The sequence below is a fragment of the Rhodoferax sp. genome (assembly GCF_028715765.1).
In the GTDB taxonomy this organism is placed as follows: domain Bacteria; phylum Pseudomonadota; class Gammaproteobacteria; order Burkholderiales; family Burkholderiaceae_C; genus Rhodoferax.
Window position 1 is genome coordinate 1 of record NZ_JAQURE010000018.1, and the last position, 53,172, is coordinate 53,172.

At 57.6% G+C, this 53,172-nt stretch carries 69 protein-coding genes (1 of these 69 only partly in view); 21 read left to right on the forward strand and 48 right to left on the reverse strand.

The features are described 5' to 3' along the window. The 3 genes from PHT20_RS07995 to PHT20_RS08005 all read left to right on the forward strand — a co-directional run. Positions 1–1,123: patatin-like phospholipase family protein (locus PHT20_RS07995; protein WP_301020082.1), on the forward strand; the 1,123-nt coding region annotated here is incomplete at its 5' end. After that, positions 1,117–1,782, forward strand: coding sequence for a TetR/AcrR family transcriptional regulator (locus PHT20_RS08000; RefSeq protein ID WP_300084619.1), 666 nt, complete (start codon positions 1,117–1,119; stop codon positions 1,780–1,782). The genes PHT20_RS07995 and PHT20_RS08000, both read left to right, overlap by 7 nt. 83 nt (positions 1,783–1,865) lie before the next feature. Beyond that, complete coding sequence (locus PHT20_RS08005; protein ID WP_301020083.1) at positions 1,866–2,639, forward strand: hypothetical protein; 774 nt, start codon at positions 1,866–1,868, stop codon at positions 2,637–2,639. Positions 2,640–2,731: 92 nt separating this feature from the next. Here PHT20_RS08005 and PHT20_RS08010 read toward each other — a convergent pair whose 3' ends face one another. Continuing rightward, positions 2,732–4,219: a wax ester/triacylglycerol synthase family O-acyltransferase gene (locus tag PHT20_RS08010; protein WP_301020084.1), complete on the reverse strand. Its 1,488-nt coding sequence runs from the start codon at positions 4,217–4,219 to the stop codon at positions 2,732–2,734. Between the two features lie 116 nt (positions 4,220–4,335). On the opposite strand from PHT20_RS08010, the gene PHT20_RS08015 reads away from it, so the two are divergent. Beyond that, entirely contained in the window at positions 4,336–4,590 is a 255-nt protein-coding gene (locus PHT20_RS08015; protein ID WP_300084622.1) for an acyl-CoA-binding protein, read from the forward strand. Between the two features lie 2 nt (positions 4,591–4,592). Here the strand turns inward: PHT20_RS08015 and PHT20_RS08020 are convergent, their stop codons facing one another. Beyond that, the gene (locus tag PHT20_RS08020) at positions 4,593–4,922 is read right to left on the reverse strand and encodes a polyhydroxyalkanoic acid system family protein (RefSeq protein ID WP_301020085.1); all 330 of its coding nucleotides are present in this window, start codon (positions 4,920–4,922) and stop codon (positions 4,593–4,595) included. A 6-nt stretch (positions 4,923–4,928) separates the two neighbouring features. Then, entirely contained in the window at positions 4,929–6,023 is a 1,095-nt protein-coding gene (locus PHT20_RS08025) for an aminopeptidase (RefSeq protein ID WP_301020086.1), read from the reverse strand. Between PHT20_RS08025 and PHT20_RS08030 the strand changes: the two genes are divergently transcribed. Further along, a complete protein-coding gene (locus PHT20_RS08030) occupies positions 6,022–6,357 on the forward strand; it encodes a DUF1840 domain-containing protein (protein WP_300084625.1) in 336 nt (111 codons plus the stop codon). The genes PHT20_RS08025 and PHT20_RS08030 overlap by 2 nt on opposite strands. Positions 6,358–6,437: 80 nt before the next feature. Here the strand turns inward: PHT20_RS08030 and PHT20_RS08035 are convergent, their stop codons facing one another. The 7 genes from PHT20_RS08035 to PHT20_RS08065 all read right to left on the reverse strand — a co-directional run bounded on the left by PHT20_RS08035 (position 6,438) and on the right by PHT20_RS08065 (position 15,019). Then, positions 6,438–7,691, reverse strand: coding sequence for an AMP-binding protein (locus tag PHT20_RS08035; protein WP_301020087.1), 1,254 nt, complete (start codon positions 7,689–7,691; stop codon positions 6,438–6,440). A 71-nt stretch (positions 7,692–7,762) separates the two neighbouring features. Further along, positions 7,763–8,575 carry an ABC transporter ATP-binding protein gene (locus PHT20_RS08040; RefSeq protein WP_300084627.1) on the reverse strand — a complete coding sequence of 271 codons (813 nt, stop codon included), beginning with the start codon at positions 8,573–8,575 and terminating at the stop codon, positions 7,763–7,765. Positions 8,576–8,705: 130 nt separating this feature from the next. Beyond that, positions 8,706–10,022 (reverse strand): ABC transporter substrate-binding protein, encoded by a 1,317-nt coding sequence (locus PHT20_RS08045; protein WP_301020088.1) that lies wholly within the window; start codon positions 10,020–10,022, stop codon positions 8,706–8,708. Positions 10,023–10,074: 52 nt separating this feature from the next. Continuing rightward, positions 10,075–11,151 (reverse strand): branched-chain amino acid ABC transporter permease, encoded by a 1,077-nt coding sequence (locus PHT20_RS08050; RefSeq protein ID WP_300084629.1) that lies wholly within the window; start codon positions 11,149–11,151, stop codon positions 10,075–10,077. A gap of 73 nt (positions 11,152–11,224) precedes the next feature. Then, positions 11,225–12,154 carry a branched-chain amino acid ABC transporter permease gene (locus PHT20_RS08055; protein ID WP_300084630.1) on the reverse strand — a complete coding sequence of 310 codons (930 nt, stop codon included), beginning with the start codon at positions 12,152–12,154 and terminating at the stop codon, positions 11,225–11,227. A gap of 67 nt (positions 12,155–12,221) precedes the next feature. Beyond that, positions 12,222–13,007: an ABC transporter ATP-binding protein gene (locus tag PHT20_RS08060; protein ID WP_300084631.1), complete on the reverse strand. Its 786-nt coding sequence runs from the start codon at positions 13,005–13,007 to the stop codon at positions 12,222–12,224. A gap of 65 nt (positions 13,008–13,072) precedes the next feature. Next, the gene (locus PHT20_RS08065; RefSeq protein ID WP_300084632.1) at positions 13,073–15,019 is read right to left on the reverse strand and encodes an AMP-binding protein; all 1,947 of its coding nucleotides are present in this window, start codon (positions 15,017–15,019) and stop codon (positions 13,073–13,075) included. A 180-nt stretch (positions 15,020–15,199) separates the two neighbouring features. On the opposite strand from PHT20_RS08065, the gene PHT20_RS08070 reads away from it, so the two are divergent. Both PHT20_RS08070 and PHT20_RS08075 read left to right on the forward strand, forming a co-directional pair. Beyond that, on the forward strand, positions 15,200–15,907 hold the full coding sequence (locus PHT20_RS08070; RefSeq protein ID WP_301020089.1) for a Crp/Fnr family transcriptional regulator: 708 nt from the start codon (positions 15,200–15,202) through the stop codon (positions 15,905–15,907). A gap of 44 nt (positions 15,908–15,951) precedes the next feature. Further along, positions 15,952–18,006: a nucleoside recognition domain-containing protein gene (locus PHT20_RS08075; RefSeq protein WP_301020090.1), complete on the forward strand. Its 2,055-nt coding sequence runs from the start codon at positions 15,952–15,954 to the stop codon at positions 18,004–18,006. A gap of 24 nt (positions 18,007–18,030) precedes the next feature. On the opposite strand, the gene waaF is transcribed toward PHT20_RS08075, so the two are convergent. From waaF to PHT20_RS08090, 3 genes are all read right to left on the reverse strand, one after another. Then, entirely contained in the window at positions 18,031–19,026 is a 996-nt protein-coding gene (waaF, locus tag PHT20_RS08080) for a lipopolysaccharide heptosyltransferase II (RefSeq protein WP_301020091.1), read from the reverse strand. 59 nt (positions 19,027–19,085) lie between these two features. Next, positions 19,086–19,289, reverse strand: coding sequence for a zinc-finger domain-containing protein (locus tag PHT20_RS08085; protein WP_300084636.1), 204 nt, complete (start codon positions 19,287–19,289; stop codon positions 19,086–19,088). Between the two features lie 62 nt (positions 19,290–19,351). Beyond that, positions 19,352–20,290: a branched-chain amino acid transaminase gene (locus PHT20_RS08090; RefSeq protein WP_301020092.1), complete on the reverse strand. Its 939-nt coding sequence runs from the start codon at positions 20,288–20,290 to the stop codon at positions 19,352–19,354. Between the two features lie 389 nt (positions 20,291–20,679). On the opposite strand from PHT20_RS08090, the gene PHT20_RS08095 reads away from it, so the two are divergent. The 3 genes from PHT20_RS08095 (at position 20,680) to PHT20_RS08105 (ending at position 21,655) form a co-directional block, all read left to right on the forward strand. Beyond that, the gene (locus PHT20_RS08095) at positions 20,680–21,009 is read left to right on the forward strand and encodes a helix-turn-helix domain-containing protein (RefSeq protein ID WP_301020093.1); all 330 of its coding nucleotides are present in this window, start codon (positions 20,680–20,682) and stop codon (positions 21,007–21,009) included. 92 nt (positions 21,010–21,101) lie between these two features. After that, positions 21,102–21,332 (forward strand): addiction module antitoxin, encoded by a 231-nt coding sequence (locus tag PHT20_RS08100; protein ID WP_301020094.1) that lies wholly within the window; start codon positions 21,102–21,104, stop codon positions 21,330–21,332. Next, on the forward strand, positions 21,329–21,655 hold the full coding sequence (locus PHT20_RS08105) for a type II toxin-antitoxin system PemK/MazF family toxin (RefSeq protein WP_301020095.1): 327 nt from the start codon (positions 21,329–21,331) through the stop codon (positions 21,653–21,655). The genes PHT20_RS08100 and PHT20_RS08105 overlap by 4 nt, the downstream gene beginning before the upstream one ends. Positions 21,656–21,695: 40 nt before the next feature. On the opposite strand, the gene PHT20_RS08110 is transcribed toward PHT20_RS08105, so the two are convergent. The 32 genes from PHT20_RS08110 to PHT20_RS08265 all read right to left on the reverse strand — a co-directional run bounded on the left by PHT20_RS08110 (position 21,696) and on the right by PHT20_RS08265 (position 45,416). Further along, on the reverse strand, positions 21,696–22,121 hold the full coding sequence (locus PHT20_RS08110) for a hypothetical protein (RefSeq protein WP_301020096.1): 426 nt from the start codon (positions 22,119–22,121) through the stop codon (positions 21,696–21,698). Further along, positions 22,106–22,309, reverse strand: coding sequence for a hypothetical protein (locus PHT20_RS08115; RefSeq protein ID WP_301020097.1), 204 nt, complete (start codon positions 22,307–22,309; stop codon positions 22,106–22,108). The genes PHT20_RS08110 and PHT20_RS08115 overlap by 16 nt, the downstream gene beginning before the upstream one ends. 328 nt (positions 22,310–22,637) lie before the next feature. After that, positions 22,638–23,063 (reverse strand): hypothetical protein, encoded by a 426-nt coding sequence (locus PHT20_RS08120; protein ID WP_301020098.1) that lies wholly within the window; start codon positions 23,061–23,063, stop codon positions 22,638–22,640. 3 nt (positions 23,064–23,066) lie between these two features. Then, on the reverse strand, positions 23,067–24,170 hold the full coding sequence (locus PHT20_RS08125; RefSeq protein ID WP_301020099.1) for a hypothetical protein: 1,104 nt from the start codon (positions 24,168–24,170) through the stop codon (positions 23,067–23,069). 12 nt (positions 24,171–24,182) lie between these two features. Next, the gene (locus tag PHT20_RS08130) at positions 24,183–25,232 is read right to left on the reverse strand and encodes a hypothetical protein (RefSeq protein ID WP_301020100.1); all 1,050 of its coding nucleotides are present in this window, start codon (positions 25,230–25,232) and stop codon (positions 24,183–24,185) included. Beyond that, positions 25,232–26,140: a hypothetical protein gene (locus tag PHT20_RS08135; RefSeq protein WP_301020101.1), complete on the reverse strand. Its 909-nt coding sequence runs from the start codon at positions 26,138–26,140 to the stop codon at positions 25,232–25,234. The genes PHT20_RS08130 and PHT20_RS08135 overlap by 1 nt, the downstream gene beginning before the upstream one ends. Further along, a complete protein-coding gene (locus PHT20_RS08140; protein ID WP_301020102.1) occupies positions 26,137–30,183 on the reverse strand; it encodes a tape measure protein in 4,047 nt (1,348 codons plus the stop codon). Before PHT20_RS08140 ends, PHT20_RS08135 begins: the two co-directional genes overlap by 4 nt. Continuing rightward, entirely contained in the window at positions 30,180–30,509 is a 330-nt protein-coding gene (locus PHT20_RS08145) for a DUF1799 domain-containing protein (protein WP_301020103.1), read from the reverse strand. Before PHT20_RS08145 ends, PHT20_RS08140 begins: the two co-directional genes overlap by 4 nt. A gap of 68 nt (positions 30,510–30,577) precedes the next feature. Further along, on the reverse strand, positions 30,578–30,907 hold the full coding sequence (locus PHT20_RS08150) for a hypothetical protein (protein ID WP_301020104.1): 330 nt from the start codon (positions 30,905–30,907) through the stop codon (positions 30,578–30,580). 44 nt (positions 30,908–30,951) lie between these two features. Continuing rightward, positions 30,952–31,917 (reverse strand): phage tail tube protein, encoded by a 966-nt coding sequence (locus PHT20_RS08155; protein WP_301020105.1) that lies wholly within the window; start codon positions 31,915–31,917, stop codon positions 30,952–30,954. A 3-nt stretch (positions 31,918–31,920) separates the two neighbouring features. After that, positions 31,921–32,109 carry a hypothetical protein gene (locus tag PHT20_RS08160; protein WP_301020106.1) on the reverse strand — a complete coding sequence of 63 codons (189 nt, stop codon included), beginning with the start codon at positions 32,107–32,109 and terminating at the stop codon, positions 31,921–31,923. Position 32,110: 1 nt separating this feature from the next. Further along, positions 32,111–32,539 carry a hypothetical protein gene (locus PHT20_RS08165; RefSeq protein WP_301020107.1) on the reverse strand — a complete coding sequence of 143 codons (429 nt, stop codon included), beginning with the start codon at positions 32,537–32,539 and terminating at the stop codon, positions 32,111–32,113. Next, on the reverse strand, positions 32,536–32,955 hold the full coding sequence (locus PHT20_RS08170) for a DUF1320 domain-containing protein (protein WP_301020108.1): 420 nt from the start codon (positions 32,953–32,955) through the stop codon (positions 32,536–32,538). Before PHT20_RS08170 ends, PHT20_RS08165 begins: the two co-directional genes overlap by 4 nt. An 18-nt stretch (positions 32,956–32,973) precedes the next feature. Beyond that, positions 32,974–33,354 carry a capsid cement protein gene (locus PHT20_RS08175; protein ID WP_301020109.1) on the reverse strand — a complete coding sequence of 127 codons (381 nt, stop codon included), beginning with the start codon at positions 33,352–33,354 and terminating at the stop codon, positions 32,974–32,976. Positions 33,355–33,399: 45 nt separating this feature from the next. After that, entirely contained in the window at positions 33,400–33,687 is a 288-nt protein-coding gene (locus PHT20_RS08180; RefSeq protein WP_301020110.1) for a hypothetical protein, read from the reverse strand. A gap of 17 nt (positions 33,688–33,704) precedes the next feature. Then, positions 33,705–34,664, reverse strand: coding sequence for a hypothetical protein (locus PHT20_RS08185; RefSeq protein ID WP_301020111.1), 960 nt, complete (start codon positions 34,662–34,664; stop codon positions 33,705–33,707). A gap of 48 nt (positions 34,665–34,712) precedes the next feature. Then, the gene (locus PHT20_RS08190; protein ID WP_301020112.1) at positions 34,713–35,732 is read right to left on the reverse strand and encodes a hypothetical protein; all 1,020 of its coding nucleotides are present in this window, start codon (positions 35,730–35,732) and stop codon (positions 34,713–34,715) included. 64 nt (positions 35,733–35,796) lie between these two features. After that, positions 35,797–36,225, reverse strand: coding sequence for a Mor transcription activator family protein (locus PHT20_RS08195; protein WP_301020113.1), 429 nt, complete (start codon positions 36,223–36,225; stop codon positions 35,797–35,799). After that, positions 36,222–36,680, reverse strand: coding sequence for a regulatory protein GemA (locus tag PHT20_RS08200; RefSeq protein WP_301020114.1), 459 nt, complete (start codon positions 36,678–36,680; stop codon positions 36,222–36,224). Before PHT20_RS08200 ends, PHT20_RS08195 begins: the two co-directional genes overlap by 4 nt. Beyond that, on the reverse strand, positions 36,677–36,910 hold the full coding sequence (locus PHT20_RS08205) for a hypothetical protein (RefSeq protein WP_301020115.1): 234 nt from the start codon (positions 36,908–36,910) through the stop codon (positions 36,677–36,679). The genes PHT20_RS08200 and PHT20_RS08205 overlap by 4 nt, the downstream gene beginning before the upstream one ends. Continuing rightward, positions 36,907–37,806 (reverse strand): recombination-associated protein RdgC, encoded by a 900-nt coding sequence (locus tag PHT20_RS08210; RefSeq protein WP_301020116.1) that lies wholly within the window; start codon positions 37,804–37,806, stop codon positions 36,907–36,909. Before PHT20_RS08210 ends, PHT20_RS08205 begins: the two co-directional genes overlap by 4 nt. Before the next feature lie 2 nt (positions 37,807–37,808). Continuing rightward, positions 37,809–38,462: a DUF3164 family protein gene (locus PHT20_RS08215; RefSeq protein ID WP_301020117.1), complete on the reverse strand. Its 654-nt coding sequence runs from the start codon at positions 38,460–38,462 to the stop codon at positions 37,809–37,811. Between the two features lie 39 nt (positions 38,463–38,501). Then, positions 38,502–38,939: a hypothetical protein gene (locus PHT20_RS08220; RefSeq protein ID WP_301020118.1), complete on the reverse strand. Its 438-nt coding sequence runs from the start codon at positions 38,937–38,939 to the stop codon at positions 38,502–38,504. Next, on the reverse strand, positions 38,936–39,550 hold the full coding sequence (locus PHT20_RS08225) for a hypothetical protein (protein WP_301020119.1): 615 nt from the start codon (positions 39,548–39,550) through the stop codon (positions 38,936–38,938). The genes PHT20_RS08220 and PHT20_RS08225 overlap by 4 nt, the downstream gene beginning before the upstream one ends. After that, a complete protein-coding gene (locus PHT20_RS08230) occupies positions 39,547–39,723 on the reverse strand; it encodes a hypothetical protein (RefSeq protein ID WP_301020120.1) in 177 nt (58 codons plus the stop codon). The genes PHT20_RS08225 and PHT20_RS08230 overlap by 4 nt, the downstream gene beginning before the upstream one ends. Then, complete coding sequence (locus PHT20_RS08235) at positions 39,720–39,866, reverse strand: hypothetical protein (RefSeq protein ID WP_301020121.1); 147 nt, start codon at positions 39,864–39,866, stop codon at positions 39,720–39,722. The genes PHT20_RS08230 and PHT20_RS08235 overlap by 4 nt, the downstream gene beginning before the upstream one ends. A gap of 2 nt (positions 39,867–39,868) precedes the next feature. Beyond that, entirely contained in the window at positions 39,869–40,768 is a 900-nt protein-coding gene (locus PHT20_RS08240; RefSeq protein WP_301020122.1) for an AAA family ATPase, read from the reverse strand. A gap of 332 nt (positions 40,769–41,100) precedes the next feature. After that, on the reverse strand, positions 41,101–42,879 hold the full coding sequence (locus PHT20_RS08245; RefSeq protein ID WP_301020123.1) for an integrase: 1,779 nt from the start codon (positions 42,877–42,879) through the stop codon (positions 41,101–41,103). Positions 42,880–42,889: 10 nt separating this feature from the next. After that, entirely contained in the window at positions 42,890–43,810 is a 921-nt protein-coding gene (locus PHT20_RS08250; protein ID WP_301020124.1) for a hypothetical protein, read from the reverse strand. A 37-nt stretch (positions 43,811–43,847) separates the two neighbouring features. Further along, on the reverse strand, positions 43,848–44,186 hold the full coding sequence (locus PHT20_RS08255; protein WP_301020125.1) for a transcriptional regulator: 339 nt from the start codon (positions 44,184–44,186) through the stop codon (positions 43,848–43,850). Further along, positions 44,183–44,659 (reverse strand): hypothetical protein, encoded by a 477-nt coding sequence (locus PHT20_RS08260; RefSeq protein ID WP_301020126.1) that lies wholly within the window; start codon positions 44,657–44,659, stop codon positions 44,183–44,185. Before PHT20_RS08260 ends, PHT20_RS08255 begins: the two co-directional genes overlap by 4 nt. Positions 44,660–44,825: 166 nt before the next feature. Continuing rightward, entirely contained in the window at positions 44,826–45,416 is a 591-nt protein-coding gene (locus tag PHT20_RS08265; protein WP_301020127.1) for a hypothetical protein, read from the reverse strand. Between PHT20_RS08265 and PHT20_RS08270 the strand changes: the two genes are divergently transcribed. Next, positions 45,415–45,687, forward strand: coding sequence for a hypothetical protein (locus tag PHT20_RS08270; protein ID WP_301020128.1), 273 nt, complete (start codon positions 45,415–45,417; stop codon positions 45,685–45,687). The two genes, PHT20_RS08265 and PHT20_RS08270, sit on opposite strands and share 2 nt — an antisense overlap. A gap of 159 nt (positions 45,688–45,846) precedes the next feature. Here PHT20_RS08270 and PHT20_RS08275 read toward each other — a convergent pair whose 3' ends face one another. Further along, positions 45,847–46,038, reverse strand: coding sequence for a DNA-binding protein (locus PHT20_RS08275; protein WP_301020129.1), 192 nt, complete (start codon positions 46,036–46,038; stop codon positions 45,847–45,849). 48 nt (positions 46,039–46,086) lie between these two features. Between PHT20_RS08275 and PHT20_RS08280 the strand changes: the two genes are divergently transcribed. From PHT20_RS08280 to PHT20_RS08295, 4 genes are all read left to right on the forward strand, one after another. Next, the gene (locus PHT20_RS08280) at positions 46,087–46,593 is read left to right on the forward strand and encodes a helix-turn-helix transcriptional regulator (RefSeq protein ID WP_301020130.1); all 507 of its coding nucleotides are present in this window, start codon (positions 46,087–46,089) and stop codon (positions 46,591–46,593) included. A 34-nt stretch (positions 46,594–46,627) separates the two neighbouring features. Continuing rightward, the gene (locus PHT20_RS08285) at positions 46,628–46,948 is read left to right on the forward strand and encodes a hypothetical protein (protein WP_301020131.1); all 321 of its coding nucleotides are present in this window, start codon (positions 46,628–46,630) and stop codon (positions 46,946–46,948) included. Between the two features lie 68 nt (positions 46,949–47,016). Beyond that, a complete protein-coding gene (locus PHT20_RS08290) occupies positions 47,017–48,048 on the forward strand; it encodes a nucleoid-associated protein (protein WP_301020132.1) in 1,032 nt (343 codons plus the stop codon). Beyond that, a complete protein-coding gene (locus tag PHT20_RS08295) occupies positions 47,999–49,225 on the forward strand; it encodes a hypothetical protein (protein ID WP_301020133.1) in 1,227 nt (408 codons plus the stop codon). Before PHT20_RS08290 ends, PHT20_RS08295 begins: the two co-directional genes overlap by 50 nt. A 20-nt stretch (positions 49,226–49,245) precedes the next feature. Here the strand turns inward: PHT20_RS08295 and PHT20_RS08300 are convergent, their stop codons facing one another. Continuing rightward, positions 49,246–49,416, reverse strand: a complete 171-nt coding sequence (locus PHT20_RS08300; RefSeq protein ID WP_301020134.1) for a hypothetical protein — start codon at positions 49,414–49,416, stop codon at positions 49,246–49,248. Positions 49,417–49,425: 9 nt separating this feature from the next. Further along, the gene (locus PHT20_RS08305; RefSeq protein ID WP_301020135.1) at positions 49,426–49,746 is read right to left on the reverse strand and encodes a Gp49 family protein; all 321 of its coding nucleotides are present in this window, start codon (positions 49,744–49,746) and stop codon (positions 49,426–49,428) included. 119 nt (positions 49,747–49,865) lie between these two features. Here PHT20_RS08305 and PHT20_RS08310 point away from each other — a divergent pair, with 119 nt between their 5' ends. The 6 genes in view from PHT20_RS08310 to PHT20_RS08335 are tightly spaced (at most 9 nt apart) and all read left to right on the forward strand, a layout consistent with a single transcriptional unit that may run on beyond the window. After that, on the forward strand, positions 49,866–50,372 hold the full coding sequence (locus PHT20_RS08310) for a lysozyme (protein WP_301020136.1): 507 nt from the start codon (positions 49,866–49,868) through the stop codon (positions 50,370–50,372). Continuing rightward, positions 50,369–50,854: a hypothetical protein gene (locus PHT20_RS08315; protein ID WP_301020137.1), complete on the forward strand. Its 486-nt coding sequence runs from the start codon at positions 50,369–50,371 to the stop codon at positions 50,852–50,854. Before PHT20_RS08310 ends, PHT20_RS08315 begins: the two co-directional genes overlap by 4 nt. Continuing rightward, positions 50,844–51,236: a hypothetical protein gene (locus PHT20_RS08320; protein ID WP_301020138.1), complete on the forward strand. Its 393-nt coding sequence runs from the start codon at positions 50,844–50,846 to the stop codon at positions 51,234–51,236. Before PHT20_RS08315 ends, PHT20_RS08320 begins: the two co-directional genes overlap by 11 nt. 9 nt (positions 51,237–51,245) lie before the next feature. Beyond that, positions 51,246–51,557: a hypothetical protein gene (locus PHT20_RS08325; RefSeq protein ID WP_301020139.1), complete on the forward strand. Its 312-nt coding sequence runs from the start codon at positions 51,246–51,248 to the stop codon at positions 51,555–51,557. 4 nt (positions 51,558–51,561) lie between these two features. Continuing rightward, positions 51,562–52,134, forward strand: coding sequence for a DUF3486 family protein (locus tag PHT20_RS08330; protein WP_301020140.1), 573 nt, complete (start codon positions 51,562–51,564; stop codon positions 52,132–52,134). Further along, a protein-coding gene (locus tag PHT20_RS08335; protein WP_301020141.1) for a terminase family protein crosses the window boundary here: on the forward strand, positions 52,134–53,172 show its 5' portion. The gene runs 368 nt beyond the window's last position; the window shows 1,039 of its 1,407 coding nt (coding positions 1–1,039); it begins with the start codon at positions 52,134–52,136; the stop codon falls past the right edge of the window. Before PHT20_RS08330 ends, PHT20_RS08335 begins: the two co-directional genes overlap by 1 nt.

Below are 53,172 nucleotides of genomic sequence, written 5' to 3' on the forward strand. Positions count from 1 at the left end.
CGCCCTGCAGCATTACGTGGGGGTGTCAGCTGGCGGCTTTATTGCAGCGGGCTTGGCCAACGGCATCACCCCGCTGCAGCTCTTTCACCTGTTCATTGAAGACCGCAAGCGCCACGCCGAAGCGTTTGACCCGTCGTTGCTGTTGCGCCCAGCGTTTCAAGAATTTTTTTCGCGCGGCATGCAGCTGCCACAGTTGCTGCTGCAGGGCACTTGGCAAAGTTGCTTTGGCAAACGCTCGTGGCTGAGCGCCTTGGAGCGCCTGGGGCCGGGCTTGCCCACCGGGGTTTTCTCCAATGCCCAGATTGACATCGAGCTGGCGCGGCTGTTTTCCAAGCCGGGGCGCAGCAATGATTTCCGCCAGCTTCGCACCCGCCTGACCTTGGTCGCCACCCATCTCGACAGCAGCCAAGCTGTCACATTTGGCCGCCCTGGCTGGGATCACGTGCCCATTTCCAAAGCGGTGCAAGCCAGTGCCGCACTGCCCGGCTTGTTTCCGCCGGTGGACATTGATGGCGAGCAGTTTGTCGATGGTGCCTTGCTCAAAACCATGCACGCCTCGGTGGCGCTGAACGAAGGTGTGGACCTGATGCTGTGCCTGAACCCGCTGGTGCCATTTGATGCCACCGCCCCCTTGCCCACCCCCCAAGCGCACGCCCCGTGGGCAGCCACCACCGCCATTCCACGCATCGTGCAGGGTGGATTGCCCGCGGTGCTGAGTCAAACTTTTCGCTCACTGATTCACTCCCGCATGGTGCTGGGGCTCAAAGCCTATGAGCATGCCTACCCCAACACCGACATCGTGCTGATTGAACCCAACCACCGAGACCCTGAGCTGTACCTGGCCAACACCTTCAGCTACAGCCAGCGCCGCCACTTGGCCGAACACGCCTACCAGCAAACGCGTCAGATGCTGCGCGCCAACCCAACGGGCTTGAGCCACAAGCTGGCCACCCACGGTATCACCCTGAACCAGGCGCGCCTGAGTGACCCGACACGCCACCTGTGCCCACCCCAAGCGCCATCCAACCGCACCAGCCAAACGCTCACACAACTGCACCACATTTTGGACAACCTGCACAATGTGATCCAAGCGGACTCACTGGAAGGTCTTTCTCCATGGTAAAAAAAGCACCCCGGCGCACGGCAGAGCGCATTCTTGAGGTCACCCTGGCCTTGTTCAACCGTTTTGGTGAACCCAACGTTTCCACCACACTGATCTCTGCTGAACTCAACATCAGCCCAGGCAACCTGTACTACCACTACCCGGCCAAAGACGAGCTCATCAACACCCTGTTTGACCGGTTTGAGGTCGCCCTGAACACCCTGCTGGCCGCCAGCGACGACGTGCGTGACGTGGAAGACGCCTGGTTTTTCTTGCACTCGCTGTTTGAGCTGATTTGGCAATACCGGTTTTTATACCGTGACCTGAATGACCTGCTCAGTAAAAACCGGCGGCTGGAAACCCACTTTCAATCCATCCTGAAACATAAAACCCACGCCATCAAAGCGCTGCTGATCGGCATGCGCCGTGGTGGAGCGGTGCAAATTGACTCCCCCGAGCTTGAAACCGCAGCCACCAGCATGGTGGTGCTGTTGACCTATTGGCTCAGTTTTGAATACGTGCAAGACCCACGCCACGCGCTGGAAGACCACCACGCCCAAGCCGCCCTGCTGCGTGGTGCCCAACATGTGCTCAACCTGTTGACCCCCTACCTGGAACCTAGCCAACGCACGCACTTGAGCCACTTGGCCGCTGCCTACAATAAAGACTTTCCTACATAGGGTGTGGCACACCCGCTTGGCAAGCAGGCTTCAGCGTGCAATGCGGCCAACCCATAAAAAACGTCAGTGAGATGGAGACAAACATGTCCAGGTGGAACCCTTTTCCCTTCGTGGGTCAATACGATTTTGATGCCCAGCGTGTCAAAACAGCCTGGCCTCAACTCCACCTCTGCGACCTCGAACCCCTGCCGCAAAGCACACCACTGCTGCAAGCCTGGGCGCTGTTCCACAGTGGTGAATTTCAAAAGGCCTGCCAAGCCGGGCTGAAATTGGGCCTGGCCGGGCTGAATGTGGCCAACAAAGCCACCTGCGTTTATGCCACCTACCTTGAAGACAACGAAGCCACGCGCCAAGCGCTGTTTCTGGAGTCGGCCCAGCGTGCCGAGCACCACATCAGCCAAGAACCCGGCAATTTCAACGCCTACTATCTGCACGCTTACGCCTTGGGGCGCTACAGCCAGAGCATCAGCGTGGCCAAAGCCTTGGCTCAAGGGCTGGGTAACACCATCAAAACCAACTTGGAAACCGTGCTCAAAAAGCAGCCCAAGCATGTAGACGCACACATTGCGCTGGGCTCGTTTCACGCCGAAGTGATTGACAAAGTGGGTTCACTGATCGGTGCCATGGCCTATGGTGCCCACCGCGAAACCGGGCTTGAGCTGCTCGACCAAGCGCTCAAGCTCCACCATGCTGCAACGGCTGGCATGGTGGAATACGCCCGCGCCATGCTCATGCTTGACGGCGAAGCCATGCTGGCGCAAGCCAACCTGCTTTACCAGCAAGCCACCCAAACCACCCCCTTGGATGCCCATGAGCGGCTGGAGCTGGAGCTGGCTCGCACCGAGCTGGCTGACTGATGGACCAGTGCGTTGGCGACGCGGCTTGAAATAAGCATGTTTTAGGTCTCTAGACCTTTATTCATAAGCACAAGCAGCTACATTTAAAATAGCTATTCACCCCATGGCAACATCAGCGTGAGCAAACTCAAACGCTCAAACTCAGGGGCAAACTGGTCAATGATGGCCTGCGGGTTGGGGCACAGCGTGGTGTCGCTGATGATGCCAAACTGCACCCCACCGCCATAACTCAAAATTGACACCCCCAAGCCCACCGTGCCAGACTGCGGCACCCAAAACAGCGTTTGCTCCAACGTCGCGCCGCAAAACTGCAACTTCTCGCGCGGACCGGGCACATTGGTCATCACGGCCGTGGTTTTTTTGGAAAACAGGTTCAACATGGCATCTTGCGCAGGTTTGATCAGCACCCCAGCCACTGCAAGCAATGCAAATGCCAGCAGCGGTTGCATGCTGCCCTTGAGCTCAGACATGCGCTGACGCACCGCATAGACCCGCTCAATGGGGTTATCTAACCCCACGGGGAGCACCACCGGCGCCAAGCCAAACTGGTTACCCAGCTTGTAGGCCTCGCTCATGGGGCGCAAATTCACAGGCACCATGGCGCGAATCTCTTTGCCCAAAATGGCATCGCCCTGAGCCCGCAAATACTGCCCCACCGCACCCGCCACGCACGCCAGCAACACATCGTTGATGGAGCAATGCAGTGCTTTGCTCACAGCGCGCACTTCGTCTAACGGCAGCGGCTGGCACCAGGCCACGCGCTTTTTTTGCCCAGGTTGCCCCTTGAGCCGGGTCGGAGAGTCATCGGCCATCAAGGCCAAAGCCGCGCCATCGCGCAGTACCTGGGCAGCCAAGCGTGCCACATCGGCGGCACCACCGAAGCCTTTGGTGGATGCCACTTCAAGCCATTTTTCCAGCGCCCGGCGCGGCTCTTGCACGGCGTTGAAAGCCGTGGCGGCGCGGTTGCCAGCCGCGTCTAGCGCATTGACAGCAGCCACCGTGAGGGGCTCAATCAAAGTGTGCGCCATCCAGTCTTCAGCTGCCGCCCAGGTCGAGGCCGCCTTGGTGCGCGCAGGGCGACGCGGCGGCTCTGCGCCCCCATCCACCAGCGACTGCGTGACCGCAATCAGCGCCAAACCGTCGGCAATGCAGTGGTGAATGCGCACCAGCAAGGCGGAGCCGCCGTCGTAGTGCTCAACCAAGCGGAACTCCCACAGCGGAAAGCGGGCGTCCAGTGGCTGCATGGCCAACTCACCCAGGCGCGTCTGCAACGCCAGCGCTGGGTTCTTTTGGGCATTGGCGGGCAGCTTCTCACGCACCACATGCCGGCTGATCCGAAATTCGGTGTCTGTCACCCAGCTGGCGCCGGTGGCATCAAGCTGCACCCGTTGTGAAAACCGTGGGTATTTGAGCAAGCGCTCTGCAATGCGGTCGCAAACCGCCTGGTACCGAACCCCTGGCTTGATGATCCATACGCCCAAAATCATCATCAAATTGCTGCTGGAGTCCATGCGCAACCAGGCGGTGTCGACCTTGCTCATGCGCTCGGTGGTGATGACGGGCGGCAGTTTCTTGACCATGGCAATCTCGTATTTGGGAATAGCCTCTATTTTGTGATCAAAAGGCCACTTAACATCCCCCTTGCTTACCCTGAGTCATTCGGCAAATAGCCACCAACCCCTAGGAAACCCCATCCATGTCAGACTTGAAAACCCAATTTGAAGCCGCTGTAGCCCATTCAAAAAACTTGAGCGAACGCCCCGACAACATGACCCTGCTCAAACTCTATGCGCTTTACAAACAAGGCAGTGTGGGCGACAACGCAGACAAAAAACCCGGTTTTGGCGACATGGTGGGGCGCGCCAAATGGGATGCCTGGAACGCACTCAAAGGCACCCCCAGCGCTGACGCCATGCAGCAGTACATTGACTTGATCGAATCGCTGAGCTAACGCTAAACGCTCTTTTTCACGCCGGGCTTTTGGGGTGCGGTGGCTGGCGCCAGCAGGGCATCGAGGTTTTTCACAATCTCGCTCTCAATCGTGCCCTTGAACGCACCCAGCAGAAAACCCAGCTCGGCGCGCAGCTCAAAGCGGTCTTTGGTCACCTGCAGCTGGCCGCTGACGCCGCTGCGGACAAAGTCCACCTCATCGCCCTGGCGACCTTCGGTGTAGCTGCATTGCATGGCAAAGTCTTGTTCAGCCTGCTCGGCCCATTTGAAAGCCACTTTGCGTGCTTTGGCCAGCCCCAGCGTGTGTTCTCTCACAATATGTAATTCAGCCATGGTGTTTCAGAGTGTGGTTTGGACTTGTGGGGATGACAGTTGTTGCAAGCGCTCGGCTTGGGGCAGGCGCGCCAAGGCAATGACCGCATCATAAAACCTGCGCCAATCACGCCCTTGGCGCTCAAACAGCGCCTCAAATGCGGGCACCAGATCATCATAGGCGGCTTGGGCACCCAAAGCGGCGTTGTTGGCACCCGCCACCCAGGGGTCATAGCCAGCAAAGCCGCCCCAGCTGGTTTTGAGTGCCGCATAGGCTTGCCTGAAATCTGCCATGACTTTATTTTTCATAGCTGCTTGTACAGTATTGACGGGCGCTAGAGCCTCATTTTGCATATAAACATTTTCCAGCTGCTCACGTGTGCGGCGCGTCAACGCCCGAAACTGCTGGCGGCGTGCGTCGTGCTGGGCAAAGGCATCACGCGCGGCTGGGGTGGCCTGCGCCAGCCAGGCGGCACCGCCCAAGCGCTCGACTGCCGTGGCAAAAGATTCGTTGAACACCGTGTCGTCAGCCACATACACCACCTGGTGCGCCAGCTCGTGAAACAGCATGCGCGCCAGCTCGCCGTCGGGGAAATGGATAAACGTGTTGAGCAAGGGGTCGCCACCCAGCCAGTTCATCCAGCCCAGCGTGGAATAAGCAGGCACGCCGTACACACTCACCTCCCAGCCCTGGGCACGCAAGGCGGCGGCTTCGCGCTCTGCTGCGGCCTGCTCAAAATAGCCCCGGTAGCCGACACACCCTGCCACCGGAAAGCACCAGGTTTTGAGGGTGAGTGAAAACTCGGGCGCGGCCACCACATTCCACACCACATGGCGGCGCTGCAGGTCGGCATAGCGCTGGTAGCTGGCGTTGTCAGGCAAATGCAGCGCGGTCACGGCAAATTGGCGAATCGCCTGCGCCAGCTGCAGCCGCTGCTTGAGGGCGGGGCTCGCCTGTGGGTCAGCCAGCCAGGCGTCGATGGGGCGGGCGGCTTGCATCAGCTTCACATGCCCGCTGACCGACTGCCAGTAATAGCCCGTCTGTGCGCAACCGCTCAGACCCAGCAGCACCCACACCGCTACGATGGAGGCCAGACACTTTTGATGACGGAGAAAATTCATGCTCTACAAATTCAAGTCCAAAGCCACAGGCGATGTGATTATGTTGCAAGCCAACGGCCAGCGGCTGCTGGAAATCATCGGCAAACACAGCGCCACCGAGCCCAGCGTCAAGGGCATTTTGCTGCCCGAGCAAATGCCGCAAGCGCTGGCTGCTTTGGCCGCGGCGGTGCAGCTTGAAGAAGCTCAACAGCAAGCGGCCATGGCACAAGCGCAGGCCGAGCACCTGCTGCCACCGCGCTTTGAGGCGGTCAGCCTGCGCCAGCGCAGCACGCCGTTCATGGAGATGATCCGCGAGTGCATGAAGGCCGAAGAATCCATCACCTGGGGTGTATAAGAAACTAGCTTCTAGCCCTTATTAAATAAGCGCAAGAAGCTATTTTAAAAATAGCACTCAAACCCCTGTGGTGAGCGGCTTTATTGGTAGCTGCGCGCGTCTTCGATCACTTTGCCGTCATTGGGCAAGCTGCCGGGCGCCACAACTTCGACCTGGCCGCGCAGTTTGGTCACGTCGCGAATGGCTTCCATGACTTTTTCCACCAAGGCTTGCGAGCTCTCGGCGGTTTCGATCTTGAGCGTCATCTGGTCATTGGCCATTTCACCACTCACCACCAGGCGCGCTTTGCCCACAGCGGCGAAGCGTTTGGCAATGGTGTCGACCTGACCGGGGTGCACAAACATGCCGCGGATTTTGGTGGTTTGGTCAGCGCGACCCAGCCAGCCTTTGATGCGGGTGTTGGTGCGCCCGGTGGGGCAGTGGCCTGGCAGCACCGCAGACAAGTCACCGGTGCCAAAACGGATCAGCGGGTAGGTGGGGTTGAGCGTGGTCACCACCACCTCGCCCACTTCACCTTCAGCCACCGGGTCGCCGGTGCCGGGGCGAACGATTTCAAGCAACACGCCTTCGTCCTGCACCAGGCCCTCGCGCGCGCTGGTTTCATAAGCAATCAGCCCCAAATCTGCGGTGGCGTAGCATTGGTAGCCGGCCACGCCGTGCGCAGTGAACCAGTCGCGCAGGCTGGGCGGGTAGGCTTCGCCACCGAACATGGCTTTGACCAGGCTGGGCAAGGCCACCCCCATGTCTTGGGCTTTTTCAAGAATGATTTTGAGAAAACTGGGTGTGCCAATGTAGCCGGCGGGCTGCAGGTCGGCCATGGCTTGGACTTGCTGCTCGGTCTGTCCGGTGCCACCTGGGAACACCGTGCAGCCGAGCGCGTGGGCACCGGTTTCCATCATGGAGCCAGCGGGCACAAAGTGGTAGCTGAAGCTGTTGTGAATCAATTCACCGGCGCGAAAGCCTGCCGCAAACATGGCACGCGCCATGCGCCAGTAGTCGCGTGCCGTGCCTTCGGGCTCGTAAATCGGGCCGGGGCTGGCAAACACACGCGGCAGCTGTGCGCCAAAACCATGCGTGCTAAAGCCGCCAAACACGTTGCCGTGTTGGCTACGGCTGTGCAGTTGCAGCTCTAGCAACTGGTGTTTGCGGGTGACTGGCAGCTTGGCCAAGACGGCTCGGCTGGTGACTTCAGCCGGGTTCACGTCTTTGAGGATGTCTGCAAACGCCGCTGACGCCAACTTGGCATGCGCCACCTGCAACGGCAACGCCTTGAGCAGCGCGGCCTCGCGTTCGGCCTGATCACGCGTTTCCAGCGCGTCAAAAAATTCACTCATGGTCCATTTCTCCAAATATCAATCAACGCTCTAGAGGTATTGCCCCCTGCCAGGGGAAAAGCCAAGGGGGGTTAAGCCAGCCAGCGTTTGCGGCGCTTGTAGCTCTTGACATCTTTGAAGCTCTTGCGCTCACCGCCACCCATGCCCAGATAGAACTCTTTCACGTCTTCATTGCTGGCCAGGTCACTGGCAGCGCCGTCCATCACCACCCGGCCACTTTCCATGATGTAGCCATAGTCGGCGTATTTCAGCGCCATGTTGGTGTTTTGCTCGGCCAGCAAAAAGGTGACTTTCTCTATGCTGTTGAGGTCTTTCACGATCTCAAACACTTCATGCACGATTTGCGGTGCCAGCCCCATGGACGGTTCATCCAGCAGCACCATGCTGGGGTTGGTCATGAGCGCCCGGCCAATGGCACACATTTGCTGCTCACCGCCCGAGGTGTAGGCAGCCTGGCTGGTGCGGCGCGTTTTCAGGCGCGGAAAATAGGTGTAGACCTTGTCCAGGTTGGCGGCAATCTCGCCTTTGTCTTTGCGCGTGTAACTGCCGGTGAGCAAATTTTCTTCAATGGTCAGGTGGGCAAAACAGTGGCGGCCTTCCATCACCTGCACCACGCCGCGCTGCACCAGGTCTGCTGGCGACAGGTTTTCAATGCGCTCGCCACGCAGCTCGATCGAGCCTTTGGTGACCTCGCCGCGCTCACCATGCAGCAGGTTCGAGATGGCACGCAAGGTGGTGGTTTTGCCCGCGCCATTGCCGCCCAGAATGGCCACGATCTTGCCTTCGGGCACATTCAGGGACACGCCCTTCAAGACCAGAATGACGTGGTTGTAAATGACCTCGATGCCATTGACGTTGAGAACGATGTTCGGTTTTTCACTCATGGTGCGGGTTCCAGAAAACAAAATGTGCCCGATGTTGCCGGGTAGATTGACCAACTGAAAAGGCAGCAGCGCTACCCTTTCAGTTGGTGACGTGAGGCAGATGCCTGCCCCACATCAACGCATCAGCGCATCAAGACTGGCAATCTGCCGGGGTGCGCGGTGACAACTTCTTGTCTGCCGCGTATTTGGCTGAAGTCTTCTTCACCAGCGGCTTCAGGACTTGCTCGTCAGCCTGCAGCCAGTCAGAGCTGAAGTTCCATTTCTTGCCATCCCAGGTGTGAACACGAGCCCAGTTGGCACCCATGTGGTCGGCACAGGTGGTTTGCACCGGGCGCATCACGCCGGCAAAACCCAATCCGTCAAGCTTCTTCTGGTCCAGCGCCAGGTTTTCATAGCCCCAACGGGCTTGCTCGCCAGTCACCCACTTGCCCTTGCCGAAGCGCTCTTGGGCACGGCGCACGCCTTCCACCGCAAACATGGCGCTGATGGCGCCGCGCATGTAAAGCACCGAGCCCACTTCTTCCTTGGGCCCTGTGCCTTGACCCTTGTCATGCACCTTGGCCAAAATTTCCTTGACCACGGCCGAGTTTGGCTCTGCGCCATGCTGCATAGTGACCGCGTTGTAGCCCTTGGCACCTTCGCCGACGTCTTTCACATCTGGCTCAGCACCCGACCACCACACGCCATACATTTTTTCGCGCGGGTAGCCGGTGGCTTGGGCTTCTTTGAGCGAAGTCGAGTTCATCACGCCCCAGCCCCACAGCAACACGTAGTCAGGGCGCGCCTGGCGCACCTGCAACCAGGTGGCTTTTTGCTCTACGCCGGGATGCGCCACAGGCAACAATTGCAGGCTGAAACCGTGCATGGCGGCACGCTCTTGCAACAGGGCAATGGGTTCTTTGCCATAAGGTGAGTCGTGGTAGACCAAGGCAATTTTTTTGCCTTTGAGCTTGTCAAGGCCACCTTCTTTTTTGGCAATGGTCTGAACCAACACGTCGGCCGCCAGCCAGTAGGTGCCAGCAATGGGGAAGTTCCATTTGAAGACCAGGCCATCCTGGCTTTCGCTGCGGCCATAACCTGCGGTAATCAACGGGATTTTGTCCACCGGGGCTTTTTCAGTCAGCGCAAAAGTGATGCCCGTAGACAACGGCTGGAACACCGTGGCACCACCGTGTTTGCCTTTCAGGCGCTCGTAACACTCGACACCGCGGTCGGTGGCGTAGCCGGTTTCGCATTCTTCATAGATGATCTTGACACCGTTGATACCGCCACGGGCATTGGTCAACTTCAGGTAGTCAGAGTAGCCGTTGGCCCATGGCACACCGTTGGGAGCATAAGCCCCCGTGCGGTAGGGAAGACCAGGGAAAAACTGTTCTTTGGGTTGGGCAAACGCACTGGCGCCCACCGTGGCCATGAGAGCCGCTAACGCAAGGTGTTTCATTTTCATGCTTGTCTCCTAGATGTAATGCACCGCAGTGCTTTGGTTAACGAAAAACAACTCAGTGAGGGAAAGGCCACAGGCGCAGTTTCTGCTTGCCAATGGACCACAGTTTGGCCAGCCCGTGCGGCTCCACAATCAGGAACCACACAATCAACGCGCCAAAAATGATCAACTCGGCATGCGAAATGCCCGAAGTTGAAATGTCGATGCCGAACAAATGCCCTAAGAAAGGCAAGAACTGGTTCAGAAAAATCGGCAGCACCACAATGAACCCGGCACCAAAAAAGCTGCCCATGATGGAGCCCATGCCGCCAATGATGACCATGAACAGCAGTTTGAACGACAAATCCACCGAGAACGCTGCTGGCTCCCACGACCCCAGGTGCACAAAGCCCCACAAGGCCCCCGCCACACCGATGATGAAAGAACTCACAGCAAACGCGGTGAGCTTGGCGTACATCGGCCGGATGCCGATCACGGCGGCAGCCACGTCCATGTCGCGAATCGCCATCCACTCACGGCCAATGGCACCGCGCACCAGGTTTTTGGCCAGCAGCGCCAGCACCACCAGGAGCGTCAAACAAAACAGGTACTTGGAAATCGGGCTGGCAATCGGGTAGCCCAGCAGTTGCAAGTTGGACACCGACACCGAGCCCGAGGTGCTGTTGTTGGTGAACCAGTTGATGCGCAAAAACATCCAGTCGCTGAAAAACTGCGCCGCCAGCGTGGCCACGGCCAGGTACAAGCCTTTGACGCGCAAACTGGGCAAGCCAAACAAAATGCCGAACACAGACGCACAAATACCGCCCAGCAGCAAAGCCACCAACACCGGCAGGCCGTCAATGCGCACAAAGAAGTTGAAGGCGGCATAAGCCCCCACCGCCATGAAAGCCCCCGAGCCCAGCGAAATCTGGCCACAGTAGCCCACCAGAATATTCACCCCCAGGGCGGCCAGTGACATGATCACGAACGGAATCAAAATCGCCCGGAACATGTATTCGCTGGTGACCATGGGCACCACCAGAAACGCGGCAGCGATCAGCAGCAGCACCGCCACCCGGTCTTGCGTGATGGCAAAAATTTGGCTGTCAGCCCGGTAGCTGGTTTTGAATTGGCCGTTTTCGCGGTAGAACATGACAATCTCTTGGTTAAATTTATAACAAAATAGGCTCTAGAGCTTATGGATACTGCGTAAGCTGCTATAAAAATCAAACGCGATCAATGATCTTCTCCCCAAACAGCCCTTGCGGCCTGAACAGCAAAAACACCAGCGCCAGCACATAGGCAAACCAGATTTCAATGCCGCCGCCCACATACGGACCCAAAAACACCTCGGACAACTTCTCGCCCACACCAATGATCAAGCCGCCCACAATGGCGCCGGGCACCGAGGTCAGGCCGCCCAAAATCACCACCGGCAAGGCGCGCAGGGCCACCGTGGTCAATGAAAACTGCACACCCAGTTTGCTGCCCCAGATCATGCCGGCCACCAAGGCCACCACACCGGCCACACACCACACAATGACCCAGATGCGGTTCAGTGGAATGCCAATGCTTTGCGCCGCCTGGTGGTCGTCAGCCACCGCACGCAAGGCGCGACCGGTGACGGTTTTCTGAAAAAACAGGGTCAACAAACCCACCAGCACCGCGGCAATCAAGGCGGCGTAAAGGTCTTCCTTGTTGATCAGAATGCCGCCTTCAAACACGCTCTCAAACGCCATGATCGGGTCTTTGGGCATGCCAATGTCAATCTTGTAGATGTCGCTGCCAAAAATGGTTTGGCCTATGCCGTCCAGAAAGTAGCTGATACCCAACGTGGCCATCAGCAGCGTGGTGCCTTCCTGGTTGACCAGGTGGCGCAGCGCCAGCCGCTCAATCAGCCAGGCCACCACAAACATCACCGCACCGGCGCCCACAAAAGCCACCAGGCTTGAGAAATAGAGGTTGTCGATGCCGGTGTAAAGCGGCACCCATTCAGAAAACCGCGCCATGGCCAGCGCGGCAAACAGCACCATCGCCCCCTGGGCAAAGTTGAACACGCCACTGGCTTTGTAAATCAGCACAAAGCCCAAAGCGACCAGCGAATACAACATGCCGGCCATCAGGCCACCGAGCAAAGTTTCAAGAAAAAAACCCATAAACACCTCTCATCAGTTGAGGACAGGGCAAATTTGCTGCGCAAATCTTGGTCTGTCCCGCAAAGTTTCAATGACCCGTTCCCAAATAAGCGCTAATGACTTCTTCGTTGCTGCGCACCTCGTCCGGTGTGCCGTCACCGATTTTTTTGCCGTAATCCAGCACCACCACGCGGTCTGAGATGTCCATCACCACCCCCATGTCGTGCTCAATCAGCACAATGGTGGTGCCAAACTCTTCGTTCACATCCAGCACAAAGCGGCTCATATCCTGCTTTTCTTCCACGTTCATGCCGGCCATGGGCTCGTCTAAAAGCAGCAGTTGCGGCTCCATGGCCAGGGCGCGACCCAGGTCAACGCGTTTTTGCAGGCCATAGGGCAACTGACCCACCGGGGTTTTGCGGTGCGCCTGAATTTCCAGAAAGTCGATGATGTGCTCGACAAACTCGCGGTGTGTTTCTTCTTCGCGCTGCGCCGGGCCGATGCGCAGTGCTTGCATGAACAAATTGCTTTTGATGCGCAGATTGCGCCCGGTCATGATGTTGTCAATGACGCTCATGCCCTTGAACAGCGCCAGGTTCTGAAAGGTGCGCCCGATGCCCATGCTGGCCACTTGGTAGCTGTCCATGTGGCTGAAGGTCTGGCCTTTGAACGTGATGGCACCTTCTTGTGGGCGGTACACACCGTTGACGCAGTTGAGCATGGAGCTCTTGCCCGCGCCGTTGGGGCCAATGATGGCGCGCACCTCGTGCTCGCGCACGTTGAATGAAATGTCAGTCAGCGCCTTGACCCCGCCAAAGCTCAAAGAGATGTTTTTGACATCCAGAATGACATCGCCAATGTGTTTTGTTGCCATGTTGTGTTCAGAAATGTTGGAGAGCTAAACCGCAGTGAACCCGCTTTGACTTGTGCGCATGTGCCTCACGCCGCAGCCTTGACGGGCGTGAAGGTTTTGGCGTCGTCAATCGCCAAGGTGGCGCTGACACTGCCGGTGCGACCGTCTTCAAACTTGACCACGGTCTCAATGAACTGGCTGGTTTTGCCACCGTACAGGGCATCGATGAGCACGTTGTATTTGTCGGCAATGAAGCCGCGGCGCACTTTGTTGGTACGGGTGAGCTCGCCGTCGTCGGCATCCAGCTCTTTGTGCAGCACCAGGAAACGGCTGACCTGGCTGCCGGCCAGCAGCGTGTCAACACTCAAGTCAGCGTTGACTTTTTCTACACATTCTTTGATGAGTTGGTAGACCTCGGGCTTTTGCGCCAGGTCGGTGTACCCGGCGTAAGGCAGGTTGCGGCGCTCAGCCCAGTTGCCCACGGCATCAAAGTCGATGTTGATCATGACGCAGACTTTCTCGCGGCCATCACCATAAGCCACCACTTCTTTGATGTGCTGGAAAAACTTGAGCTTGTTTTCCACATACTTGGGTGCGAACATGGCGCCGTCATTGGCACCGCCTTTGATGCGCCCCACGTCTTTCACGCGGTCGATGATTTTGAGGTGGCCATGGGCATCCAAAAACCCGGCGTCACTGGTGTGGTACCAGCCGTCTGGTGTGAGCACTTCGGCGGTGGCTTCGGGGTTTTTGAAATAGCCTTTGAGCAGGCCGGGGGATTTGACCAGCACTTCGCCGTTGTCTGCCACCTTGATCTCGACGCCTTTGCACGGCACGCCCACGGTGTCGGCACGCGCTTCATGGTCGGGTTGCAAACACACAAATACCGCGGTCTCGGTAGAGCCGTAGAGTTGCTTGAGGTTGATGCCAATGGAGCGGTAAAAGCTGAACAAATCAGGCCCGATGGCTTCACCCGCGGTGTAGGCCACCCGCACCCGGCTGAAGCCCAGGTTGTTGCGCAGCGGGCCATACACCATGGCGTTGCCCAAGGCATACAGCACACGGTCGGCCAAGCCCACGGTTTTGCCGTCCATCAGCGTGGGGCCCACCCGCTTGGCAATGTCCATGAAGTAGTGAAACATGCCGCGTTTGAAGCGGCCAGCGTCTTCCATGCGGATCATCACGCTGGTGAGCATGCCTTCAAACACGCGTGGCGGCGCAAAGTAATAGGTCGGGCCAATTTCCTTCAGGTCGATGCTGACCGTGGACGCATCTTCGGGGCAGTTGACCACGTACCCACAGCTCAACCACTGGGCGTAACTGAAGATGTTTTGCCCAATCCAGGCTGGTGGCAGGTAGGCCAACACGTCTTCGGCATGGGTGAGCTTGTCAAACTCGGCACCCGCACGGGCTCGGTTGAGCAAGCTGTCATGGGTGTGCACCACACCTTTGGGGTTGCCGGTAGTGCCAGAGGTGAAAAACATGGCAGCCACGTCATCGGGTTGCACCCGGTTGACCGCCGTTTTGAAAAAGCTGCTGTGTTGGGTGGCAAAGGTCTGGCCTTGGCTGACCAGGTCGTCGAGCGACTCCAGGCCGGGCTCATCGTAATTGCGCAAACCGCGTGGGTCGTCAAAGTAAATGTGCGCCAGCTGTGGGCATTGCTCACGGATTTCGAGCAGTTTGTCGACCTGCTCCTGGTCTTCGGCAAAGGCAAAACACGCCTCGGCATTGTTGATGGGGAAGACGCATTCAAGCGCGGCGGCATCTTGGTACAGCGCAATCGGCACCGCCCCCAAAGACTGCACCGCCAGCATGGTGGCGTACAGGCGCGGGCGGTTGGCGCCGATCACCATCATGTGGTCATGCTGGCGCAGCCCCGCCTGGTGCAGGCCGCAGGCCAACTGTTCTACCAGCACAGCCATGTCGTGCCAGCTGATGGCTTGCCAAATGCCATATTCTTTTTCGCGCATGGCTGTGTCAGCCGGACGCTGGGTGGCATGGTTCAACAGTAATTGGGGAAACGTGGTTTGCATGAACGTGGCCTTGTCTTCAATTCATCACCCTGGAGCCGCTGCAGCCCATGGGTTTCGATGGCGAAATGATAGGACTTGGTTTGACGTTATGTTGTCGTTTGGACGACAATTAAAGCCTTAGTTGGTAGGTGTTTTCCCTGCACCTTTCACCCCTCAAGCCACCCCACCCGACCATCCCACATGCCCACTGATATTTCACTTTTCCAACGACGTCGGCCGCTGACGGAGGCCGAACTGGCCGTGATTCCGTGGCTCAAATTACTCTCGCTTGACGAGCGGGAGCGCGCCATCGAAGACCTGAAAATCACCGACGCCCAACCCGGTGACTTTTTGTGCCGCACCAGCCGCCCGGTGACCTATTGGTTTGGCGTGATCGATGGTCTGCTGAAAATGAGCAGTGACAACGCCGAAGGTCAAACCATGACCTTCACCGGAGTCCCGCCGGGAGGCTGGTTTGGTGAAGGCACGGCCTTGAAGCGCGAGTGCTACCGCTACAACATTCAGGCACTGCGCAAAAGCCTGGTGGCGGGCCTGCATGTGGACACGTTTCACTGGCTGCTGGACCATTCGATTGGCTTTAACCGCTTTGTCATGAACCAGCTCAACGAGCGGCTGGGGCAGTTCATTGCGGCGCGTGAAATTGACCGCATGACCAACCCCAATATTCGCGTGGCCAGAAGCCTGGCGGCGCTGTTCAACCCGGTGCTCTACCCCGGCCTGGGCACGGTGCTGCGCATCACGCAGCAAGAGCTGGCCTATTTGGTGGGCTTGTCGCGCCAGCGTGTCAATGAGGCGCTGACCACCCTGGCGGCTGAAGGTGCCATTCAGGTGGAATACGGCGGCTTGCGCGTGACCAATTTGGCGGCTTTGCGCAGCCAGGTGTTCTGAACCACCTGCGCGATAATGCGATTTATTCTCATTGACACAGCGCCATGCATCAGCAAAAGACCACCGTGACTGAACACGCCATTGCACTGCACAGCCCGCTGCGCCGTGGCGCGCGGCGTGTGCGCATGGCTTTGGTGGGGCTGCCGGGCGCGGGCAAAGCCACGCTGTTTGACGCCATTGCCAGCACCGCACCGCAGCAAGGCGAGCTGACCGAAACCCACCGCGTGTACCGCACCTGCAACGTGCAAATTGGCCTGGAAGAAGCCAGTGTGGTGCTGTTGCCCAGCCTGAATTCGGTGCTGCATTTGCAAGGCGAGGATCTCAGCACGCTGAAATATTTGCTGTGGGGCAATGATCGCCCGCCCATCACTGCCCACGAACCCAAAGCGCCCCCCGCGCCGTTTGAGCCACCCGACTTGATCATCCAGGTGGTTGATGCCACCCATTTGCAAAGCCACCTGGAGCTGACGCTGGAGCTGTGCCAGCTTGGACACCCGGTGCTGCTGGCACTCAATCACATGGATCAGGCGCGCCGCCAGGGCTTGCACATCAACCTCAAGGCCATCTCGGCGCGCTTGGGCATTCCGGTGGTGCCAACGTCAGCGCTGTTGGGGCAAGGGCTGGCCGAGTTGTTCAAAGTGGCCATGACCTGCGCCCACCAAGGCGTGTGCCAGCTGCCGCAAGCGGCGAGCCCGCACATTGCACACGCGCTGGCGCACTTGGGTCAAGCCTTGCGCCAGCATGATTTTTATGCTGCTTTTCGGGTGCCGCACCCCTTGCTGCTGATGCTGTTTGCCACCGAGCATTGCTATTTTGAGCAAGAGCTGGCTGAGCACTTTGCCGCGCAGCTGCCCAGTCTCATGGCGCTGCGCACACAGGCTGGCCAGGGGTTACCGCGCCCGCTGGCCGAAGAAATTCGTGCCGATGCCCACTACCAAGCCGCCACCCTGTTTGAGGCGGCGTTGCGCCCGGGCCCCGCGGAGCCTGGGCGGGGTTGGCAGTTTTGGCTGGATTCTTTTTTGCTGCACCCGCAGTGGGGCTTGGTGTCTAGCCTGGCCGTGTTTGCTGCGGTGCTGTTTGTGGTGTTTGAAGTCAGCGGCTGGATTGACCAGCACACCACCCAGGTATTGATTGAAGCCACCAATCCGTGGCAGCCGCAAACCACGGTCGGCGTTGCCGGGCGCGCTGTGCTGGACGGTTTGATTGGCTTGGTCGGCATTGTGGTGCCTTACATGTTGCCCTTGTTGCTGCTGCTGATTGCGCTGGAAGACATGGGGTTGATGCAGCGCATTGCGTTTGTGGTGGACCGGGGCTTCCACAAAATTGGTCTGCATGGCGGTGTGGCTGTGCCTTTTTTGCTGGGGCTGGGGTGCAATGTGCCTGCGCTCTCGGCAGTGGCGCGCACGTCGGCTGGGCGCGAGCGGCTGATTGCCTCGGTGCTGATTACTTTTGTGCCGTGCTCAGCGCGCTCGGCCATTATTTTGGCGGTGGCCGGCAAATACCTGGGTGTGATGGGGGTGGTGGGCATGTATGCCTTGACGCTGCTGCTGTTGGCTTTGATGGGGCTGCTGTTATCGCACCTTGCGCGTGACATTGGACCCGGCCAGGTGCAAGAAATCACACCGTTGACGCACCCGCACTGGCGCAACTTGCTGCAAGAAACCTGGCTGCGTTCCAGCGATGTGCTGACCATCGTGACGCCGCTCTTGGTGGGCGGCAGCGTGGTGCTGGCGCTGCTCAACCACTGGGGTGCCGATGCCAGCATCAACCTGCTGCTGACCCCACTGACCACGTGGTGGCTGGGCTTGCCGCTGGTGCTGGGGCTGCCGCTGCTGTTTGGTGTATTGCGCAAAGAACTCTCATTGCTGATGATTTTTCAGGCCTTGGGCACCCAGGACATTGACAGTGTGCTGAGTCAGGCGCAAATCATCACCTTGCTTGTGTTCATCACGTTTTATGTGCCCTGTGTCTCGACCTTTGCGGTGATGCTGAAAACCTTGGGCGCTGCCAAGGCCTGGTTTTCTGTGATGGTCTCGATTGGCGTGGCCATGCTACTGGGTTTGCTGGTGCGTTTTTTTAGTCTTGTAATTGGCTTCTAGCGCTTATATATAAAGCGCAAGAAGCTACATAATAGATAGTACATCTACGGCCTGGATGTCATTCAGGCAACGGGTGTGCCCAAGCGGACATTCACGCTCAAAGCAAGGGGCACAGGTCAAGGCAGGCTGGTAGTGAGGATCAGTTTTGAGCCATATCACATGGGCACGAGGGTTCAGCGGGGGCGTGTGCAGCGGGCTGCTGGAGCCAAAAATGGCCACCTGAGGCACGCCAAAACCAGCAGCCACATGCATCAGCCCCGAGTCGTTGCTGACCATGGTGTGACAAGCTGCAATCACACACAACGCTTGGCTCAAGCTGGTTTGCCCGGCCAGGTTCATGATTTGCCCCGGGCGATGGGTGTGGGCTGCAATGTCAGCGCACAGATCAGCCTCTTTGGCCGAGCCCAACAACACCACAGGCCAATCCAATTGACTGGCCAGCTCGGCAAAATGACGACTGGGCCAGCGTTTGGCCGGGCCGTATTCAGCACCCGGTGCAAACACGTGGTAGCCCTGTGGGGTGAGCCCCAAGGCATGCAGGGCGTTGGCCACCTCGCCTGCGGGCAGCGTCAACTGGGGGCGGTCGGCGGCAATGTCCTGATCGCCACTGAGGGCTGAGTAAAACGCCACCATGGGCAGGCGCTGCCCTTTGGCTGGGTTTTTCAGGCGGTGGGTCAGCAGCCCCACCCGTGACTCGCCCAGGTAGCCCACACGCTTGGGCACGCCAGAGAGCAACGGTAACAATGCACTTTTCAGGGAATTGGGGCAGACATAGGCCACCTCAAACCGCCCCCTGATTTGTTTGGCCAATTGAAGCCGTGCGCGCAGTTGCAGGCCACCATGTGCGAACGGAAATTCAATCACTTCGGCCACTTGCGGCATGGCGCGGTAGACCAGCGCCACCCAGGGCAAGGCGCCTACGGTGATGCGCTCACCTCGGGCATGCAGCCGGCGCAACAGCGGCTCGGTCATGACGGCGTCGCCAATCCATTGCGGGGCGATGACCAGCGTGCGCGTCAAAGGGTTTTGCTGCTAAGGATGTGGCGTGTGGCGGTCATGCTCATCAGGCTCGCCCTACTTCAATGGCCTTGAAAATGCTCGCCGGCTTTGAGTTTGTAGACCGTGCCGCAGTACGGGCATTTGCCTTGGCCAGTGTGCGCCACATCCAGGTACACCTTAGGGTGGCTGTTCCAGAGCTTCATGTCAGCGGAAGGGTTGGGGCAATACACACCGCCAGCGTGGTTCAGGTCTTTGGCCAGGAGTTCAACAGTTGCAGTGGTCATGAGTGGTCCAAATCAGTGGATAAAAAAGCGTCTTGGTTTGACGATGGTCGACGCAGCGAAGGCTAAACCAGCGTTAACCAATGCGCGTAACGAGGGTTACGGCCATTGACGATGTCAAAAAAGGCACTTTGGATTTTTTCGGTGATCGGCCCGCGGCTACCCGCGCCCAAGGGAATGCGGTCTAGCTCACGAATTGGGGTAATTTCAGCTGCGGTGCCGCTGAAGAAAGCCTCGTCGCTGATGTAAACCTCATCGCGGGTGATGCGCTTTTGAACCACTTCCAAACCCAGGTCTTTGCAGATATGCAGCACAGTGTTGCGGGTGATGCCGTTCAGGGCGCCAGCTGACAAATCGGGCGTGTAGACCACGCCGTCTTTCACCACAAACAGGTTTTCGCCTGAGCCTTCGGACACAAACCCATGGGCATCGAGCAGCATGGCTTCGTCGTAACCGTCGTCCAGCGCTTCCATGTTGGCCAAAATGGAGTTGGTGTAGTTGCTGACCGCCTTGGCTTGCGTCATGGTGATGTTGACGTGGTGACGGGTGTAGCTGGAAATTTTGACGCGAATACCGCGCGACATACCCTCATCGCCCAGGTAAGCGCCCCAGGCCCAGGCTGCCACCATCAGGTGGATGTGGTTGCCTTTGGGGCTGATGCCAAGCTTGCGGCTGCCGATCCAGCTCAGGGGACGCAGGTAGCACGACTCAAGCTTGTTGTCGCGCACGGTATCAATTTGCGCTTGCATGATTTGCTCTTTGGTGAACGGGATGGCCATGCGCAAGATCTTGGCGCTGTTCAATAGACGCTGGGTATGTTCTTCAAGCCGAAAAATCGCTGTGCCGTTGGCCGTGTTGTACGCGCGCACCCCTTCAAAAACACCGCAACCGTAATGCAAGGTGTGCGTGAGGACGTGAATCTTGGCGTCGCGCCAGTCCACCATCTGGCCATCCATCCAGATTTTTCCATCGCGATCTGACAGGTCGGGGGGCATAGGGCTCATCGGGTATTCCTTGGTTGCCAGCATGTTGCTGTGGGTCAAAACGCGTATTTTACGGTTCGGATTTATTCACCCCATCGGTGCAATAAAGCACCCAAATCTAAGAATTGATAACCCCAGAAACGACAAAGCCAACTGAGAACAGCTGGCTTTGAATTTTGGTGGTGTAGTCCAACTCACATTTAAAACAGCCCTTGAACTGTCTTGAGTAGTCCAACTCGGACAGTCGGAAGTGCGTGCCTATGAGCTGCAACTTTTTGTCAGCCGTTCCCCTCCCACCTAGCACTCGAAGGATTATTTGCCCTCGGTCACGCTATAAATTTGCCAAGCGGCCTTGCTTTCCCCTGCGTTCTACGCCTCAATGCAGGTCCAACTTTTACATGGAGAAAGCAATGACCAAACTGAACGTGCATGAAAACGAACTGGCCCAACGCTGGGGCATGAGTCCCAAGACGCTGCAACGCTGGCGATCAGAAGGGCGCGGCCCGCGGTACTTTAAATTGAGCAGGAAAGTGATCTATCCGATGGCGGAGATTCAAAAGTTTGAGGCCCAATCGCTCTACGCGTCCACATCAGAAAGAGCCAATGACATCGCAGCTTGGCGAGACTCGGCGCCAGAGGCAGCCAAAGAGGACTCTGCCGCAACCCAGTCACCCATGAACCAACGTTCGGGTGAATCAAACAATGGGAGGGTACGGGGTCAGGTCTTGTGCAAGACCTGACCCTATCCACGGAACACGGAAAAGGGTAGTGCGCCCTTTTGCGTGAGAGTGTTGTAGCGCATAATGCATATATGCATAACTGGAGTTTGATCATGCAAAAAAGAATGACCATCACCATGGACGAAGTGGTTTACGAGGGGCTGGTGCGCGTGGTAGGCCGTCGCAAAATCAGCGCTTTTCTTGAGCGGCTAGCTCGCCCGCATGTGCTGGGTGACGATTTGTCGGCCGGTTATCAGGCCATGGGTCAAGACGTGGCGCGCGAGCAAGATGCATTGGCATGGAGCGAGGCGCTGATAGGTGACATCAGTCAGGCGCAGTCATGAAACGTGGTGAAGTGTGGTGGGTAGATTTTGATCCTGCCAAAGGGAGTGAAATCCGCAAGACCCGTCCCGCAGTCATCGTCAGCAACGACATGTCAAACACGCATCTCAACCGCTTGCAAGTGGTGCCGTTAACCTCAAACACAGGGCGACTTTACCCCAGCGAAGTGGTCATCACGGTGGCTGGGCAGACCAGCAAAGCCATGGCAGATCAACTTACCACGGTGGCCAAAGAACGTTTGACGACTTTGCTGGGCAATTTAACCCGGCTTGACCTCAAGGCGGTTGAACGTGTCGTCAAAATTCAATTAGGGCTACAGCTTTAACGGGAAAAAAGGTACGGGGTCAGGTCTTGCAATCTAACATTCAGAACTCACGCGCCGGAGCACAATGTGTGAATGCAAGACCTGACCCTATCCACCCCATCAACAGAATGCGCCCATCTGGCCGCTGCAGAAGTAGAACAGCAGTATTGGCTGTGTTGTCATCAAGCGTTGCCTTGGTCAACTCAATGGCGTTCTCGCCCTGCAAGAAGTTTGCCAGCCATTGGGCATCGGCAGCACTGCCGAGCCAGTCGGTGTCTTCGGTCAGTAAGTTTTGATCGCCCGTCGGGGCTGGAACATCAAGCAACACGCCCCAGACTTCTATGGCCTGTCCACCGACCAGTACCAATCTTGCTGGGTCTTGTGCAACCCCATTACAGACCAGATAAAAGTCGTCTCTGGTAAATGCCTGGATGCCAGCGTCTTTGACGATCTGGCTCAGGCGTTTGATGCCTACAGTGATGGCCAATGGATCACGACACCCTGAATATCAGCAGGCATAAACCCAAACGATTTACGCACATCAATGACGGGTGGATTGCGTGAAGAAGCTGACACGCGCATCGCCTGTGACTTGATTTGGGCAGGCGACAAGCTGCCAGCTTTGGAGCCTTTTTCCAAGGCTTGCGAGCGTGGTTTAGCTGAGGTCGTTTTCATAAATCGAAGTGTACTCCGGGTGCCAGTAAAAATTAATACGGGAAAAAGGGTAGCGTCCCCTTTAATTCACTGCCGCAACCCAGCCACCCATGAACCAACGTTCGGGTGAATCAAACAATGGGAGGGTACGGGGTCAGGTCTTGCAATCTAACATTCAGAACTCACGCGCCGGAGCACAATGTAAAGCGCCGCGAGATAAATGGCATAGGGAAAGCGAGATAAACGACAAGAGAGTGATGTTTCGTGTCAACAAACGAAATTACACACTAAGAAATAAAAGATTGCGTGTTTATCGATGTTTTGGCGGGCACCAGCTTCACATACATACTCATGCAGGCCACACCAACACTGGCAACAGTGGCTCAACGTCTGCAAAGCTGGTAGGCATGAGCCATGCGCCGGCCTGCACGTTGCCCAGCATCTCGTACAAAGCAGCCCAAGTCTGATCACGCGCATTGACCGCAGCCTGCCCCTCTGCTGCAAACTTAGGCACCGTGCTGGTGGCGTAGGTGCAGGCGCTCAGGATACCGTCGTAGTTGCGGGTGGCTGCAAATGCGTCAAGTCGGGCCTGCACTGCTTGCACGATGACGGCCTGGATGTCAGGCTCTGGCAGTACACACATGCCAGCCGCGCAGACGTATTCATGCAGCCGCGCAATGTCAAAGTCAGCGGGTGCATCAGCGTACTCGTCTGGCCCAGTATATGCGTCTGTTGCAGTTCCAGCGATGCGGTTTGATTGGATGATGAGTTTCATTGGTTAGGCCCACAGTGCGTACTTGGTTTTGAGCAAGTTGGTGATGCGGTCTCCCTCGGTATCGCCATCAGCAGCGTTTTTGCCAAGGATGATGATCTCGGCTATCTGCCCTTCGAAATACATGTCTCCATTGACATCGGAGTCATTCATGCGGCCAATGGACAACGAGACCGTGCCAAACAGCGCATTGGCTCCCGTGGTTGCCTCAGCGCCGTTGTTGCGCTTGGCCCACGACGTAGTGCCCGTGTTGCGAACCCGGATAAGCTCCCACGCGTTGTTCACCGTGCCAACCGCCATTTGGTAGGAGGCGGGGTTGCCTGAGTAGTCGATGCACACAGAGCCAACTGTGGAGCTGTCAGCGATGGCACCAGCGTTATTCGCTGAGCCTGTGCCGATCAGGCCCATGTACGTTGAGTCCAGCGTTTTGCGCCGCACAATAAAGGCTGTAATGTCCTCTGGCATGGCGTAGCTGGTGGTGGTATCTAGCACTTGCGTGCTTGATCTGACAAACGTCAGCGTGTTGTAGCCGTTGACCACCGATGTGCTGTTAAACAGCGGCTGCCTAGATGTTGTAGTCTGCACAAAATGCCGTGCGTTGGCTGATGCGTCTGACCACTGCGTGACGTTGGATCCTGACAAGCTGAGGCGCGATGCGTGCGGCCCATACACACCCCAAGCCGTAGGCGCAATGGCGGCAATGGCCGCAGGAGATGCGTAAACAGCGTCCATAGCTGTAGAGCTTGCTGCTACTGCTGTCATAGCTGTAGAGCTTGCGAGGACTGCTGCCATAGCTGTAGAGCTTGCGAGGACTGCTGCCATAGCTGTAGAGCTTGCGAGGACTGCTGCCATAGCTTGCGGGTTATTGGCAACGTTTTTCATGCCAGCGCTGTTGCCCGTCAGCGCAGTCAGCGCAGTACTGCTGGCGATTAACGCGGCGGTTGCGGTGGATGATGCAAAAAGGCGGGCTGATTGCCCCCGCATCCCCAGCAGCACGTTGAGTTCAGCCAGTCGGCCAGGGTCTGCTACCAGCAGGGCTTCAAGCTGTGGACCGGATAACGTACCGGCTTCTACGGCGTTGAGTAAACGCATTGCTCTGACCATTGGCATGATGTTTTCCTTTTAAGATTTGATGACGGTGATGATCCACAAGCCTGTGGTCTGGAAATATGTGGTGCTGTAGCCCGACCCGTAGTACACCGTGACAGTGTTGGCTGCTGTGACGATGCCAAACACGTTGCCCTGTGGGTTGCTGGCAGACACGCTGGGGCGTGTGATCACCACAGCGTCACCGATAGACGCACCCTGCACGCTGACCACCTGCGTCACTGGCGTAGTAGACGCACTGGATATGGTGTTTGTGTAGGTCTGTCGAATGACCTTGCTGGCAAAGCTGCTGGCAAAGCGCAGAGGCTCATCCTCGTCATCATCAGTCTGCGCTTGCAGGTCTGGTGCTTGCCACGCGTCAACCAAGTCCCAAGAGGCGGCTTGCAGAAGCCAGCAGCCATCAGCCGTGGAAAAGCATGACTCATCATCGTCAGGCTCGGTGCTAGCGGCTTCCCACACAAAAAGCCCAAGGTCTTTGACAATGGCCTGATCACCCGCAGCAGGCGTTTGGCTTCGCAGGGTGGCGCGTGAGTCGTAGGCGACAGATTGCGTGGGTGGCAGGACGACGTTGCCAGTCATGCCGTTGATGCTGGAGACACCTGCAACAGCGCTGATACCTTCCGCCCAAGCCGTGCCAGACCACACCCGCCAAAGGCTGAGTGTGGTGTCGTAGTAGGTCGCGCCTGCCAGCAGCGCTGCGCCTTGGTTGTCAAGGCTTGGGGCGCTGGTTTTGCTGCCCAGGTTTAATTTGCTTGCGGCAATGGCTGCGGTGCTTGCGGTGCTTGCGTCTAGGCCTGTTTGCACTCTGTCAGCAGCAGTGGCCACAGCGTCGTCGTGCGTTAGCGCAACATCTGCTGCGGATAACGCTGCTTGTTCAGTTGCGGCAACAGCGCTTGCAGCGGCTTCGTCAGCATTGGCCTTGACGTTGGCAGCAACCGCAGAAACCTCAGTGCCAAAGGCAGGCAGCGCCGCGCTCCACGGGTAGGCCCTGGCGTTGAACGTGGTGCGGTCATTGGGATCAGGCGCGGTGGGCAGCGCCGTGATGCTGGGTGGTGTGGTGGTCATTACACGAGGCCCTTTACGGTGATTGAAAGATTTGCGATGCCAAAGGAGTCGTAGCTCATGGAGCCAGAGCCAAGGCCGAATGTGGTCAGCCCGGCGTAGCCCTGGGCGTTGGTGGCGATCCAAGCCACGGGCACATCCAGCACGCGCTGTACGCTCTGCAAAACAGCGTCGGCCTCAGCCCTTGGCATGGCGATGGTCAGCCGCAGGTTGGTGGCAGCGTGGCGTTTGACGATGCTGGTGGTGCCGTCATCATTGGTTTTGATGTAGCTGTAGGTGACAGGCTCTGCGCTGGCCCCGTACTGCACACCGCCCCACTCGCCCGTGCCAGCGAGCGAAACGTAGTCGCCCATCACGATCATGCCAACGCCCACAGCCGCACCCGTGGCGGCGGTGATGGTCAGCGTCATCTCAGCGTCTGGCCTGATCGGGATGTCGGTAAAAATCAGCTTGTCAACGGGCTTGACTGCACCAAAAAGGTACTCGTACCAGCCCAGCGGGGCCTCGTACAAATAACCGCTGCGGGTGTAGATGACGGTGCCGCCAGCGGTGTCTTTGACGGTCAAGCTGTACTGTGAGCCGGTCAGACCGTACAGCGCGATGGCGTTGAAATAGCCAGGTGTCAGTACGTAGGTCAGGCTGGTGACAGTGGAGGCGGCGGTGTTGGTGTAAATGTCAAACGGTGCCCACTTGTTTGTTGGGCGCGTGTCCACCCACACGGTTGGTGCAAGCTCTGGGCTGGTGCTGCTGACACCCGCCACTGCGCATTTGTAGACCCGGTGTGTGGCAACCACGTGGCAATAGTCTCCCACCGCGTAGGTGGTGCCTGATACCCAAGCGGCGGTGGTGTCCTCTGCAAGCGAGCTAGTCATCATGGCTGAGGTGATGGTGATGGGGGAAATGATGTTCATACGGCCTCCATTAACATGGCCATTTCGCCTCGGCCATTGGTGGCATCGGCGGTGCGCTGGCTGCTGCCCTCGATAGCAGCAAGGCGTGTTTCAAGGCGCTCGTTGGTTTTCACCAGCACTTCAACTAATGCTTCAAGGCGCTCGGTATTGCCGCCTATGCCGTTTTGGCGTGCGTTGGGGTTGAATGGGTTGAACGCGGCTGGTACCACAGCTTCGTCGGCGTGAATGCGAGCTGTCATGTCGTAGGGCACGCGGTTGATGCCCACGGCAAAGCCGTATTTGGCCTTGTACTCTGGCATAGCAGCCAGGGCGAAGGTTTGTTTTTCAGCCGCGTCAATCACCCCGTCGCCCATGAATTGCGCCGTCCAGTTGGCCAAACCCTCTGGGTCGGCAACACGGCCAAGGTTGACAGAGTACAAGTCTTGGATGGTGCGGATGTCGTCGCCCATGCCAGCATAGATGGTGCTGGCGTTTTCAGGCAGTGGCACGGTGCCACCCGCTGCCACCGCTGCGCTGGTGCGGTCGAACAGTGACAGAGATGATGCAAGGTTGGCCACCGCGTCAGCCACGCTCAACACGCTGGTGTTGATGCCATTGGCCGCGTCAAGCTGCTGCTGGGCAAGGCTCAGGGTGTCGTCCAGGCGGGTGAGTTGGTCTTTGCTGAGGGCGAGTTGTTTTTCTGCGGTGGTGAGTTGATCACCACTGAGCGTTTTGAGGCTACCCAAGGTGCCAGCCAGGGCCAGCTTTTGAAAGTCAGACTCAGCTTGGGTAGCGTACACGGTGGCATCGCCCACCGCAGCGGAGATGGCTGCGCTCAGGTCTGCGCCGTCTGGGAGGTAGCCGGTGGCCTGTGCGGTTGACAAGGCGGTGTCAATGAACGCCCGCCCGGTGGCTGCACTTTGGGCGCTGTCCACTTGGCCGTAAAGGGTCTTGATGCTGCTGTCGAGCGTGTCGAAAATGCCCTGCAACTCGGACACGGCAGACTCTGCGGCATCGGCCTGGGCTTGGTAGATCAGGCGCTGCGCGTCAACCGCACGCTCAAGGGCGCTCATGGCATCGTCTGCGCCAGTTTTGGCGGTGTCGGTCAGGGCAGCTGTCAGGGTTTTTACTGCTGCTGCGGCAGCGTCTGCCACGGTTGCAAACTCTGGGGCCAGTGCAAGCATGACCGCATAGGCGTTGCGGCCAGCGTCAGTGGTCAGATCAAGGCCTGTGACAACACTGCGGAAAGCGTCCTTTGTGCCAGGCATGGTCACATTGACCAGTGCCAAGCCTTTGGCAACATCTGTGCTGGTTTGCGCGAGGCGTTCAGCGTCTGTGTAAAACAGGTCGTAATAGGCTTTGGAGCTTGCCGAAAGCGCATCAAGGCCGCCGAAAGCGTCAGCCAATTTGCTGGCAGAGTCAGCGCCCGCCAAGCCCACGTCAAACAGGGTGTCTTGCAGCCTGCCAAGCCAAGCGTTTGCGGTGGTGAACGATGTGGCCAAACGGCTCATAGTGACGCTGGCAGTCTCGCCCACCTTGGCTAAGGCAGTGATACCTGGTGCGGTGGCCACGGCCATGTCATCAGCCATGCCCGTGAAGATGGCCGTCATTTGCTCTGCGGTGGTGCCAGCGGCAATGTCCACAGCCTTGGCGTAAGCGGTGATGCTGGTGGTGGCATGACCAAGGGTGGTCGCCATGCCCGACATGCTGGTTTTGACACCCGCAAAGGCATCGCTCCAGGCTTGATTTGTGGCTGTGTCGATCGGGCTGTAGTCGGTGGTGTCAGTGTCCCCGCTGAACCAGCCGCCATCGCGGTGGAAGTTGGCGTAATTTGTGCCGGTGAAGCCGTCTGCACCAAACGTGCCGCGAGTGCCTTGGCCTGTCATTTCAAGCGGGCCAGAACCAAAGGCGCGGTTAACAATGCCCCCCACAACACCTGCCAATGGGCCAACGCCAGGGATCATGCTGGCAATTCCTGCAATGGTGTTGACGCTGCCCAGCTCGTAGCCACCGCTGAGGGCTTTTGAAATGCCATACCCGGCAATTCCGTTGGCAAAACTGCCGACCACAAGGCCCGCAGCTTGAGCACCACCAGCTTGGGCAGCGGCCTGTGCAGCGGCCATGCTGGATGTGTTCATCATCCCCGCACCGAATTGCCCAAGTGTCAGGTTTGTGGCGTTTGTGGCGATGTAGGTGCCTGCGGTGGATGCAAGGTTCAGCCCGCCAGACACAGTGTTGTAAAGACTGCTCAAGTTGCCAGCCGTACCGAGCAAATTCCCGCCTGACTCACCCGCCGTGGCAGCGCCTGCCGCACCTACGCCCAAGCCACCCATCACGCCCTGAATGCTCACTTTGAGGATTTGGGTCTTGAGGGTGTTTTTGATGGTGTCCCAAAGCGACTCGAAAAAGCCTTTGCCAGACTCGAAAGCCCGCATAAGCGCGTCTTCCCAGTATTTGCCAGAGGCTTCGGCGGCGGTTTGATTGGCTTTGGCCAAGTCATCTGCAGCCTTGATGCCTGATTCTTTTTCCGCCTTGATAGAGACCGCTTTGCGAAGCTGTTCAATGTATGCGTCGTAAGCCAATGTGCCTTTGACAATGCCTTGGCGCTCAAGCTCCCGCTCTACTGTCGCAATGGCACGTTGTTCAGTGTTCATGCTGAGCAACTGCGTTTCAAACTCAATTTGCTCAAGCAGGGTGCGGCCAGTTTTGATTTGGTCATTGACCAACTGGTGCGCTTTTTCGTCTGCAGCAATGGCTGCATCGACCACTTTGGTGTGAGCTGCGGCGTTGGCCAGCATGATGCGGTTGGCTTCTTTTTGTACAGCCGACACTTTTTGGACACTTGTCGCCACCTTATCATTGGCGGCCACGGTGATATCGGCATCCACCACACCCTGGCGGGCAAGACGGGCGCTGGCAGTGGCATTGACACTGGCAGCTGCAGTAACGGCCGCTCTGGCACCCAGAATTCGGGTGGTTGTTGCATCAATTTCAACGCGGGCAGCTTTGGCGTCAGCAACCATGCTTGATCTGATGGCGGCTGCGCCTGCAAAATTACCTTGCAGGATTTGCACAGCTCGCGCGGCCACTCCACCGATTTCGTCACCCACTTGCGTCAGCACGTATTTGACGTTGACACCCAAAACAGCCACTGTTTCAAAGGTGGTAGCCAGCGCTTCTTGCACGGTGGCCATGGCTCCTGTCGCCTTTGCGTTGGCTGCGGCAGCGGAGCTCATGGAATTCACGACGGTGATGGCATCTGAAATCGCTTTTGATGCCAGCGTCACACTGTCATAAATGACGGGCCCGATGGCATTTTGGTTAACCGTGCGAAACAACTCATCCCAGTTATCAGCCAGATTGCTGATGGCGCCATCCAGCGTCTTGGCACGCTCTTGCATCGCACCAGCAAACTCACCATCACCAATTTGCTGCAAATACTGAGTGATCTCAGCCGCATTGTTGCCAATGCTGGTAGTCACCCCCTGGAATGTCAGGCTGACCTGGTCGCCGTTTTGTTTGGCCTTGATACCGAATTCTTTCAACCGCTCAAACTCGCCAGTCGATGCATCGGCCACCGCCTCGATCATCTGATTAATGCCTTTGCCCATTGCACTGGCGGTGTTGCCGTAGCTGGTCAGGGCTTTTTCAGAGGCATCCAGACCCAGCGCCTTCATCTTGACGAATGCGCCCGTGACTTCGTTGAGTTGATAGGGTGTGGTGGCCGCAAAACGCTTGATCCACTCGAACTCCTGCGCGGCTTTCATGCTCGACCCAGTGACCGTGATCAGGCTTGAATTCAAGACATCAAATTCACGCTGGACAGAAATGGCTTTGGCCGCGACCGCCACAACAGACAGCCCACCGGCGATGCCAGACAGAGATCCGATCACAGTTTTGCTGATCAGATGCATGGATGACAACTCAGTTTTCAGAGTGCCAGCGCCGACCGATGCCGCCCTGGCACCCTGGTCAAGCTTGTCCAGGCGCGTCGTCACACCATCAATCGTGGCGCTGACGACCTGGCCACCTTCAATGGCGAATTTGAGCTTGACTTCATTCATGATCGTGTTTGCGTTTCTTGTCTTTCGGCGCGTTGCTTGTCCCACTCATCAATGGCAGCACGCTCCATGGCTTGCAAACAGCAAAATACCTCTGGCATCTTGCGTGGCCGGATGCGGACCACTTCCTTGAGGTACTTGATGACCGATTCGTAGTTGAGGCCACTTTTTCGGCCATCGTCCACAACCCACTGCGTCTGAATGCGCCACCACAGGCTCCAGAGTTGCACGTTACAAGGCCAGAGAAAAAAGGTGTCATGGTCAGGCCTCTTTTCTTCTTCGGGCTCCTCGATCCGCAGGCCAAACACTGCAGCGGATGCATCCAACACCTCATCGGCATCGTCAGCGTCCGTGGGGGTTTCTAGCTGGCCACTGGCCCAGAGCCGAACCCCCAGCGCTAGTTTTTTTCTTTACACCCACACTCGCGCAAATACGATGACCAGAACAAGCCAATGACGGTGGCATGCTTTTTCGACAGGTACTCCATGGCCTCCTGGCTGTAGGGTGCAGGCTCATTGTTTTCAAGCAGGATCAGGCGCTGATCGGCCCAGTCTGTGATGTTCTCAATCAGCACCTCCTTCACTGTCTTGTCAGTTTGAGCATCAAAGTACTCCTGGTCTTGCCTGGTGCCAGTGAGCAAAAAGGAAAACTGCTTGTTCACCAAACCTTCTTTCAAAGTGAACTTCACTTGGAATTTCACGACATCGCCAACGGCTGTTTTGAACATTTGAAAAATCTCTAAAAAATGGATTGCAGGGTGCAGGACAGGGCTTACAGGCTGACGATGCGCAACTCGTCATTACCGGCGACCGGGTCCAGCTCAAAGTCAAAGCCCACCATGCGCTGGCCTTTGATCTCTTCTTTTTTGTGTGTTTTGAGCCGCATGGCAGAGGCGTGCAGCATCAGCTTGTTGCCACTGGTGTTGCCAATGACAAAGCCCAGGCCCTGCGTGGTGCCAGTCTTGATGGCGGCGATCATGGCCGCCTCTTGCGCCGCAGTCATGGCGGCGCTGAAGGTGCCTTTGATCTTGCGATCACTCATGCTGACATCTTCAGTGCTCAGCAGCGGATTGAATTCCACCACATTGCCCCAGTCGAGCGTGAGCCCGCTGGTGTTGTAACTGGTGCCACCGCTGAGCGCGCCAGTGGCATAGGTGCAGGCCAGCTGAATGTCGGTGACATTGGCCTTGACGATGGCCACCGGATCTTTCCAGGCGGTGAGCACGGGCGTTGCATTGCCAACCGCCGTGGGCGTGGACTCCAGGCCAATGAAATCAAAGGTGAGTTTGGCCACATCGCCAGACTTGGCCGACAGCTTTGGCATGCCCATGGCACCAACCATCTTGTGCAACAACCCATCGTCATGCCAGTAGATCGTCATGGTCTTGAGGCCATCTGTTGCGGGCAAGTACTCAACACGGTTCGGCGCAACCAGGCCTGTGGTCTCCGCATGTGCGCTGCCCACCAGCAACGCCCCCCAAGCAGGGGCGGTGGCGGCGGCACCCGCCCCTGAAAACGCCACAGAGAAAGTGCACTTGCTGTACGCTGCACCTGGCAGCGACACGGCAGCACCAAACCAGGAAGCCATGAACGGCAGGTTGATGGATGACATCTCCAGCGGTGTGATGGACATGTCAAACGCTTTGATGGCGTTGAGCGCGCCCGTGGGTGCGGCATCTGTGCCAGGCACGGCCTCAATCTTGGCGAGGATGACGGTTTTTTTGATGAAACGTGGCATGGGTTACTCCGGGAGTTGAACGGTTTGGGTGTCGGGTGCCGGCGCGGGCGCATCAACGTCCACCCAGCCTGAATTGGCGTCGTCCCACCGCCAGCGACCGGCGCCTGGCACAGGGGTGTTTTCTGGCGTGAGGCCGGTGTCGACCATCGGGTCAGCAGCGGTTGCGTCAGGGGTTGGTTTTTTTGCGGCCATGTCAGGCACTCCAATAGTCTTTGAGTTGAAATTCATCCGTCCACCAAAGTCGGCCATCGCCATCCATATTCAGGAGACGGCCACTGGTAAAAGTCACAGCCTCGCCATTGGTGGCATCTGGCACCCATCCGATCAGGGCTGTTTTGAGGTTTGCACGCAGCTGGGTCAAGTCATCCAGTGAGGCCGATCCGCCCTTGACATCACGCCTGTTGCTGATGACATGCACCACGCCAAAGTTGTGCGTCAAGCGCTGTTCAGCGCCCCCAAGCACCCCAATGCCTTCGCCCGTCTCAGCCAAGGGCAGCACAAACGCACTGGGGGTGGTTACCGCGCCGCCAAACGCCGCGTCCAGATCGGCCACCAGGCCGACGGTGCGCAGGCCGATCAGCATGGCCTTGAGTCGGGCTTGAATCAGGCTCAGGTCCATCACGCAAAGCCCCGCAGGTTGTCAGCGCTCATCTGGCGCGGCTCAAAGCTGTGGTGCACCATGGCAGTGCCTGCGGTGGCCACATCCTCAAAACCAGCCAAGCGAACTTCACCACTGGAAAACTTCTTGAGCAGGGCCAGTGCATCTTCGAATCGCTGGCGCACTGCCTCAGTTACGCCATCGTCATACAGTCGGTAGCGCGCAATGTCACAAGCCAGCCGATTGATCACTGTCGGCGTGCTGGCCAGTGGCAAGGCATAGCGGGTGGCCAGGTAACTGTCAATCTCGGCGTCTGCATCTGCCAGCGCACGCGCCACAACCCCAGCGTCGATGGCCGAGCCGTCCAAACGGTTGCTGCGCTGAGCCAGCTCATCAACGCCAAAGCGCTCAGTCAAATCGGATTGGGAAGCGTAGGTCATGGCTGAGGCAGTCAGCTATCAGGCATGCAGGTGGCGAACCACTTGCACTTCAATCAACTGGCCAGCCGCAGTGGCCGCGCCCAGCGCACGGCCGCAATGATCGGTGAGCGTGCCCACTGCCGCCATGCCAGAGCCATCGGCAGCAGGTTTGACATAGTCGCCAAAGGCCACGGCAGCACTGGTTTCCACCAGGCCCGAGTAGTCGGTGATGACGCACAGCGCATCACCGGCCACGCCGCCAAATTCGCTGATGCCTTGTGAATCATGTGTACCGCCTGCACTGGTGGCGTGGGTGCCGTCGTAACCGACAAAGCGGTTGGCTGCCACGGTGGCTGTGGCCACCACGGTGACTGCATCGTCTTTTTGGTACTGCTTACCGGAATTGTTTTGTGAGGGCATAGGAGGCTCCTGTTAACTTTTGGGGGTGATCAACCAGTGGGCGCATCAGCGCTTTTTGGCCGGTGTGGCGGCAGCCGTTGCCGGTGCGATCGAATCGCTGATGGCCCGGATGGCTTGGCGCTCTTTTTCAAAATCGGCGTTTGCCTGGGTGCTCGACTTGGCTTTTGCCTTATTTTGAGCCGCCGTCTCGTCCAGGTCTTCAATGGCACCCATGCGCTTGAGTTCACGCACATCGTGCTCAGGCAGCTCGGGCAATTCGCTGCCTGGTGCGAACTCCTGGCGCTTGCCATCGACAATGGCCAGCACGGCGACCAGTGCAATCAGTTTTGACATGTCTACTCCTGGCAGGTTTACTTTGGGTTCTGGAACAGGAACGCGGCGGTGTTGTAAGCCACGTTGGGTTGGCGCTCGAAGGTGGCACCATAGATCCAGCTTTTGGAGCCGTTCTCGTAGTAAGGCGTCTCGGCAAACGGGTGGCCTTCAATCACGTTGGTGAAGCCAAAGCCGGGTTCAGCCAGGCTGATCTCGCTGCCATTGCCGCCAATCTTGGGCACATAGGCCAGCACGGCGTTGTTGCCCCACACGTCCTGGCCCACGTCGGTGCCGTCGATCCATACCGCGTCACCACACACCACCTCATCCACCTCAAAAATCTTGGCCATCTGCTCCAGCGTGGCCACGCCCATTTGGGTGCTGGGCAGGTAGCCCTTGATCTCGGGGTTGGTCTCTGCGGCCAGTTTGGCATCTGGCGACAAGGTGAGGCGGTTTGGGCGTTTGCCGATCTTTTTGCGGATGACGTTGGCAGCGGCACGGATGTCAGTGACAGGCGTGCCAGTGGTTGCACTCCATTTGGTGCCACCGGCCAGCGCAGTCACATGGCCGCCCGCATAGGTGCCGCTGGTGGTGGCCAGCGTGGCCACTTCCAGCTCGTAGTCCAGGCCCAGGATGTCATTGGCCGTGGCCATGGCAATTTTGCTCACGTCCAGGTGGTTGCTCACGTTGAGGCGGCGGCTCTCGTCGGCCTCACGCAGCAGCTCGCGCGGCATGGGCACCTCAACGGCGTATTGGTTCACCTGGTACACCTTGCCGTCAAACTTGATGTCCACACGCTTGGTGGGCGCACCCGGCGCGCGGCGCAGGTTGTAACGTTTCAGGCGCTCACTGCCCAGCTGGGCCAGTGCCACCGAGCTGAGCGCTTGCGGCAGGCGTGGGAAAAGCTTTTCGGCCACCATGGTGCCTTGCCCCAGCCCGAGCAGCAAACTGGTCAGGACGGGGTTTTGGTTCAGGCGGATTTGTGCGGGTGTCATCATGACGACGGTTCCTTAAAGTGGGGTTGTGTGGGGCTGGCAGGGTGGCGCTCAGGCGGTGAATGACGCGGTGACGGCGCTCAAGGCCTCGGCGTAATTCACCTTGTGCTGCAGGGCGTAGGCTTTGGCGCGTTTGTCCACCTCTGCATCGCTCATGTCTGGGCTGGCTTGGCCGCTGTCACCAGCACCAGGCGCATGCTCGCCAAAGCTGACCACCGGGCGGGCGCTGGCAATCAAGCCCTTGAGCCATTCCACGGGTGTCACGGTTTTGGTGGCGTCGCCTTCAGAAAACTGCACCGACTGGGTGCTGGCCAGCACATCAAGCACGACCACGGCGGCACCTTTGTCTTTGGGCAACAAACGGCCAGCTTTGACTTCGCCCTCTGCAAACGACACATGGCCCGCATGGCGCGCTGCCGTGGCAGCCTCTGCGAACTGGGCCAGTTGGTCGGTGGCTTTTTTGGTGGCGGCTTGCGCTGTGGCCAATGCGGCAGCGTTGTCAGCAGCCTGTTTTTGGGCAGCAGCAAGCTGGGCCTTGAGTTCTTCGTCCATAGGGTTCTCCTGGTTAATCTGGGGGGTGGTGGCTTGAGAAAAGTTGACCGTGCCTTGCGGCTCGTCAAACGCAAAATTGACCGAACCCGCTGCATCGGCGGCAGAAAACGCAATGTCTCTGAGGCCGGCAATGGCCGGCTGCTGTGCACCCAAAAAGGCCACGTGGCGCAAATACCAAGCACCAGGCTTGGGGTTATTGGGGTGGCCGGGTGGGTAAAAACTGGCGCTACGCTTGGCGTAACGCTTGGCCTGCACCAACTCGGCAAACTGGGGCTCGACCGCATGGGTGTTCATGGCCAGGTTGCCTGCAGCATTCACGGCCAGGCTTTGCACCAAGCCATAGGCGGGCAAGTTGTCTTTGGGGTGGCCAATGCACAGCGGTGCTTCGCGCAGTGCCGGGTCATAGCTTGATGCCATGCCAGCCACATCAGCGGGGCTGAAGGCGTGCGCCGTGCCCGTGTCATCCACATGACGACCGGGCTTGAAAATCTCTATCTGCGGGGGGAGTTTTGAAGGCATGCCGCAATGATCTGCGGCAAGGGGGACAGGGGTGAACTAAAGCGTTTTACTATTTTGCGATGATCTAGTCCAAGCCTGGCAAGCCCTGCTGACGCTGCAGATATTGTGCCTTTTGATAGGCATCCACAATCTGGCGCACCCGCATTTCAGTGCGGTCGTATTTTCTGGCCAGCACCTTGTAATCGCCCCGGAATTCAGCGCACATCTGACGGTCACGCAGACTCAAATGGACGGCCACGCCCTTGGCGAGGTAAATGGCCGAACCGCCAATCTCGTCAGCCATGTACTGCAACTGCATCAGCACCATTTTTGCCCACGCTTGCAATTGCGCTTGCCAATCTGGCACCAACACCGACTGGCCACAGCGATCGTCATTGAGTACCAAGGGAGCAAACAGGCATTGCGCCACATCGCGCATGTCTGGGGTCAAACCTTGGGGCAGCAGCACTTCAAGCACGGCCAACTCACATGCTGACACAAAGCGTTGACTCATGAACTCACCTCCAAACCACTGCGCGTGCACCACTTCTTCAAAGCCTCAATCACCGCGTTGACCTGGTAGCTGTTCAGAAAGCGCCAATGCTCCAGCTTGGTCTGGCGCTTCACATAAGTCATCAGGGCGGCGTCGGTGTTGCTGCGCACCACACCCGCTGCGGCCAAGGCATGCCAGAGGGCACGGGCTTTGCCCCAGCGTTCGTCCTGGTCGTCGTCCACCGTGCGGTGCAAATGCGGGCGCTTTTGCGGGCGCGGCGCAATCAGCCCGGCGCGCTCCTGCTGTGCACTCAGGTGCGCCAGGTACTGCTTGCGTTGCAGCGCGGTCATGTCGGCAGCGCTGGCCACGCCAGTGACCGCCAGCTTGACCGACACCGCATCCTCAGCACTCAGGCCCAGCGCCTTTTGCGCCATGTGGATGGCGGCCAGGTGGTTTTGGCGTGGGGCGGATTTCATTTGAACCTCTTGGCCCAATCCACCCAGCCAGCACCAGGCGTGCAAGTCATCAAGGGTGCCGTGTCGCCGGGGATGATCACCCGCAGCGTGCATTTGTAACCGGTGAACAGCAGCTCGGCGGCATTCAACACGCGGACGCTATCAGCGCAATCAAAGTCCAACACGTTGCGCCAGGCACCGGTGGTGTTGACCTGAAGCTTGACCGGGCGGGGTGTGTCGGCGGCTGTCATGCTGACATCTCCCCACCCAACGCACTCACCAGGTCAACAATCAGCTTGCCCAACTCACCGGTCATGATGGCCACATCGGCATCAAAGCCATCAGCGGCAGAATCAGCCTTTGAGCTACCTTCAAAAACCATTTCAAGAAACGCAATGCGCTTGAGCTGCAGACCATCGGTGAGCACAAACGACACCCGGTCGCTCCAGGTCATGGCCAACTCGGTGGGCATCTTGCCGCCTTCAATGTGGTGTTTGACCTCATCGGTGTCCAGCCGGTGGTTGCCGTAGCGCACCACGGCTTTAGATTCGTCAGCGGCCCTGAGTTCACATGCACGGTCCACACTGAAGCCTGGCGGCGCTTCCTGGCTCATCAGCCAGTCCACCATGGCCGCAGTAGGTGACACCTGGGTGTTGAGCAGGCGAACTGCCAGCCCTTCAACAGCTCTGACCAGGCAAGTCACCACATCGTCTGCTTTGTGCTGGCCAGAAGCACCCACCACCAGCAAGCCAGCAGCGGGGTCAATCCAGATCAAGGTGGCTGCTTGCGACGGGAACGCAGTTGGCAGCAATGCATTGCGCGCATCGTCTTTCAGGTCACGGGTTTCCTTCTTGCCAGGCTTGCGGCCAGTGCTCTGAAGAATCTGCACCACCTTTTCATCAACCAGGCGGCCAAGCACTGGGGCTGGCACCGACTTGGACTCGGTCATCAGTTTCATGACCATCTGGCCACCCACCAACTCAACCAGTGCGCCATGGGCCTGCCCACGTGGCGGCACAAAACCATGTGATTTTTCTTGAGTGGGTCCACATGGCTCAAAAGCGTGCGCCTGCAGGCCCGCTTCAATCACCTCAGCCGAAAGGGGTGTGAGTGATGACAGTCGATAAAGAATCGCGTTTTTGATCATGCTCACACCGCCGCTATGTCAAGGTTGATGGGTATGTAGGCCAGCGTGCTGTCATCACGCTTGTAAAAGCGGATGTAGGGCTTGGTGCTGGCGGTTTGCATGCTGTCGGCAATGGCCTGCATGGCGGCTTGCCACTTGTCGTCTTTGATGTCGAGGCGGCGCAGGCTCAGCACCCGGCCCGTGTTGATCTTGCCCTCTTTGTCGGTCTGGAACGCGTGGTTGACCAAGGCCTTGATGTTGTCGCTGGCGTTGACGGCCCACTCGTGCACACACTCGTCAATCAGCGCCTTGGCGGCCATGAGCTGCTCGCCAAACACAATCTTGTCTTGCATCTGGCGCACGATCTTGTATTTACCGTCGTAGCTGCACAGGGTGACATTGCCCTTGGTGCCGCCAGTGAGCACGCCATATGTCTCCAGGCTCAAGGATACAAAGGCGCTCATTTCGGCCATGGCCGACAGTTTGAAGGTGCGCAGCGCCAGGGATTCGACCTCGGCCATGCGGCACAGGTCATAGACAACTTGGTTTCTGACCTGGTCAATCTGTTTCACTTTTGACTCAGGCACCAGGTTGCCATTGGCGTCTTGCCAGTAGCCCGGGGTGGTGCTCTGGCTGTAGGCGGGTTGCTCGGTGGGTTGCTGGGCGTTTTGGCTCATGGTTTCTCTCACAGTTAAAAATGGAAATTGATCAATAGGTCAGCACAGGTAGCCGTAACTGGCGTGGCGCCTGTGGTCCAGCGCGCCAGTGCGCGTGGGTGGGCATTTGGGTGGGACATACGCAGGGCAATGCATCACGTCGTTTTGCCTTGGCGGCACCAGAGCGGCCGGGTTATAAGAGGCCATGGGGCGGTACGTGGCCACCGCGTCGTCAGCCTGGGTTGCCATGACCGGTCTGGCAATGGCACTGGCACCAGGCTTACCCGCCAGTTCACCCAGTGAATACCACGCGGACTTGTCGCGCATGGTGCGCTTCAGTTTCTGGATAGACACGAGGTAGTTCAACTTTTTGCGAAAGCGGGTGGCAGCGTCAGGCTCGCTTTCAAGCCCTTCGGCAAATCTGGTGAACAGCTCTGTGAAGGTGCAGTTGCCACGTTGCGCCACGTGCAGCAGCACGTCGATGTTTGTGTTTGTCATGCTTTGGCGATCTTGTTTTTAATCTGCTGCAATTTGTCGCGTACGGCTTGGGGCATGGGGGCGACTTTCTGGGCGTCGGCATCAAGTTTTGCCAAGGCCGGGTCAACGCCTCCAAACACCTGCGCCAGTGCCTGCCCCATGGGCATGGCCTGACCACGCACCTGGTAACTGGCGGCCAGCACCGGGGTTCGCTTGTTGGCTTCAGCCTGGGCCTCGGTACCAGCCTCGACCTTGTCAGCCAGACTGACCAAGATGGCGTACAGGTAGCCATGCCCCTTCATTGGCAAGTCCAGCTTGCCAGCGTCGCGGCTGGCCAGCATGTGGTCAATGCCTTGCGCCCAAATGGTCAACGGCACCGCCCAATCACGCCCACGGTGGGTGATGGCACAGCGCTCCAGGTCTGGCAGCAGCTGCAAAATGATGCGGACTTGCTTGCGCTGGGTCAGGCGCGTCTTGGACGGGGCAAACAAACGGGTGTATTGCAGCAACCGCCCACCCAGGGGCAAGGCCACTTCAATCAGGCGGGCCACGGCTGCGCGGTTGTCGGCATCGACAAACAGGTGGTCAAGCCCCAGCTCAGCGCCACACACTGGGCAACACAAATCGGTCATGCGAACCTCTCAATCAGGTAGCCTGCCAGCATGCCAAGCGCGCCCGCAACCACGGCGAGCTTCAGGCACGCCAGCACGACACCTTGCAGAGACAGTGGCTGGCGCTGTGGGCCATCAATCACACCTGGTGCAAAGGGGTAAGTTGGCTGTGGTGATGGGTCTGTTTTGCTCATGGAATCCTCCTTACGCTGATGCGCTTGGCGTCTGGGAAGCTGGTGATCACGTCAATCACGGCAGTGAAGCCGTCGCTGTAAATGCCAAGGCAGCGGCCCTGGGAGCCGTCGGCCATGGTGATCAAAATGGAATAAGTTTTCATGCTCAGCATCCTTTGATGACTTGGGCGTCAACCTGTGGCCAATGCGCCTGAGCGGCGGCATTCATGGCGCGACACACCAGGTTATTGACCACCAGAGGGAAACACAGGCTGCGTGATTGACCTGGGCGTGCACCCCTTGGGATATGAATCAGCCTGGCTCTCATGGCATCAAAGGCATCAGGCTTGAACACATCGGCAAGCTTCAAATCAAAGCGGGCAAATTTGTGCTGCAGGTAGCCCTCCAACTCAGCGTCAAGTGGCTCCAGCTCAACCACTTCGCAGCGCTGGGCAACCTCACGCACCTCTGCGTTCTGGCTGCCCAGGCGCTCGCGCAGCTCGGGCTGACCGATCAGCGCTACGCCAATCAGGCGCTGCATACCGTCTTTGAGTTCAATGAAGCGCTTGAGGTGCTTTAGCGTGGCCACGGGCAGGCAGTGGGCCTCTTCAATCACCAGCAGGTGGCGGCGGCCTGCCTTGCGGCTGGCGCGCAGCAGCTCGTGCACTTGGCGAAACCGGGCCTCGGGGCTGCTTTTGACCTTCAGGTTGGGGTCCAGCGCGTAGGCAATGGCCTCTGCAATGTGGCTGCTTTTGAGGGTTTTGCCCTTGGTGTCGCTGGCTTCCATGGCCAGCACGTAGGGGCGAATGACCATCACATTGCGCCCCTCGGCCTTGATGCGCTCTTCCAGGTCTTCTGCCAGGGTTGACTTGCCAGCACCACTTTCGCCAGTCACCGCCACAAAGCCATGGTGCTGAGCCGCATCCATGAGTGTGGCCCGCACATATCGCACGCTGGGCGTTTGGTACACGTCGTCTGTGCTTTGGACATCGTCAACAAACGGATTGCGTGCCAGTCCGAAGTGTTTTCGCGCCTGAGGGGTCAGGGCTTGGTTTTGCAATAACATAGGTTCTTCCTTTTCGGTTTCAGCTGGGACTACGGGAACGGCCTCAGTGGTGTTCGAGACCACTGGGGCCAACTTTTTGGCGCGCACTGCTTTAAGGGCTGTGGTTGCTTTTTCAGGGGTTGGGGCTACGCTGGTATCGACTGGCGGGTTTGACGGCTCGCAGGGGGTTTTTCCCCCTGACAAAAACCCATTGGCATAGCGCTGGTTGACTAACTGCTTCACGGTGCTCATGGAAATGCCCAACGCCAAAGGAATTTGTCGGTGGGTGGCATCCTCGGATTTCAAAAAGAACACCCGCTCGACCAACTGGGGCGTCACTTTGATCGGGCGGCTCACAACACACCCCCATTCACCACACGCAAGCCACCACGCACCGTCAGGCGGGCATGCAGGGCATTGAGCTGGTCTTCGGGCACGCCGTCGGCGTACTGGTTTTTGAGCGTGGCAATCAGCTCAGCATTCAGGGCCATGCCCATGGCAACCAAAGCCTGCGCCGCCTCAAAGGTGCTCAAAACCCGCGCGGGTGCAACCGTTCGACTGGTGGTGACCGCTGGCACCATGTCTGAGCCCGCTTTGGGCAAGTAGTGGCGTTGTGGCGACTGCTCAATGACCTTGTACGGGTCAATGCGACCGCCCAAAGGCACCACACCAGCTTTGCGCTTGGACTCAGCCTCTTCGTTCGTGGCTGCGTCATAGGCAAAGCGCTGCACCTCTTTGCGGTTCACATCCAGTACGGTGTCAGCGGGGCGGGCATATTCCTCACCAATGACATGAGCGCGCTCCAGGAAACCGGCATCGTCTTTCTCAAGCAACGGAATGCTGTGCAGGGTTTCGTGGCCATCGGCATCTTTGAGCACCACTTGGGCAGCGTTGGCCACATAGGGGTTGACCGTGATCAGCAGCTTTTCGCCCACCATCACGCCTGGAACGGTCTTCACACAATAGGTGCCGGCCTTGAAAGACACGGTCAGGTTGTCATTGACCTTGCGGGTTTCCACCTTTTCGCTCAGCAGCGCAAAGCACACCGGGGCCGGGGGCGCAATGCGCAACTGCTCCGGGGCAATGGTGAGCCACTGGTCAAACCGGGTTTTGCCATGGCGGGTGTGAACCTTGTTGGCATTGAACCAGCATGACCAGCGTTGCGCACAGGCATTGAGGTCAGCCAAGTCACGCACGGGCTGAAGACGCAAACTGCTCTCAAAACTGCGCTCGATCAGGTCGCGGGCCTTTTCCACCTGGCCAGTGGCTCGGGCATTGCCAGGGGCGTGAGCGATCAGCTGCACCTGCAAACGCCTGGCAAGGTTGCCAAACAGACCGCTGGTGTTGGCGCTGCCCATGTCCATCATCAAAATGAAAGGCACGCCATGCATGGGATCGCTTGGGCGTTTTTGAATGGCGGCAATGAAGCTCTCAGCCAAATTGGTGCCACTTTCAGCGCCCATCACATAGTTCACAAAGATGGCGCCGCTGTTGTGGTCGGTGACCTCGTAGCTCCAAACCCGATCGGCCTCAATGCGCTTGAGGTTGGCAGGTTTGTTTTTGTAAAACTTGTCATGCGCCATGACCTGCAAGCCAGCCTCTTTGGGGTTGGATGAGTTCAGGTAATAAAGCACGCAAATTGACGCATCAATTTGCCACACGTGGTTGGGGTGCAGGCTTTTGAGTTCAACCGCTGGGGTTGGCCGGTTGAGTTGGTCTGGATGCATGCCATAGCTGCGCAAGGCGCGGGCTATTGCCGAGTCACTCAGGCGCACCAGTTCGCCGGTTTCAGCATCAAGCGCAAAAGGGCTGATTTCGCCATTGGCAGACAACATGTCCACAGCCTGACCAATGCTCATCAGCCGTTTGCTGGTTTTGCGGGCACTGCTCATCAGCAGCGCGCTGATGGCCTTGGCATCAAGACGGCTGAGCTGAACGTCTCCAGCGTCGCTGCGCTGTTTGCGGGTGGGCTTCACGGTGACTTGCTCCAAGTGGCGGTGAATGGTGGGCAGACTGACCCCCAGCTCTGCACAGGCTGCCGCATACAGCGCCTGCTTTTGGCCGCGCGGCGCTGTGGCAGTGGCTTGCGCCAGTTGCACCAGGCGCGTGACGGTGGCGGGGTTGAGTGCCATGGCTGTTGCCTCAGAGCGCGGTGTTTTCGGGTTGGGGGAAAGCCCACTGCGCCACCTCGGCGGCCAACTCTTGGTCGCGGGCGTTGCTGATGTCGGGCAGGTTGAACTCTTCGCGCAACGCTGCCAGTTCGGCTTGCACCTGGCCCACCAACCCCGCCATGAACAAACTGTGGTCAGCGGTGCTGTGGTTTTTGAGGGCGATGAACGCCTGGCGCAATTGGCCTTGCACACAGCCCAGCGCGTCGTTTGTGAAGGCGGTGGTTTCTTTTTGCAGCTCCAGCAGAACTTCATCTGGAGTGGCCTTGGCAATGTGGCGGGTGAGCTTGTCGATTTGCTTGTTTTTGGTTTCCAGCAGCTTGTCGGTGGCGTCTTTTTCTTGCTTGGCCTCACGCACGGCCTTGCGCAGTTCCTTCACGCTCATGGTGGCCACATCGTCCAGGGCGAGTTCGCCGGTTTGGCCAGTGAGTTCGAGTTCTTCGAGTTGATCACCATCCAGACAGATCATCTCGAACAGCTTTGTCTGGTTACCAATGGCCTTGGTCAAATGTGCGTTCGAACGCACATTTGAAAACTTGACAGCAGCTGACACAAAACGGGCAGCAACGTGTCTATCAAGATTTAGTGTCTCAAGCCTAGCTACAAAATTTCCGTGGCCACAAGCTTCTTTCAGTACCCGCAAGCCCTTGCCTACTTCCAGGCAAGCCTCAACGCTTCGGTACATATTTGAGGCAATGTCGCGCTGGATCAGGTCGGGGTCGGTGCAGTCGGCGGGCAGCTGGTAGCCCATTTGCAGGGCCACGGCGCGCACGGCACTGTCTTGCTGGGCGGTGGCCAAGGCCAGTTGGTTGGCGGCACTGATGTCCTCAGACAGCAGGGCTTCGTTCATGGGCACGTCAATGACTTGCGCGGCGGGGGTGGGTTGTTTGGCCATGGTGGCGGGTCTTTCTGTACGGGGATGAATGTTTGGTTTACAAGGGCACGTGGTAGCGGTTTGACACTTCGTCCAGGCGGCGCTTGGCGCTGGCCAGTTCGGTGTTGACCGTCATGGCAATGCGCACAAAGGGCACACCAAGCCGCCAGCGGTTGGTGCCATCAACCCGCTCGACAAAGCCGGTGGAGGACAGTGCTGGCAGGTTGACGCTGACCCAGCTGGCAGGCACCTCAAGGCCTTTGGCGATCTCTGCGGGGGCCAGGCCAAGCACTTCATGGCCTGCCAACAGCCGAAACAGTTCGCAGGTTTTGCGAATGGGTTCGGCCAGCTTGTAGGTGGTGGCATCTGTGGCCGTGGTGGTGTGGCGGGTGGTCATGATGTGAAGTCAAGTTCAGGTGCTGTGCAATGGGCCACATTGGCCTGGTGGTAGGCAACCTCTGCCATGTGGCTGGTCAAGGCGGCAATGACATCGGCAGGGTTCACATGGGTTGGGTTGTCGTAAAAGTGATTGAGCATTTGCAGCGCCTCAGCAAAGCCGGTGTTGAGCTCGACCATGCTGGTGGTGCTGCCAGTGCGCCCTGTGGGTATGGCAATGACCAGCTTGCCAGCGGTGGCCGCCAGGAAGTCACTGGCGAAGTGGCAGCCACAGGCCAACTCAAATGCGGGCAGGCTGATGAGTGGCATGCGCCCTGTGGCCAGCCACTTGTACAAGCTGTCATGGGTGGCACCCATGCGGTCTGCAATGCGCTCAACGCTGAGGTTGTGCCGCTCAAGTGCAAATTCTTTGCACAGGCGCAATGCCTCGATGGTGCTGGTGGCGCGCACGCGTTTCCAGTTGCGTCGGGTCATTTCAGGCCACCTTTGGAAAGGCCGTGAACAGCCACCATCAAATCGGATTGGGTGCAAGCGTTCATTTTGGAAGGCCTCCAGAGAGGGTCGCCAGATGGGCTGCGAAACAAATGCCCCAACTGGAAATGCGGTTCGGCTGGTTTTTGGGCGCAAAGTTGAGTCTTCATCAATCAACCTTTGGAGTGCGCAATGAATGACCGTGAATCAATCCTGGCTCTGGTGCAACAACTGACTGACGAGGTGCAACGCTTGCACATGGCGCAGACCGTGCAGCGCAGTGCGTATGTGGTGCTGGTGCAGCAGTTGGCAGCAAAGGGGCTGGTGAATCCGGGCTCTGTGGCAAAGGCGCTGCGCGTAATGGCGAGCATGGAGCCTGACGCAAACTGGCAATCTGGTCATGCAGAGCTTGCAAGCGCGCTTGAACTTCTGCAAAACCCGCCATCAAAACAGCGCAAAGCTGCTGGGCAACATGGTCACTAAGCACTGTGTCAGCGGGCACGTAGTCGCCGCCAATCACCGGGCCGTCTTTCCTGAAACCCACTTCATCATGCTTGGCTGCCACGGCCTGGCCGACCTTCAGGCCCAGGAACACGGCGATGTTGTGGCTGGCACCGCGCTTGCAGGGCTTTTGGCCGCGCACGATGGCATCCACCAAGCTGACGCTGACCTGGAAGCGGCGAGCCACTTCGGCCTTGCTCAGACCATGTTCGTCAAGCCATTGCTGGGCTTGCTCTGGGGTGTGGGGTGGGGTTTTCATGGCTTTTCTTTGGTGTGGTTTGGTGGTGGTAAATTGGTGGCCTAAAAATCAGGGGGATTGCGTCATGCAAAGCGAAAGACTTTTCGAGCAAGCCGTGCAACTTGCTGCTGCATTCGTTGCCAATGGCGACATACGGTTGGGAGGCGACATGCGTGGCTGGGAGAAGTCGCAAGCGCAGCAGAAGCTGGCTGACTTGATCCCGTCGATCTACCGGACGCTGCAGATCGCACGGGACCAGATTGCGGCGGAACAAAGCGACCCTGCTGATTGACGTAGACCACCTGTCCGCCCAAGCCGCTCTCATGGCCAATTGGCAGGTACACCGACTGCCCATGCAAATGTGCGAGGCCACCAGCTGTCTGGCTGACGGTTCCATCTGCATGCAAGCGGTAATGCGGTTTGGTCATTTTTTTGGCCTTTGGCGGTGGGTTTAGAGACGAATGAGCTTTTCGGCCACTTCGCGCCCGGCGCCAAAGGTGGCCTTGTTGACACCGCGCAGCACGTTGCTGACGGTGTGGTACTGGTAGCCGTGGTTGGCTGCCCACTGCTTGACGGTGAGCTTTTGTTGGTAGAGCCGCTGCTTGATGTCATTGGCTCTTTGGGTATCAATCACGATTGACATGGCGGGTCCTTGTGGTGGTTGTCGAATTGATTGGTTTTAAATCGATGTGTGAATTATGCACAATTAATTGTGCTTGTACAGGCTTTTATCGTGAACGATGAATTATTTTTTGAGACGGGTGCGCGCATCGCTGCCTTACGGGGGGCGATGAAGCAATCCGAGTTCGCTGAACGTCTGGGCGTACACCGCAACTCAGTTCTTGGCTGGGAGGCTGGTAAACGCTTGCCAGATGGCCAGTCACTCGTACGAATGTCTGAGGAGTTCGGGGCGGATATCGCCTACATCCTGATGGGTAGCTCGGGCGGCTTGGCCCCTGCTCTGCGCCCCGATGAAGAGCAGCTCCTGGAGCACTACCGCGCTGCCCACTCAGACGCGCGCGAACGCATCCGCCAGATTGCGGCCACTGCGGCCAACAGCCCCAAGCGGGGCGACGTGAAAGAGAAAAAAGCAAAGCCCACCACGCAGATTGGTGGCACCCACAGCCAGCACGCCAGTGGCGATGGGTCGATTCAAATTGGCAGCATAGGAAACACACCAACAAAACGACAGGGGTAAATGCGTGAGGGAGTTAAAAAAATGGCTGGCAAAAATGATCAGCCGAGTGATGCCTGCACAACACAGCAGCGGCAATGGTGCAATTCAAATCGGAAAAATGGGGGGCGGCGTGACCAATGTGCACCTTACTCAGCACATCTACCGGGCACCCGCGTCACCTGCGGCACACCAGTATGCGGGCAAAGATGTGAGGCTGGTGCTTGCGTTGCTTGACCAGGTGCCAGATCGGATTGCGGTTCTTGACTTTATGGAGCGGGAGTTCGGCACCAGAATGGTGATCGAGTTGTCTGCACCGCAGGTCTACAGAGTGCGTCGTTATGCAGAGGTGATTTTGAAGAATGGTGGCCGCACATGAGGCCGGCACTGCGCGCCTGATCTGTCAAGGCCTGCCAAATAACAATATTTTTTAACAGGGGGAAAACAATGCCAGCCAATGTCATCACGGATGTCATCATCCACAAATTGATCAAGGAACAGCAACAACGGACAGCGACAGTTGAACTTCGCACAGCCCCGTTGCCAGTGAACCCTGTGATCCAGCGGTTGATTGATCGAATATCAAAGCAGTACACCGAGAAAGTCGGCAAAGGTTTTGGCAAGTTTGAGGTTGATGCCAATGAGTATCCTGCTCAGAAACACATTAGAGAACATATTGAAGCGAATGTCATCGATTTTGGCGATCTCTCCAATCGATTGGTGCAACACTTGCGAACACGTGCTGCAGCGGAACCACTGGCTAAAGGCGGCTATGTTCTGATTGCAAAAATTACCACTGGTGCTAGCAACTATTTATTGGTCGCGGTCGTGACTGAAGTCGTTGGTGAAGCCATTACACAGCAGTTAGAAGTGGTTGAAAGTGTGCATGTGGACTTGAGCCAATTGCGTGTGGCTGGACGCGTTGATTTAACGACATGGTTGGCCGGTGGTGACCGATACATTAGTTTTCTGAAGGGTAAGGCTGAAGTTTCAGATTACTTCAAATTATTCTTGGGATGCAACGATGTTCTTGCACCGATGGCAGAATCCAAAAAACTGGTCACAGCATTAGATGACTTTGCTGACCAACAAAATTTGGATACTGCGGCCAAAGATAACCTCTTCAGTCTGGCGCATGCATATTTGGCTGGTCTTTCAAAAGAAAAGCAACCAGTCGAGTTGGAAGCCTTCAGTAATCACGTTTGGCCACATGCGCCCCAAGACCTGCGCGATGTACTCACTGAACCTGAGCGGTCTATATCGGATGGCTTTATTCCTGACCAACGTGCTTTGAAGCATTTGGTTAAATTTGAAGGCAAGTCACAATATTGGAGGTTGACCTTTGAACGAAAAGCGCTGCGCAACAGAGAAATTGTGTTCGATGCTGCTGCAGGTACGTTGACCCTGAGCAACCTTCCACCTTCTTTGCGTGAAGAGCTCGAGCGCGATTGCCAACCCGATGATCCTGACGAAGTTTGAGACGCTGTTGATACCGCTTTACCGCCAGACGACTCTGGCCGGTGGCGGACGCACGGGCGTGCTTGAATTGGCAACGCCGGAGCTGGTGAAGGCGTTCAATACGGCTCGTGCAAATGAGCATCGGTATGGTGTTGTGATTCGTCACGATGTGGATGTCGACCTTGCCCCAGGTGTTTCAGTAGATGTTGAACTGTGCGATCCAGCAACTGGGCTTGGACTATTGGCTGACACGTTTGATGACGTGCTGCAATTCCCGCAAGGTAGATCGGTAGTGCCGCGTTTTTTCTGGCTTGAGCATGGACTGGCTCATACCGACGAAGTGTTGAATGCGCACAGTGTGTTTGTCCGATACAAACAAGTCATTGAACTGGTGACTCTGCTTGCCAAGGCAGCGGCTTATTTTGACAAAGACGCGGAAGAGTTGGTGTTTTTGAAGTCTGGCAAGGTCAACTTGCCTGTCAAATACACAGCTGCCGATTTAGATAGCCTGAATGTGCCTGCCCTGCAGACCATGCTGGATCAATTTGATGGGAGTGACAAGCTGCACGAACAGTTGCTGCCCATTCTGGCCGATGCTGTTATCAAGCATGTTGGCGGGCTAGAGCCTTCGCGTCGCTTTGCATCCCTCCTTGGCCATTTATCTGATGTGGCCAAAGACTTTGACGATGGGCGGCGTTTGTATGTGGCCAACTTTTCGTATGAAAAAGTCCGCAATCAGCTGGAAGCTGACATGTTGGACGAGTTGGCCCGGATCAACAAGACATTTGCGGATGTGCAGGGGCAAATTCTGGGCATTCCTGTGGCAACGGTGCTGGTCGCCACTCAGTTCAAAGTGACTGATGTCTGGGGGCCGCAAGCCTGGGTCAACACGGCAGTATTGCTTGGGGTTTTGGTTTTTGTCGTGTTGGCCAATTTTGTGATGCGCAATCAGTTGCATACCCTGGACTCCCTTGAAACCGAGATCAAACGAAAGAAGGGGAAGGTACAGAGTGAATACGCCATGATCAAAGACATGGTGTCTGGTACTTTTCCCAAGTTGGAGTCCAGACTGACTTTGCAGCGCAGGGCTTTTTTTGCAGTGCAATTCATTCTTGTGATTGGTTTTATTGCTGCGGCCGCGCTGTATTTGGCTATGACGGAGCCTGTTTGGCTGTTTTTACGTGGGTGGTTCAACTGAGTTTGATCGTCTTACCGAATTCATTTGGCTTGGCTTTTTAACTCACATTTGAATGTTTTATCGCCCACATAAAACGCACCAAGCCGCTCACATTCAGCTTCAACTTCGCCGTGCGCTTTGATGTAACCAGCGCCAAAACAGGCGCTTAAGACAAAGGTTCTGAGCAGGAAGCCCAGCAGTGAATCGTCCATGGGCTGAAGTCAGTTGGCCGCTGCAGGTGTTGTCAATCGCTCTTTCAGCGCATAGGCCTCCAGTTCGTATACCTTGCTGGTGGCTTTGAGCAGGGCATACTTTTGACCCAGCAGTGCGTCAAAATTTTCCGCTGAGGCGCAGGCACTTTCGCCCAGAACGGTGAAGCCGTTTTTTAGTGTCAGGCAGCACACGGTTAGCGTGGTGCCTGGGAACACATAAAAATCAGCGCCAACGATCACCTCATTGATCCGCTCGTCAGATACAAATGGCGCAACCATGCTGGCGAGTGGCAAGCTGGTTTCAATGCCTGGGGTGGTGTTTGTGTTCATGGGCGTCTTTCGTGTTGACTTGATTTGTTTCAGGCTTTGATGATCTGACCCTGGGTGCATGGCCAATAACTAAAGCGCTTTACTCATTGCCCCGCCCTCGCGCGCGCGAAAGTAGGGCCATGTCAAATCAAACTCGCTCACTCATTGCTGTATTGGCGCTGTCAGCTTCGGGCCTTGTTGGCATTGCCATTGATGAGGGTTACACCTCTAAAGCCGTGCCAGATCCCGTCAAGGGCTTGTCCGTTCCAACCATTGGATTCGGATCCACCACCGGTGTGCACATGGGCGACACCACCACGCCAGTGGCTGCACTTGTGCGCAAGCTCTCAGATGTCGAAAAATTTGAAGGGGCCATGCGTCAGTGCGTGACGGTGCCTTTGCATCAGCATGAGTACGACGCGTACATCAACCTTTCTTACAACATTGGCTCAACTGCTTTCTGTGGCAGCACGCTGGTGAAAAAGCTCAATGCCAGTGATTACGCTGGTGCTTGCCATGAGATTTTGCGCTGGCGCATGGTTGGTCAAACCGATTGCTCAGCACCAGGCAATGCAACCTGTTCTGGTTTGTGGGTGCGCCGCCAAAAAACGCATCGGTTGTGCATGGGTGAAGGTGGGGAGAAATGAGTTCACTTATTCCAAATTGGGGTTTGCTGGTTGCGTTTTTGGCGGCCTGGGGTGGATGTGGTTTTTGGCTGGGTGGCCAACACAGTGACTTCAGCTGGCAGGCCAAAGAAGCAGCCAAGGACCGTGTTGCCCGCGAGGTGCTGCTGGCAGCACAGGCGCGAGGCGATGCACTTAGCAGCGGTTTGTTGGCCCAGCAAACCCAAATCAATCAACTGAAACAGGAGTCTTACCGTGCCATCTCTCACGCCACCACTGGGCGCACTTGCCTTGACGGCAATGCTTTGCGGGTGCTCAGCAATTCCCCCGGCATCACAGTCTTGCCCACGACCTCCGACGGCGTTGCTGCAGAGGGTGATGCCATTAGCACCGATACCGACATCGCGCTTTGGGCAGCTGATGCAGGAGCCGAGTTTGAAACCTGTCGCGCACGGCTCAATGCCTTGATTGATTGGCACAACGAAGGGGTGGCCAATGATGATTGAGTTGACTGTGACGAATGCGATTGTTTTGCTGGCGTCTGTTTTTGGCGGTGGCTGGACGCTGATCAAGGTGATTGCTGTGCAGTTTGAAAGAGGCATCAAGCGCGATTTGCAAGAGCAATTTAAGGGGCAGGAGACGGCCAGTAAAGCGCACTACACCCAGCTCAACATGCGACTAGACGCGCTTGACGCGGCCACCAAAGCTGACACAGGGCAGTGGCAACGGGTAGAGCGCGAACTGCTGACACTCAAGGCAGACATGCCGCTGAACTATGTGCGCCGTGAGGATTACATCCGTGGCCAAAGTGTTCTGGAGGCCAAGATTGATGGCCTTGGCACCAAAGTAGAAAACGTGCTTTTAAGAGCACTCAACTCCACCAACTAAAAGGGATTTATGCAACAAATTGACCATGCCCGTTTGCGCCGCGAAGCCTTGCGCTGGCTTATTTTGCTCACGCTCAACAACGCACGCCCGATCGGTGCTTTTGAGGGTTTGGTTTTGTCAGTGGCTCAAAGTGAATACCCAGATGCCACTGCACTTGAGTTGCGCCGCGAGATGGATTACCTGCATGACCGTGAGCTTGTGAAACTCGACAAACAGCCCAGTGGCAAATGGCATGCAGAGTTGAGCCGATTTGGGGTGGATGTGGCCGAGTACACGATTGCTTGTGAGCCAGGCATTGCCCGACCGGCCAAGTACTGGTAACGCCATGGGTCGCAAATCCACCATTTCTCGACTGCCGGCTGATGTGAAGTCGTACATCGAGGGCAAGCTGGCTGAGGGCCGCCTGACGCTTGATGAACTGATTGCGGATCTGCATGCGCGCTTTTCGTCTGCATTGGATGCAGGTGAGCTGCCCAGCCGGGCAGCGGTGCACCGGTATGGTCAGAAACTTGATCGCCGACTGTCAGCCATCAGGGCCAGCACGGAGGCAGCCAAGATCATCCAGGCGCAAGCGGGTGATGACAAGGATGCCCGCAGCGAGGCGCTAACGGCGCTGATTCAGACCGAGTTGTTTGAAGCGATCCTGAATCTTCAGGAGGCCGATGACCCCGACATGGACCCGTCCGACCGGGTTGGCATGTTGTCTTCTGCCGCCAAAAACATTGCCACATTGACCAGGTCAAGCGTGAATTTGAAACAGTTTCAGGCCAAGGTGGAAGAAGACACCCGACGCAAGGTGCTTGAAGAGCAACGTGCCAAGCTGGATGCCATGGGCACCAAGGGTGGGGTCACAGAAGACACCAAAATGGCCATCCGTGAAGCGCTTGGGATTGTCTGATGGCAACCATCAAAGGCCGTGCCAAGGTTATACCCGCTGACCGGGATGCCATCTTTTTGCCGTTCCAGGCGGCCTGGATCAAGGATCAGTCACGCATCAAGCTGATGGAGAAGGCGCGCCAGATTGGCATCAGCTGGTCTACCGCCTATGGCACCGCTGAGCGCGCTGCTGCCTTTGGGGCCCGGTTTGACGAATGGGTGAGCAGCCGCGATGACATTCAGGCGCGCCTCTTCATTGAGGACTGCAAGCTGTGGGCTGGCATCATGAACCTGGCCGCCAAGGATTTGGGCGAGGTGGTGATTGATGCCAAGGACAAGCTGACGGCCTATGTGCTGCAGTTTGCCAGTGGCAGGCGCATTCACAGCATGAGCAGCAACCCCGATGCCCAGGCGGGCAAACGTGGCAGCCGCGTGCTGGATGAATTTGCACTGCATGCGGATCAGCGCAAGCTGTGGGCCATTGCTTACCCGGGTATCACCTGGGGTGGCGCCATGGAGGTGATCAGCACGCACCGGGGTTCACACAGTTTTTTCAATGGCCTGATTCGTGAGGCCCGCGAAAAGGGCAACCCCAAGCGCATCAGCTTGCACCGCGTGACGTTGCAAGATGCGCTTGACCAGGGGTTTTTGTACAAGCTCCAGCAGGCACTGCCCGGCGATGCAGAGCAGCAGGACATGGATGAGGCGGCGTATTTTGACTACGTGCGCAACGGTGCGGCAGACGCGGAATCGTTTGACCAAGAGTACATGTGCATTGCGGCCGATGATGATGCCAAGTTTTTGGAATATGGCTTGATCACCGCTTGTGAGTACTCAGACGGTGCCGACTGGCAACGCGGCCTGGAAGGGCCGTTCACCGGGCGCTTGTTCTGCGGTGTGGACATTGGCCGCAAGAAGGATTTGACGGTGCTGTGGGTTCTGGAGCAGCTGGGTGATGTGTTTTACACCAGGCATGTGGAGACGATGCAAAACATGCGCAAAAGCGCCCAGGAGGCCATTTTGTACCCGTGGTTTGAGCTTTGCGAGCGGGTGTGCCTGG

Excerpts from the sequence above, each read along its gene's own strand:
- PHT20_RS08000 (WP_300084619.1), top strand. The coding sequence starts at position 1,117 with ATGGTAAAAAAAGCACCCCGGCGCACGGCAGAGCGCATTCTTGAGGTC.
- PHT20_RS08005 (WP_301020083.1), top strand. The coding sequence starts at position 1,866 with ATGTCCAGGTGGAACCCTTTTCCCTTCGTGGGTCAATACGATTTTGAT.
- PHT20_RS08010 (WP_301020084.1), bottom strand. The coding sequence starts at position 4,219 with ATGGTCAAGAAACTGCCGCCCGTCATCACCACCGAGCGCATGAGCAAG.
- PHT20_RS08015 (WP_300084622.1), top strand. The coding sequence starts at position 4,336 with ATGTCAGACTTGAAAACCCAATTTGAAGCCGCTGTAGCCCATTCAAAA.
- PHT20_RS08020 (WP_301020085.1), bottom strand. The coding sequence starts at position 4,922 with ATGGCTGAATTACATATTGTGAGAGAACACACGCTGGGGCTGGCCAAA.
- PHT20_RS08030 (WP_300084625.1), top strand. The coding sequence starts at position 6,022 with ATGCTCTACAAATTCAAGTCCAAAGCCACAGGCGATGTGATTATGTTG.
- PHT20_RS08025 (WP_301020086.1), bottom strand. The coding sequence starts at position 6,023 with ATGAATTTTCTCCGTCATCAAAAGTGTCTGGCCTCCATCGTAGCGGTG.
- PHT20_RS08035 (WP_301020087.1), bottom strand. The coding sequence starts at position 7,691 with ATGAGTGAATTTTTTGACGCGCTGGAAACGCGTGATCAGGCCGAACGC.
- PHT20_RS08040 (WP_300084627.1), bottom strand. The coding sequence starts at position 8,575 with ATGAGTGAAAAACCGAACATCGTTCTCAACGTCAATGGCATCGAGGTC.
- PHT20_RS08045 (WP_301020088.1), bottom strand. The coding sequence starts at position 10,022 with ATGAAAATGAAACACCTTGCGTTAGCGGCTCTCATGGCCACGGTGGGC.
- PHT20_RS08050 (WP_300084629.1), bottom strand. The coding sequence starts at position 11,151 with ATGTTCTACCGCGAAAACGGCCAATTCAAAACCAGCTACCGGGCTGAC.
- PHT20_RS08055 (WP_300084630.1), bottom strand. The coding sequence starts at position 12,154 with ATGGGTTTTTTTCTTGAAACTTTGCTCGGTGGCCTGATGGCCGGCATG.
- PHT20_RS08060 (WP_300084631.1), bottom strand. The coding sequence starts at position 13,007 with ATGGCAACAAAACACATTGGCGATGTCATTCTGGATGTCAAAAACATC.
- PHT20_RS08065 (WP_300084632.1), bottom strand. The coding sequence starts at position 15,019 with ATGCAAACCACGTTTCCCCAATTACTGTTGAACCATGCCACCCAGCGT.
- PHT20_RS08070 (WP_301020089.1), top strand. The coding sequence starts at position 15,200 with ATGCCCACTGATATTTCACTTTTCCAACGACGTCGGCCGCTGACGGAG.
- PHT20_RS08075 (WP_301020090.1), top strand. The coding sequence starts at position 15,952 with ATGCATCAGCAAAAGACCACCGTGACTGAACACGCCATTGCACTGCAC.
- PHT20_RS08085 (WP_300084636.1), bottom strand. The coding sequence starts at position 19,289 with ATGACCACTGCAACTGTTGAACTCCTGGCCAAAGACCTGAACCACGCT.
- PHT20_RS08090 (WP_301020092.1), bottom strand. The coding sequence starts at position 20,290 with ATGAGCCCTATGCCCCCCGACCTGTCAGATCGCGATGGAAAAATCTGG.
- PHT20_RS08095 (WP_301020093.1), top strand. The coding sequence starts at position 20,680 with ATGACCAAACTGAACGTGCATGAAAACGAACTGGCCCAACGCTGGGGC.
- PHT20_RS08100 (WP_301020094.1), top strand. The coding sequence starts at position 21,102 with ATGCAAAAAAGAATGACCATCACCATGGACGAAGTGGTTTACGAGGGG.
- PHT20_RS08105 (WP_301020095.1), top strand. The coding sequence starts at position 21,329 with ATGAAACGTGGTGAAGTGTGGTGGGTAGATTTTGATCCTGCCAAAGGG.
- PHT20_RS08115 (WP_301020097.1), bottom strand. The coding sequence starts at position 22,309 with ATGAAAACGACCTCAGCTAAACCACGCTCGCAAGCCTTGGAAAAAGGC.
- PHT20_RS08120 (WP_301020098.1), bottom strand. The coding sequence starts at position 23,063 with ATGAAACTCATCATCCAATCAAACCGCATCGCTGGAACTGCAACAGAC.
- PHT20_RS08125 (WP_301020099.1), bottom strand. The coding sequence starts at position 24,170 with ATGCCAATGGTCAGAGCAATGCGTTTACTCAACGCCGTAGAAGCCGGT.
- PHT20_RS08130 (WP_301020100.1), bottom strand. The coding sequence starts at position 25,232 with ATGACCACCACACCACCCAGCATCACGGCGCTGCCCACCGCGCCTGAT.
- PHT20_RS08135 (WP_301020101.1), bottom strand. The coding sequence starts at position 26,140 with ATGAACATCATTTCCCCCATCACCATCACCTCAGCCATGATGACTAGC.
- PHT20_RS08140 (WP_301020102.1), bottom strand. The coding sequence starts at position 30,183 with ATGAATGAAGTCAAGCTCAAATTCGCCATTGAAGGTGGCCAGGTCGTC.
- PHT20_RS08150 (WP_301020104.1), bottom strand. The coding sequence starts at position 30,907 with ATGTTCAAAACAGCCGTTGGCGATGTCGTGAAATTCCAAGTGAAGTTC.
- PHT20_RS08155 (WP_301020105.1), bottom strand. The coding sequence starts at position 31,917 with ATGCCACGTTTCATCAAAAAAACCGTCATCCTCGCCAAGATTGAGGCC.
- PHT20_RS08160 (WP_301020106.1), bottom strand. The coding sequence starts at position 32,109 with ATGGCCGCAAAAAAACCAACCCCTGACGCAACCGCTGCTGACCCGATG.
- PHT20_RS08170 (WP_301020108.1), bottom strand. The coding sequence starts at position 32,955 with ATGACCTACGCTTCCCAATCCGATTTGACTGAGCGCTTTGGCGTTGAT.
- PHT20_RS08175 (WP_301020109.1), bottom strand. The coding sequence starts at position 33,354 with ATGCCCTCACAAAACAATTCCGGTAAGCAGTACCAAAAAGACGATGCA.
- PHT20_RS08180 (WP_301020110.1), bottom strand. The coding sequence starts at position 33,687 with ATGTCAAAACTGATTGCACTGGTCGCCGTGCTGGCCATTGTCGATGGC.
- PHT20_RS08185 (WP_301020111.1), bottom strand. The coding sequence starts at position 34,664 with ATGATGACACCCGCACAAATCCGCCTGAACCAAAACCCCGTCCTGACC.
- PHT20_RS08190 (WP_301020112.1), bottom strand. The coding sequence starts at position 35,732 with ATGCCTTCAAAACTCCCCCCGCAGATAGAGATTTTCAAGCCCGGTCGT.
- PHT20_RS08195 (WP_301020113.1), bottom strand. The coding sequence starts at position 36,225 with ATGAGTCAACGCTTTGTGTCAGCATGTGAGTTGGCCGTGCTTGAAGTG.
- PHT20_RS08200 (WP_301020114.1), bottom strand. The coding sequence starts at position 36,680 with ATGAAATCCGCCCCACGCCAAAACCACCTGGCCGCCATCCACATGGCG.
- PHT20_RS08205 (WP_301020115.1), bottom strand. The coding sequence starts at position 36,910 with ATGACAGCCGCCGACACACCCCGCCCGGTCAAGCTTCAGGTCAACACC.
- PHT20_RS08210 (WP_301020116.1), bottom strand. The coding sequence starts at position 37,806 with ATGATCAAAAACGCGATTCTTTATCGACTGTCATCACTCACACCCCTT.
- PHT20_RS08215 (WP_301020117.1), bottom strand. The coding sequence starts at position 38,462 with ATGAGCCAAAACGCCCAGCAACCCACCGAGCAACCCGCCTACAGCCAG.
- PHT20_RS08220 (WP_301020118.1), bottom strand. The coding sequence starts at position 38,939 with ATGACAAACACAAACATCGACGTGCTGCTGCACGTGGCGCAACGTGGC.
- PHT20_RS08225 (WP_301020119.1), bottom strand. The coding sequence starts at position 39,550 with ATGACCGATTTGTGTTGCCCAGTGTGTGGCGCTGAGCTGGGGCTTGAC.
- PHT20_RS08230 (WP_301020120.1), bottom strand. The coding sequence starts at position 39,723 with ATGAGCAAAACAGACCCATCACCACAGCCAACTTACCCCTTTGCACCA.
- PHT20_RS08235 (WP_301020121.1), bottom strand. The coding sequence starts at position 39,866 with ATGAAAACTTATTCCATTTTGATCACCATGGCCGACGGCTCCCAGGGC.
- PHT20_RS08240 (WP_301020122.1), bottom strand. The coding sequence starts at position 40,768 with ATGTTATTGCAAAACCAAGCCCTGACCCCTCAGGCGCGAAAACACTTC.
- PHT20_RS08245 (WP_301020123.1), bottom strand. The coding sequence starts at position 42,879 with ATGGCACTCAACCCCGCCACCGTCACGCGCCTGGTGCAACTGGCGCAA.
- PHT20_RS08250 (WP_301020124.1), bottom strand. The coding sequence starts at position 43,810 with ATGGCCAAACAACCCACCCCCGCCGCGCAAGTCATTGACGTGCCCATG.
- PHT20_RS08255 (WP_301020125.1), bottom strand. The coding sequence starts at position 44,186 with ATGACCACCCGCCACACCACCACGGCCACAGATGCCACCACCTACAAG.
- PHT20_RS08260 (WP_301020126.1), bottom strand. The coding sequence starts at position 44,659 with ATGACCCGACGCAACTGGAAACGCGTGCGCGCCACCAGCACCATCGAG.
- PHT20_RS08270 (WP_301020128.1), top strand. The coding sequence starts at position 45,415 with ATGGCTTTTCTTTGGTGTGGTTTGGTGGTGGTAAATTGGTGGCCTAAA.
- PHT20_RS08265 (WP_301020127.1), bottom strand. The coding sequence starts at position 45,416 with ATGAAAACCCCACCCCACACCCCAGAGCAAGCCCAGCAATGGCTTGAC.
- PHT20_RS08275 (WP_301020129.1), bottom strand. The coding sequence starts at position 46,038 with ATGTCAATCGTGATTGATACCCAAAGAGCCAATGACATCAAGCAGCGG.
- PHT20_RS08285 (WP_301020131.1), top strand. The coding sequence starts at position 46,628 with ATGATCAGCCGAGTGATGCCTGCACAACACAGCAGCGGCAATGGTGCA.
- PHT20_RS08290 (WP_301020132.1), top strand. The coding sequence starts at position 47,017 with ATGCCAGCCAATGTCATCACGGATGTCATCATCCACAAATTGATCAAG.
- PHT20_RS08300 (WP_301020134.1), bottom strand. The coding sequence starts at position 49,416 with ATGGACGATTCACTGCTGGGCTTCCTGCTCAGAACCTTTGTCTTAAGC.
- PHT20_RS08305 (WP_301020135.1), bottom strand. The coding sequence starts at position 49,746 with ATGAACACAAACACCACCCCAGGCATTGAAACCAGCTTGCCACTCGCC.
- PHT20_RS08310 (WP_301020136.1), top strand. The coding sequence starts at position 49,866 with ATGTCAAATCAAACTCGCTCACTCATTGCTGTATTGGCGCTGTCAGCT.
- PHT20_RS08315 (WP_301020137.1), top strand. The coding sequence starts at position 50,369 with ATGAGTTCACTTATTCCAAATTGGGGTTTGCTGGTTGCGTTTTTGGCG.
- PHT20_RS08320 (WP_301020138.1), top strand. The coding sequence starts at position 50,844 with ATGATGATTGAGTTGACTGTGACGAATGCGATTGTTTTGCTGGCGTCT.
- PHT20_RS08325 (WP_301020139.1), top strand. The coding sequence starts at position 51,246 with ATGCAACAAATTGACCATGCCCGTTTGCGCCGCGAAGCCTTGCGCTGG.
- PHT20_RS08330 (WP_301020140.1), top strand. The coding sequence starts at position 51,562 with ATGGGTCGCAAATCCACCATTTCTCGACTGCCGGCTGATGTGAAGTCG.